The sequence below is a fragment of the Paraburkholderia fungorum genome, from assembly GCF_046026025.1.
Taxonomy (GTDB): domain Bacteria; phylum Pseudomonadota; class Gammaproteobacteria; order Burkholderiales; family Burkholderiaceae; genus Paraburkholderia; species Paraburkholderia fungorum_E.
In genome coordinates, this window is the sequence record NZ_JAQQFL010000026.1 from 1 (window position 1) to 57183 (window position 57183).

Annotated in this window: 51 protein-coding genes and 3 pseudogenes (1 of these 54 only partly in view); 24 read left to right on the forward strand and 30 right to left on the reverse strand. The window is 61.9% G+C overall.

The window, feature by feature from the left end; genetic code table 11:
* Nucleotides 1-109: 109 nt before the first annotated feature.
* Nucleotides 110-1033, reverse strand: a complete 924-nt coding sequence (locus PQR67_RS25185; protein WP_408465212.1) for a dihydrodipicolinate synthase family protein — start codon at nt 1031-1033, stop codon at nt 110-112.
* Between the two features lie 156 nt (nt 1034-1189).
* Here PQR67_RS25185 and PQR67_RS25190 point away from each other — a divergent pair, with 156 nt between their 5' ends.
* The 6 genes and pseudogenes from PQR67_RS25190 (at nt 1190) to PQR67_RS25215 (ending at nt 6353) form a co-directional block, all read left to right on the forward strand.
* On the forward strand, nt 1190-1513 hold the full coding sequence (locus PQR67_RS25190) for a hypothetical protein (RefSeq protein WP_408465214.1): 324 nt from the start codon (nt 1190-1192) through the stop codon (nt 1511-1513).
* Nucleotides 1488-2189: a formylglycine-generating enzyme family protein gene (locus PQR67_RS25195; RefSeq protein WP_408465216.1), complete on the forward strand. Its 702-nt coding sequence runs from the start codon at nt 1488-1490 to the stop codon at nt 2187-2189. Before PQR67_RS25190 ends, PQR67_RS25195 begins: the two co-directional genes overlap by 26 nt.
* A 575-nt stretch (nt 2190-2764) precedes the next feature.
* Nucleotides 2765-4492 carry a methyl-accepting chemotaxis protein gene (locus PQR67_RS25200; protein ID WP_408465218.1) on the forward strand — a complete coding sequence of 576 codons (1728 nt, stop codon included), beginning with the start codon at nt 2765-2767 and terminating at the stop codon, nt 4490-4492.
* A 76-nt stretch (nt 4493-4568) separates the two neighbouring features.
* A pseudogene (locus PQR67_RS25205) lies at nt 4569-4700 on the forward strand (DDE-type integrase/transposase/recombinase); the annotation flags it as partial.
* 232 nt (nt 4701-4932) lie between these two features.
* Nucleotides 4933-5235, forward strand: coding sequence for an ArsR/SmtB family transcription factor (locus tag PQR67_RS25210; RefSeq protein WP_120346698.1), 303 nt, complete (start codon nt 4933-4935; stop codon nt 5233-5235).
* Nucleotides 5236-5319: 84 nt separating this feature from the next.
* Nucleotides 5320-6353 (forward strand): annotated as a pseudogene (locus PQR67_RS25215) (alkene reductase).
* A gap of 217 nt (nt 6354-6570) precedes the next feature.
* Here PQR67_RS25215 and PQR67_RS25220 read toward each other — a convergent pair.
* The gene (locus tag PQR67_RS25220) at nt 6571-7098 is read right to left on the reverse strand and encodes a GNAT family N-acetyltransferase (RefSeq protein WP_408465221.1); all 528 of its coding nucleotides are present in this window, start codon (nt 7096-7098) and stop codon (nt 6571-6573) included.
* A 134-nt stretch (nt 7099-7232) separates the two neighbouring features.
* On the opposite strand from PQR67_RS25220, the gene PQR67_RS25225 reads away from it, so the two are divergent.
* Both PQR67_RS25225 and PQR67_RS25230 read left to right on the forward strand, forming a co-directional pair.
* Nucleotides 7233-7880: a VTT domain-containing protein gene (locus PQR67_RS25225; RefSeq protein ID WP_408465223.1), complete on the forward strand. Its 648-nt coding sequence runs from the start codon at nt 7233-7235 to the stop codon at nt 7878-7880.
* Between the two features lie 130 nt (nt 7881-8010).
* Nucleotides 8011-8622 (forward strand): LysE family translocator, encoded by a 612-nt coding sequence (locus tag PQR67_RS25230; RefSeq protein ID WP_408465225.1) that lies wholly within the window; start codon nt 8011-8013, stop codon nt 8620-8622.
* Between the two features lie 27 nt (nt 8623-8649).
* Here PQR67_RS25230 and PQR67_RS25235 read toward each other — a convergent pair whose 3' ends face one another.
* From PQR67_RS25235 to PQR67_RS25245, 3 genes are read right to left on the reverse strand one after another with little or no spacing between them, the layout of a single operon-like run.
* Nucleotides 8650-9156, reverse strand: a complete 507-nt coding sequence (locus PQR67_RS25235) for an SRPBCC domain-containing protein (protein WP_408465227.1) — start codon at nt 9154-9156, stop codon at nt 8650-8652.
* Nucleotides 9153-9491, reverse strand: a complete 339-nt coding sequence (locus PQR67_RS25240; protein ID WP_408465229.1) for an ArsR/SmtB family transcription factor — start codon at nt 9489-9491, stop codon at nt 9153-9155. Before PQR67_RS25240 ends, PQR67_RS25235 begins: the two co-directional genes overlap by 4 nt.
* 3 nt (nt 9492-9494) lie before the next feature.
* Entirely contained in the window at nt 9495-9956 is a 462-nt protein-coding gene (locus PQR67_RS25245) for a VOC family protein (protein ID WP_408465231.1), read from the reverse strand.
* Between the two features lie 254 nt (nt 9957-10210).
* Here PQR67_RS25245 and PQR67_RS25250 point away from each other — a divergent pair, with 254 nt between their 5' ends.
* Nucleotides 10211-10882 carry a pyridoxamine 5'-phosphate oxidase family protein gene (locus PQR67_RS25250; RefSeq protein WP_408465233.1) on the forward strand — a complete coding sequence of 224 codons (672 nt, stop codon included), beginning with the start codon at nt 10211-10213 and terminating at the stop codon, nt 10880-10882.
* Between the two features lie 129 nt (nt 10883-11011).
* The gene (locus PQR67_RS25255; protein ID WP_408465235.1) at nt 11012-11929 is read left to right on the forward strand and encodes an NAD(P)-dependent oxidoreductase; all 918 of its coding nucleotides are present in this window, start codon (nt 11012-11014) and stop codon (nt 11927-11929) included.
* 67 nt (nt 11930-11996) lie between these two features.
* Here the strand turns inward: PQR67_RS25255 and PQR67_RS25260 are convergent, their stop codons facing one another.
* The 3 genes from PQR67_RS25260 to sauS form a co-directional block, all read right to left on the reverse strand.
* Complete coding sequence (locus tag PQR67_RS25260; protein WP_408465237.1) at nt 11997-13379, reverse strand: MFS transporter; 1383 nt, start codon at nt 13377-13379, stop codon at nt 11997-11999.
* Between the two features lie 115 nt (nt 13380-13494).
* Complete coding sequence (locus PQR67_RS25265; RefSeq protein ID WP_408465239.1) at nt 13495-15162, reverse strand: AMP-binding protein; 1668 nt, start codon at nt 15160-15162, stop codon at nt 13495-13497.
* Nucleotides 15159-16604, reverse strand: a complete 1446-nt coding sequence (gene sauS, locus PQR67_RS25270) for an acylating sulfoacetaldehyde dehydrogenase (protein ID WP_408465242.1) — start codon at nt 16602-16604, stop codon at nt 15159-15161. Before sauS ends, PQR67_RS25265 begins: the two co-directional genes overlap by 4 nt.
* Before the next feature lie 201 nt (nt 16605-16805).
* Between sauS and PQR67_RS25275 the strand changes: the two genes are divergently transcribed.
* Both PQR67_RS25275 and PQR67_RS25280 read left to right on the forward strand, forming a co-directional pair.
* Nucleotides 16806-17570 carry an IclR family transcriptional regulator gene (locus PQR67_RS25275; RefSeq protein WP_408465244.1) on the forward strand — a complete coding sequence of 255 codons (765 nt, stop codon included), beginning with the start codon at nt 16806-16808 and terminating at the stop codon, nt 17568-17570.
* A gap of 132 nt (nt 17571-17702) precedes the next feature.
* On the forward strand, nt 17703-18455 hold the full coding sequence (locus tag PQR67_RS25280) for an IclR family transcriptional regulator (RefSeq protein WP_408465246.1): 753 nt from the start codon (nt 17703-17705) through the stop codon (nt 18453-18455).
* A gap of 63 nt (nt 18456-18518) precedes the next feature.
* Here the strand turns inward: PQR67_RS25280 and pdxR are convergent, their stop codons facing one another.
* Nucleotides 18519-20045: a MocR-like pyridoxine biosynthesis transcription factor PdxR gene (gene pdxR / locus PQR67_RS25285; RefSeq protein ID WP_408465248.1), complete on the reverse strand. Its 1527-nt coding sequence runs from the start codon at nt 20043-20045 to the stop codon at nt 18519-18521.
* 298 nt (nt 20046-20343) lie between these two features.
* Here pdxR and tauA point away from each other — a divergent pair, with 298 nt between their 5' ends.
* The 5 genes from tauA (at nt 20344) to pta (ending at nt 26310) form a co-directional block, all read left to right on the forward strand.
* Nucleotides 20344-21402, forward strand: a complete 1059-nt coding sequence (gene tauA / locus PQR67_RS25290) for a taurine ABC transporter substrate-binding protein (RefSeq protein WP_408465250.1) — start codon at nt 20344-20346, stop codon at nt 21400-21402.
* 32 nt (nt 21403-21434) lie between these two features.
* Nucleotides 21435-22250, forward strand: a complete 816-nt coding sequence (locus tag PQR67_RS25295; RefSeq protein ID WP_408465252.1) for a taurine ABC transporter ATP-binding protein — start codon at nt 21435-21437, stop codon at nt 22248-22250.
* A 55-nt stretch (nt 22251-22305) separates the two neighbouring features.
* On the forward strand, nt 22306-23163 hold the full coding sequence (locus tag PQR67_RS25300) for an ABC transporter permease subunit (protein WP_408465254.1): 858 nt from the start codon (nt 22306-22308) through the stop codon (nt 23161-23163).
* Nucleotides 23164-23349: 186 nt separating this feature from the next.
* Nucleotides 23350-25152, forward strand: a complete 1803-nt coding sequence (gene xsc, locus PQR67_RS25305) for a sulfoacetaldehyde acetyltransferase (RefSeq protein ID WP_408465256.1) — start codon at nt 23350-23352, stop codon at nt 25150-25152.
* 120 nt (nt 25153-25272) lie between these two features.
* Entirely contained in the window at nt 25273-26310 is a 1038-nt protein-coding gene (gene pta / locus PQR67_RS25310) for a phosphate acetyltransferase (RefSeq protein WP_408465258.1), read from the forward strand.
* Between the two features lie 31 nt (nt 26311-26341).
* Here pta and PQR67_RS25315 read toward each other — a convergent pair whose 3' ends face one another.
* The 4 genes from PQR67_RS25315 to PQR67_RS25330 form a co-directional block, all read right to left on the reverse strand.
* Nucleotides 26342-28153, reverse strand: coding sequence for a cobaltochelatase CobT-related protein (locus PQR67_RS25315; RefSeq protein WP_408465260.1), 1812 nt, complete (start codon nt 28151-28153; stop codon nt 26342-26344).
* Nucleotides 28150-29142: an AAA family ATPase gene (locus PQR67_RS25320; protein WP_408465262.1), complete on the reverse strand. Its 993-nt coding sequence runs from the start codon at nt 29140-29142 to the stop codon at nt 28150-28152. Before PQR67_RS25320 ends, PQR67_RS25315 begins: the two co-directional genes overlap by 4 nt.
* A gap of 144 nt (nt 29143-29286) precedes the next feature.
* Nucleotides 29287-30591, reverse strand: coding sequence for an MFS transporter (locus tag PQR67_RS25325; RefSeq protein ID WP_028200018.1), 1305 nt, complete (start codon nt 30589-30591; stop codon nt 29287-29289).
* Nucleotides 30592-30824: 233 nt separating this feature from the next.
* The gene (locus tag PQR67_RS25330; RefSeq protein WP_408465265.1) at nt 30825-32486 is read right to left on the reverse strand and encodes a GMC family oxidoreductase; all 1662 of its coding nucleotides are present in this window, start codon (nt 32484-32486) and stop codon (nt 30825-30827) included.
* A 222-nt stretch (nt 32487-32708) separates the two neighbouring features.
* Between PQR67_RS25330 and PQR67_RS25335 the strand changes: the two genes are divergently transcribed.
* Nucleotides 32709-33545, forward strand: a complete 837-nt coding sequence (locus PQR67_RS25335) for an IclR family transcriptional regulator (RefSeq protein WP_408465267.1) — start codon at nt 32709-32711, stop codon at nt 33543-33545.
* 111 nt (nt 33546-33656) lie between these two features.
* On the opposite strand, the gene PQR67_RS25340 is transcribed toward PQR67_RS25335, so the two are convergent.
* The 9 genes from PQR67_RS25340 to PQR67_RS25380 form a co-directional block, all read right to left on the reverse strand.
* Entirely contained in the window at nt 33657-35084 is a 1428-nt protein-coding gene (locus PQR67_RS25340; RefSeq protein ID WP_408465269.1) for an amino acid permease, read from the reverse strand.
* A gap of 268 nt (nt 35085-35352) precedes the next feature.
* Nucleotides 35353-36768, reverse strand: coding sequence for an NAD(P)/FAD-dependent oxidoreductase (locus PQR67_RS25345; protein WP_408465271.1), 1416 nt, complete (start codon nt 36766-36768; stop codon nt 35353-35355).
* A gap of 20 nt (nt 36769-36788) precedes the next feature.
* Nucleotides 36789-37193: a nuclear transport factor 2 family protein gene (locus PQR67_RS25350; RefSeq protein ID WP_408465273.1), complete on the reverse strand. Its 405-nt coding sequence runs from the start codon at nt 37191-37193 to the stop codon at nt 36789-36791.
* Between the two features lie 261 nt (nt 37194-37454).
* Entirely contained in the window at nt 37455-38450 is a 996-nt protein-coding gene (locus PQR67_RS25355; protein ID WP_408465275.1) for a CobW family GTP-binding protein, read from the reverse strand.
* The gene (locus tag PQR67_RS25360; RefSeq protein WP_408465277.1) at nt 38447-40102 is read right to left on the reverse strand and encodes an amidohydrolase; all 1656 of its coding nucleotides are present in this window, start codon (nt 40100-40102) and stop codon (nt 38447-38449) included. The genes PQR67_RS25355 and PQR67_RS25360 overlap by 4 nt, the downstream gene beginning before the upstream one ends.
* Before the next feature lie 38 nt (nt 40103-40140).
* On the reverse strand, nt 40141-41526 hold the full coding sequence (locus tag PQR67_RS25365) for a sodium:solute symporter family protein (protein WP_408465279.1): 1386 nt from the start codon (nt 41524-41526) through the stop codon (nt 40141-40143).
* Nucleotides 41527-41544: 18 nt separating this feature from the next.
* Nucleotides 41545-41754, reverse strand: a complete 210-nt coding sequence (locus PQR67_RS25370; RefSeq protein ID WP_172170407.1) for a DUF3311 domain-containing protein — start codon at nt 41752-41754, stop codon at nt 41545-41547.
* Nucleotides 41755-42055: 301 nt separating this feature from the next.
* Nucleotides 42056-42787, reverse strand: a complete 732-nt coding sequence (locus tag PQR67_RS25375; protein WP_408465281.1) for a sulfite exporter TauE/SafE family protein — start codon at nt 42785-42787, stop codon at nt 42056-42058.
* 223 nt (nt 42788-43010) lie between these two features.
* Nucleotides 43011-44390: an MFS transporter gene (locus PQR67_RS25380; protein ID WP_408465283.1), complete on the reverse strand. Its 1380-nt coding sequence runs from the start codon at nt 44388-44390 to the stop codon at nt 43011-43013.
* Nucleotides 44391-44590: 200 nt separating this feature from the next.
* On the opposite strand from PQR67_RS25380, the gene PQR67_RS25385 reads away from it, so the two are divergent.
* Nucleotides 44591-45295, forward strand: a complete 705-nt coding sequence (locus PQR67_RS25385; RefSeq protein WP_408465285.1) for an ArsR/SmtB family transcription factor — start codon at nt 44591-44593, stop codon at nt 45293-45295.
* A gap of 57 nt (nt 45296-45352) precedes the next feature.
* On the opposite strand, the gene PQR67_RS25390 is transcribed toward PQR67_RS25385, so the two are convergent.
* The 5 genes from PQR67_RS25390 to PQR67_RS25410 all read right to left on the reverse strand — a co-directional run bounded on the left by PQR67_RS25390 (nt 45353) and on the right by PQR67_RS25410 (nt 50569).
* Nucleotides 45353-46189: a quaternary amine ABC transporter ATP-binding protein gene (locus tag PQR67_RS25390; protein ID WP_408465287.1), complete on the reverse strand. Its 837-nt coding sequence runs from the start codon at nt 46187-46189 to the stop codon at nt 45353-45355.
* 12 nt (nt 46190-46201) lie between these two features.
* Nucleotides 46202-47170: an ABC transporter permease gene (locus tag PQR67_RS25395; protein ID WP_408465289.1), complete on the reverse strand. Its 969-nt coding sequence runs from the start codon at nt 47168-47170 to the stop codon at nt 46202-46204.
* Nucleotides 47171-47282: 112 nt separating this feature from the next.
* A complete protein-coding gene (locus tag PQR67_RS25400) occupies nt 47283-48320 on the reverse strand; it encodes an ABC transporter substrate-binding protein (protein ID WP_408465291.1) in 1038 nt (345 codons plus the stop codon).
* 95 nt (nt 48321-48415) lie between these two features.
* On the reverse strand, nt 48416-49642 hold the full coding sequence (locus tag PQR67_RS25405) for a M24 family metallopeptidase (protein ID WP_408465293.1): 1227 nt from the start codon (nt 49640-49642) through the stop codon (nt 48416-48418).
* 39 nt (nt 49643-49681) lie between these two features.
* Nucleotides 49682-50569 (reverse strand): HalD/BesD family halogenase, encoded by an 888-nt coding sequence (locus PQR67_RS25410; RefSeq protein WP_408465295.1) that lies wholly within the window; start codon nt 50567-50569, stop codon nt 49682-49684.
* A gap of 121 nt (nt 50570-50690) precedes the next feature.
* Here PQR67_RS25410 and PQR67_RS25415 point away from each other — a divergent pair, with 121 nt between their 5' ends.
* The 5 genes from PQR67_RS25415 to PQR67_RS25435 all read left to right on the forward strand — a co-directional run bounded on the left by PQR67_RS25415 (nt 50691) and on the right by PQR67_RS25435 (nt 55943).
* A complete protein-coding gene (locus PQR67_RS25415; RefSeq protein ID WP_408465297.1) occupies nt 50691-51605 on the forward strand; it encodes a LysR substrate-binding domain-containing protein in 915 nt (304 codons plus the stop codon).
* A gap of 600 nt (nt 51606-52205) precedes the next feature.
* Nucleotides 52206-53351 carry a porin gene (locus tag PQR67_RS25420; protein WP_408465299.1) on the forward strand — a complete coding sequence of 382 codons (1146 nt, stop codon included), beginning with the start codon at nt 52206-52208 and terminating at the stop codon, nt 53349-53351.
* A gap of 151 nt (nt 53352-53502) precedes the next feature.
* A complete protein-coding gene (locus tag PQR67_RS25425; protein ID WP_408465301.1) occupies nt 53503-53970 on the forward strand; it encodes a MarR family winged helix-turn-helix transcriptional regulator in 468 nt (155 codons plus the stop codon).
* Between the two features lie 16 nt (nt 53971-53986).
* Nucleotides 53987-54550 (forward strand): isochorismatase family protein, encoded by a 564-nt coding sequence (locus PQR67_RS25430; RefSeq protein WP_408465303.1) that lies wholly within the window; start codon nt 53987-53989, stop codon nt 54548-54550.
* Between the two features lie 52 nt (nt 54551-54602).
* Nucleotides 54603-55943, forward strand: a complete 1341-nt coding sequence (locus PQR67_RS25435; RefSeq protein ID WP_408465305.1) for an MFS transporter — start codon at nt 54603-54605, stop codon at nt 55941-55943.
* Between the two features lie 93 nt (nt 55944-56036).
* Here the strand turns inward: PQR67_RS25435 and PQR67_RS25440 are convergent.
* The 3 genes and pseudogenes from PQR67_RS25440 to PQR67_RS25450 all read right to left on the reverse strand — a co-directional run.
* Nucleotides 56037-56264, reverse strand: a pseudogene (locus PQR67_RS25440) (RHS repeat-associated core domain-containing protein); the annotation flags it as partial.
* Nucleotides 56265-56498: 234 nt separating this feature from the next.
* Complete coding sequence (locus PQR67_RS25445; protein ID WP_408465307.1) at nt 56499-56960, reverse strand: pentapeptide repeat-containing protein; 462 nt, start codon at nt 56958-56960, stop codon at nt 56499-56501.
* Nucleotides 56957-57183, reverse strand: partial view of an RHS repeat-associated core domain-containing protein gene (locus tag PQR67_RS25450; protein WP_408465421.1) — the end only. 427 nt of this gene lie beyond the right edge of the window; only the last 227 of its 654 coding nucleotides appear in the window; the start codon falls outside the window, past its right edge — the gene reads right to left on this strand; its stop codon occupies nt 56957-56959. The genes PQR67_RS25445 and PQR67_RS25450 overlap by 4 nt, the downstream gene beginning before the upstream one ends.

The window sequence follows — 57183 nt, forward strand, 5'->3', positions numbered from 1 at the left end:
TAAGGGCGGGGTGTTTGTTTGGGGCCGGGGGGGGGGGGGGGGGGCCCCCCCCCCCCCCCCCCCACTGCGAAATCACGTACTCTCGTACGTGTTGAGTCGGAATTGTCGGTTAGTCGACGAGACCGGCGAAGCGCAGTGCCTGCGAGATTTCGACGTCAGCACCTTCCGGCAGCGGCAGCAGCGGCGACCGAACCGTTGCATGCTCGAGGATGCCGCGAGCGACCAGACCATGCTTTAGCGCGACCGTACCTTCCATGTGCGAGCCGCGGTGATATACCGCGCGCGTGATGGGCAGCAGACGGTCGTGGATGGCGCGCGCCGCCCTGTAGTCCCTCGCCTTGCCTGCCTTGATGAGGTCGACGAGCGGCTCCGGTGCGAGGCTACCGTAACCGACCAACGCGCCGTCAACGTCAAACATCGTGTGCAGCAGATATTCATCGTGGCACGTCAGGATTTGCAGTTCCGGACGCTCGCGGCGGATAACGGGGATTTCCGTGTCCCAGCGGCGCATGTTCCGCACGCCATTCTTCATCGCGAACACGCCCGGCTGTGCTGCAATCTCAAGCTGTGTTTCGAGGTTGTACGTCGCCTTCGTTGCGTCGGGGTACTGGAACAGGATCAGCGGCAGGCCGCTTTCTTCGTGGATTGAACGATAACGGTCCTGCGGCGCGCCATTCTGGTATCCAAAGCGCAGCCAGCCGTGCGACGGATACACGAGGCCGGCCGACGCGCCGGCCTCGACTGCACGCTTCGCTTCGAGCGCTGCGACTTGCGTGCCCTCCAGCGTGACGCCGGCGATGACCGGAATCTTGTTGTCGACCGACTTGACGAAGCTTTCGATGACCTTCTGCTGTTCGTCCGGCGTCATGAACGTACCTTCGCCAGCGTGACCCAGAACGGTCAGGCCTTTGACGCCTTCGATGCTCCCGAGCCACGAACCCAGTCGCTGGATGGCTGCATGGTCCACGGCGCCGTCGCGGGTGAAGGGAGTAACGGGAGCGGGAACCAGGCCCTTGAGGTCGATGCTTTTCATGCTGTCTCCGAGGTGTACAAAAGTTACGTGTCAGGACGTATCCCTATTCGGGGCCCATGCCACTATCAACTCGCCACGGGGCTTGGCTGTCTTGCCTGCGCGTCACGCAGCGGGTATGGAAGCCAGTGTAGGCATCAGCGCAATATCGAGAAAGGCATGGAACTGCATTTCAGATATCTCTCATTTGGCATGGCCTCAACGGCTCTTTTCAAGGGCGCTCGCCCAGCCGTCTCGATCGGTAAAGGCTCGGCCAATTCGAACAAACACATCGCGTCACGACTACTGCTCGCGGACGTCAGCTTCGCCGGCTATCGCACACACGCGCTTTTGACCCAACGCTTCCTTCGTATTGGCGCGCCTCGCTACCCAGTCATGCTGTTTGCGTCAATGCGAGGCAAACGTCGTGAGACACTACAATTGGAGGCACTTGCCACTGTAAGCAGCTTTCATCGTCATGAAGAAAATGGAACTTCTGTCTGAAACACTCGATGTACAAACGGTACGCGTTCCCGCAGGAACCATTGCATTGAGGGACGATAGAATAGGCCGTACGTGGTCCGTCGAACTACCGCGCTTTGCGATCGGCCGCTATCCCGTCACTCAGGCGCAATATGCTGCGGTAACCGGGCAATCGCCATCTTCATATGTCGCCGCGCAATGTCCAGTAGTGAACGTATCCTGGATTGATGCCGCCCGGTTCTGCAACATGCTATCGAAGGTTGCCGGCCTTCTCGACTGTTATGAATTTCATGGCGATGAAACGGGAGCTTCTCTTGTTTCAGAGGGCAACGGCTATCGCCTCCCTACCGAAGCCGAATGGGAATACGCATGCCGCGCCGGAACACATGGTCCGAGATACGGTGAACTTGGCGATATAGCCTGGTATAGAGAAAACTCCGGTGGCCACACGCATGAGGTAGGTCAGAAGCAAGCAAATGACTGGGGGCTTTCCGATACGCTAGGCAACGTTTGGGAGTGGTGCGCCGATCAATACGACCCGGATGTCTATGGTTCGTATCGTGTGTTTCGTGGCGGTGGTTGGGCTGATGCTGAAAGAGGCTGCCTTGCTACGAATCGGCGTCGTAGCCATCCGACATTTGCAATCGATGATCTTGGCTTTCGGGTGGCCCGATCGCTTGACACCAGTTGCGGGTAATCGCGCGCGCATCTGGCTTTGTCGACCAGTCACGTCGGCCGAATCTCGCGCCTGCCCGACAGCGGGCTGTTGAAGCACATCGGATAGCGACGCGACCAGCGCTATCGTCGAGGGAACATCCGTTATCTGAGCGCGGCGGACATTTGAACCGCCCCGGGCATCGTGGAGGCTGGTTGGTTTAAGTCAATACAGGTTCAACGGCAGGTGATTGAAGTTGCCGGTAGTAGTTTGCCTCAGCTTCAGCGGGCTGGGATATATCGCACGGGCACAGCATGGCGCCGACGGCCAGACGGTACAGTTCAAATAGTGAGCAATGGCTGTCGCGCTCTATCAGTTGCAATTGTGGAAGCGCGTCTCGTACTATCGTCTGACCAAAGAATCAGTAAATCCCTACAAAACACGCTATTCAATACACCTCGGTTGTCGCCGTTAACTATCTTGTTAGTTCCTAAATTCGATACCGCCTGATCCGAGCAAGGTCAATAAACCATGTCTCACGCAGCCTTTACACGAGTGCCGCGATGTCATCTTCTCGAAGTAGGCAAGGTACCCCTCTTAAATTCGCGGATTGACTCATGACGATTTCAAAACGACTGCTGTCAACACTTTCCATAGCACTTCTGTCCATGATAGCAGTCGGAATATTTGGCCTTTGGCAAATCAACCAGGCTCAAAACCGATTCGAGTACTTCCAGGATAATGTCACTCAGGCAGTCAAAGATCTGACTGACAATGAAGCTCTGATTTCTCAAGGCCGGATTCTGAGCTATCGCTACGTCATCTTCACGGCCAGCGCAAGAAGTGAGGCACTTGAATCTGAAATTCGAAAAATAAACGCCGATATTGGGCAGATTTTGAATAAGTATGAAAAAGACGACATCACCAATGACGCCGACCGTAAATTGCTGGAGGCTGATCGAGCGAAATTGGCGGATTTCATATCGGCTCAGAGCAACTTCATAGCGCGGGTGAAAGCCAACGACACGCAAGGGGTGATCGAAGCGTTGGATGAAGGCGGGACACTGCGCGAAACAGGCAAAGCCCTGCAGAAAACGCTTGACGATCATGTCGCCTTCAACGTTCAGCTCGGCGTCGATTTGCGCAACGAGAATCTGGCGTCACACACCAGGACGGTGTGGATTCTGACGGCGATTATCTCCCTGGCAACGATTCTGGCCGGAGGCATGGCGATCCAGTTGCACCGGGCAATTCGCAGCAGCCTCACAGGCATACGAGACTCCCTGCAGCACGTCAAAACATCGCTCGATCTGACGCGGAGAGCGCCGGTGGAACGCATGGACGAAATCGGGCACACCGCCGCCGCATTCAATGAACTGTTGACGCGCGTGGCGGAGGTTATTGGGTCGGTTCGACTATCCTCCGAATCCGTCACGGTCGCGGCCAAAGAAATCGCTGCCGGCAACACGGACCTGTCGGCCCGCACCGAGGAACAGGCCGCCTCCCTTGAGGAAACCGCGGCCAGCATGACGCAACTGACCGAAACGGTAAAACAGAACGCCGACAACGCACGTCAGGCGAACGCGCTTGCCGCCCGTGCTACCGATATGGCGGACGCAGGTAACGAATCCGTTCTGGGTATGGTTGGAACGATTGAGGACATCAGCGGTAGTTCGAGCAAGATTTCCGAAATCACTGGGGTGATTGAAGGCATTGCATTCCAGACGAACATTCTGGCGCTCAACGCGGCCGTCGAGGCGGCACGCGCTGGTGAACAGGGACGCGGCTTTGCTGTCGTGGCGAGTGAGGTTCGCAGCCTGGCTCAGCGTTCCGCGACCGCAGCCAAGGAAATCAAGGAACTGATCACTGCGTCCGTATCCAGAATCCAGGACGGTTCAAAACAGGCGGCAGAAGTCAGCTCGACCATGGGGCAGGTCAAGCAGGCGATCAAACAGGTGTCCGATATCGTTGGAGAAATCGCGGCAGCTTCTGAAGAACAGAGCCGTGGTATTGAGCAGGTGAATCAGGCTGTTGGTCAGATGGACGAAGTAACCCAGCAGAACGCAGCACTGGTTGAGCAGGCAGCCGCCGCGGCGCAGTCACTTGAAGAGCAGGCCACGACCATGAAAGACGTGGTCTCGGTGTTCAAGGTCGCTGATACTGCACAACCTGCGTCACGGGCAATTGCTCCGCATAGCAAACCGCGCCCTTCTACTCCCAGGACTCCAGCCAACCGCACCACATCAGCCAAACCCCAAATAGCGCCTCAATCATCCAGTCCCACGATCGCCAACGACACGACAGTCTCGGCGGACGCGGGCAGTGCCGGCTGGGAAACGTTCTGAGGTGTCATGGCATTGAATAATACCGACGCCGGCACTGCCAGATTGTCGGGTCAGTCACGCAAGATGGCGTGATGACGAACTCGACATTCTGATGCGAAAGCGGCGCGACATGGCCGCCGCGAAACGCTTCTTCAAGCGTGTGCTGCGCTCGAACCCGGTGCCGCGCAAGATCGTCACCGATCGGTTGCGCAGCTACCCGGCGGCAAAACGCGTCGCGTGGGGAGAATTCGCCAAACTCGCCCAGGATCCGTCGACAGCTTTCTGATCGCCGACAACTATCGACCCCATAGCCAGTAGTGACTTCAAGCATATCGTCGAATTCCGATATATGATTCGTCTTGTAGCGATGCAGATGCGTGGCCGCTAACCGGCGCCAGGTCTGCCTGTTGTTGATAACCCGGGTTGATACCCCGCTGTTCGTACCCTGAAACTGCCCCGACATGACGCTCGATATCGACGCGATTCACAAAGCGCTTGCCAACCCTGTACGGCGGGAGATTCTCGGCTGGTTGCGCGAACCCTATGCGCATTTCACCGACCAGGATCTGCCGCTCGACTACGGCGTATGCGCCGGCAAGATCGACGCGCGCTGCGGCCTGTCGCAGTCCACCGTGTCGGCGCACCTCGCCGCCTTGCAGCGCGCGGGCCTCGTCACGTCGAAGCGGGTCGGTCAATGGGTGTTTTTCAAACGCAACGAGGCCGTCATCCAGGCGTTTCTCGAGTACATGAACACCGGGCTTTGAACGCGTCATCCGCATTGCCGCACTTCTTTCATCATGCAGTTTTTAAGGCTCGGGCCACGCGCCCGCCACCTAAGGTGAACTCCTATGCCGACTCTTTTTGACCCGCTCCAGATTGGCGACATCACGTTGTCGAACCGCATCATCATGGCGCCGCTGACGCGCCAACGCGCCGAAGAAATCCGCGTGCCGAACGCGCCACGGCAGGCCTGATCATCAGCGAAGCCACTTCCGTCACGCCGCAAGGTGTCGGTTACGCCGAAACCCCGGGCATCTGGTCGCAGGAACAGGTGGAAGGCTGGAAGATCGTCACGAAGGCCGTGCACGAAGCCGGCGGCAAGATCTTCCTGCAACTGTGGCACGTCGGCCGTATTTCCGACCCGCTGTTTCTCAACGGCGAACTGCCGGTGGCGCCGAGCGCGATCGCGGCACAAGGTCATGTGAGCCTGGTGCGTCCGGAGCGTCCGTACGTGACGCCGCGCGCGCTCGAACTCGACGAAATCGCCGGAGTGGTCGAAGCGTTCCGTAAGGGCGCCGAGAACGCGAAGGCAGCAGGCTTCGACGGCGTGGAAGTGCACGGCGCGAACGGCTATCTGCTCGACCAGTTTCTGCAGGACAGCACCAACCAACGTACCGACGCCTACGGCGGCCCGATCGAAAACCGCGCCCGCCTGCTGCTCGAAATCACCGACGCCTGTATCGGCGTCTGGGGCGCGAATCGCGTCGGCGTGCACCTCGCACCGCGTCGCGACGCGCACGCCATGGGCGATTCGGACCCGGCGGCCACCTTCGGTTACGTGGCGCGCGAACTCGGCCAGCGCAAGATCGCGTTCATCGCCGCCCGCGAAGCGCTCGGCGACGACCGCCTCGGCCCGCAACTAAAGAAGGCATTCGGCGGCCCGTACATCGCGAACGAAAAGTTCACCCAGGAAACGGCGCAGCAGGTGCTCGACGCGGGTGAAGCCGACGCTGTGGCGTGGGGCCAACTGTTCATCGCGAATCCGGATCTGGTGCGCCGGTTCGCAACCAATGCGCCGCTGAACAAGCCGAATCCGGCGACGTACTACGCTCGCGGCGAGACCGGCTACGTGGACTATCCGACGCTGGAAACCGTCGAATAAGCTTTCGAAGTCAGCGCAGGCCGACAGCAACATGAGCCGCTTCGTTAAAGCGGCTGGTGACTCGTAGCACGCTGCAACACCACGCGGTGGGTGTGACCAGAACAACGTCTGGTTACACCCACCGCGTTTTTCGTGCGTTGGCCGTTACGTACGGCGCGCATCGCCCGCAGGACCACTAGCAGTTAGTTCAGGCGCCCGCGCCCGCCGTCACGCAAGATCACGCAATATCACGCCGCATAAAGACCCGCTTCGACTCGTCGAGGCCGCGTGCGATATGCGCGTCGCGTCGCGCGATCAGCGCGGCATCGAGATCGGCCTCCTCGATATCGCGAAAGCCAAGCCGACGATAGTACGGTGCATTCCATGGCACCTCGCGATACGTCGACAGCGTGAGTTGCGTTATCTGTTGCGCGCGCGCGAGTTGCGCGACCTGCTCGATCAGCGCCGCGCCAATACGTTGCCCCGCATGCGAAGTCAACACGTCGAGCTCCTGAACGTAGAAACGCGCGGGCTGCGGCTCGAACATCACGAAACCCACGCAGGTTTCATCCGCAGCCACGGCAACGACGATCTGCCGGGCGTCGATCTTGCGGTTGACGACGTCCAGTTCCATCGGCGGTGCATCGGCGATACCGGCCATGCCGACGCCGGCAAAGCGCTGGCCGGCCTCGAATTCGATCGAGCGGATAGCCTGCGCATCGTGCGGCGCGGCAAGGCGGAATGTGAGATTGAGAGCATGTTGCATGGGCGTTTCGTCGGTTTTTTTAGGGGCGTTTCCGAAAGACAACCCCGATATTGACACCACCGCTTCGAAATAAACAGGTACCCGCGCCGTCACGAGGCTAAACTTCGGAACACCCCACTCCCTTTCGAACCAAGATGGATTTCATGCATGTGCTGCAGGTTGCCCTGCACTTCGACCAGCACCTGAGCGGTTTGATCCTGCAATACGGCACCGCCGTCTATGCCATGCTATTTCTCGTGGTATTCGTCGAGATCGGCTTCCTTCCATTATTCTTTTTACCCGGCGATCCGCTGATTTTCATCTGCGGCGGTCTCGCCGCCACCGGCGCGCTGAACATCTGGCTTGTGATCCCCGTGCTGTTCGCCGCCACCGTGGCCGGCAGCATCGTCTGCTATGCGATCGGCCGCGCGATCGGCGAGAAAGTCTATACCTCGGACTATCGCTGGCTCGACAAGAATGCGCTGCGTAAAGCGCACGCGTTTTACGAAGCGCGTGGCGGCCTCACTTTTCTGCTGTCACCGTTCATTGCCGTCGTGCGCACATTCGCGCCGTTCGTCGCCGGCGTTTCGCGCATGACGTTCGCACGTTTCGTGTCGTTCGTCACGGCGGGCGCGGCGCTGTGGATCGTTTCGCTGGTGACGGCCGGCTATCTGTTCGGCAACGTGCCGCTGGTGCGCGATCATATGAGTTCGATCGTGCTGCTCGGCGTCTCACTCGGTGTAGGATCGCTGCTGGTGAGCGCCGTGTGGCGCTTCGTCAACCGAAGGTTGCGTGCCCACTAAACCGCAGGTTGCGTGCTCATTGAACCAAAGCTTGGGTGCCCACTGAATCGAAGCTTGCGTGCTCATTAAACCAGTGGTGCGCACTCATTGAACCAGCGATTGCACGCGCAGAATGTTGCGGAGGAACCTTATGTCGCTGTCTGCTTTGCTCGTCTTCGCACTGGCGCTGATCATCGCCGCCGGCACGCCTGGTCCCAGCGTCGCTGCGCTGGTCGCACGCGTGCTGACCAATGGCTTTCGCGACGTATTGCCGTTTCTCGCCGCGATGTGGCTCGGCGAGGCGTTGTGGCTCACCTGCGCGGTGGCCGGCCTCGCGGTGATCGCGCGCAGCTTCGGCATGGTATTCATCGCGCTGAAATTTGTCGGCGTCGCCTATCTGCTGTTTCTCGCATGGAAAATGTGGCGCGCACCGGCCGACGTGGAGGGCAGCGACTTGCCGCGCGGCCAGTCGCCGTGGCGCATGTTTGTGGCCGGCATGCTGGTCACGCTCGGCAATCCGAAGATCATGATGTTCTACCTCGCGTTGCTGCCGACCATTATCGATCTGTCGCGCATCGGCACCGTCGCGTGGTTCGAACTGACGCTCACCATGCTGATCGTACTGATGGCCGTCGACTTCGGCTGGGCCCTGCTCGCCACTCGCGCGCGCAAGCTGCTGACCACCCGCCGCGCAGTCAGGATCACCAACCGCGCCAGCGCCACCCTCATGGCCGGTGTCGCCGCCGCCATCGCCACACGCTGACACGACGCTGAACGACCCGCCACGCTCTCAACCAGGTGGCGCGCCGGCTTGCACCTCAGCCCGTAGCGATGCCAGCAAAACCTGCCACCATTCGCCGTGCCGCAATAGAAACACGCCCTCGGGAAAATGATGGCGCGCCACATGCGCCTGCGGCACCGTATCCCAGCCGCGATGCTCGACCGTTACACGCGTTTCATCGCCCACCGCTTCGAAACGCACCTCCACATGCGTGTGCTGCGCCTCGGTGAAACTGGCCTGACGCCAGCCGAATGCCAGACGCGCCCCCGGCTCCCAGGCCGTGACTTGGCCAATCTCGAACACACGGCCATCCGGCTGCGTTTCGATCAGGCGGCCGTATTCCCCGGACGTGTGAGGCGCTGCGGCCTGCTCGAATGACAGCACACCCGTGCCTTGCGGCGTGAATTGAAACAGGCCGTTGGGCCGCCACCATCTGCCGATCTCACGCGTGAACACATCGAATGCGCGCAGCGGCGTGGCCGCGACGCGAAGCGACACCTGCACACGCGAACTCATTGCTGCCGCTCCAGGTGCGCCTTGAACGACAGCAGTTGCCCCGCCCATAAGGCTTCGGTCTGTTCGAGCCATGCCTTCAGTTCGCTCATCGGCGCCGAGCGCAGCACGTAGAGACGCACGCGCGCGTCGATGCCGTCGTGCGATTCTTCAATCAGTTCACTCGAACGCAGCACCCGCAAATGCCGGCTCATCGCCTGTGGCGAAAGGCCGGTGGCTTGCGCGAGTTCGCCGGCACGCATCGGCTGCTGGCTGAGCAGATCGACCACCTGACGCCGGTTGGGATCGGCCAGCGCCGCCAGTGTGCGGTCAAGCGAGACGCTGGCTGGCAGTCCCATCGGTTAAACCCATCCTTCGATTTTCAGGCCGCTCACGCGTTCGGCTTCTTCGCGCGACACCTCGCGAACCGTTTGTCCGAAGCTCCAGATGTGCCCTTCCGGATCGCGCGCCGCGTAGACGCGGTCGCCATAGAACTGATCCGCCAGTTCACGCGTAATCACGGCGCCCGCAGCGCGCGCCCGGGCGCAATGTTCGTCGATCCCTTCGCGCAGTTGCACGTGCACCGACTGCGTATTCTTGCCACCAACCGAAACCGGGCTCGCCATGTCTTCCGACCATTCGCGGCAGATCATCAGGTAGCTGTCGCCGAAACGCATTTCCGAGTGACCCAACTGGCCGTCGCTCTCCGTGACCACCATCTGGCGCTCGAAACCGAACGCTTTTTCGAGCCAGTCGAGCGCGGCAAACGGGTCCTTATAGAACACCGCCGCACCCAGCGAAGGACGATGATACGGTTCGTTCATGATTGCCTCCTTTTGTAAACGTTACGGTTGATATTTAACATCATAGTTAAACAAATCGAAAAGGCAAGGACGGTGTGTTCGTATCGTGTTGCTTCATCATCAGGCGCGAAATTCGCCTACCGGTTTTGAACCTCCCGAGCAGCACACCGCAGGACCATCCCCCGTGGCCCCAAAACCGGAACCTCCCCTGGGTCTACAGACGTCCGCGAGATTTCCTTACGATGGAATCTGTTCTCACTCTTGCCGGACTCTGTATGAACCCACTCGATAAAGAGCGCGCGCCCTCTGCTCGCACTCAGGTCCGCCGGGTAGCCCAACGCGGGCAGTATGATCAGGCCACACTTTACGCCATCCTGGATGAGGCATACGTCTGTCATATCGCGTTCACCGGCGATGACGGCGTGCATTGCCTCCCGACCGCCTGCTGGCGGGAAGGCGATCATCTCTACATTCACGGGTCGAACGGCAGTCGCATGCTTAAGCTGGCGGCTACTGGCGCACAGGTTTGCGTGGCGATCACGCACCTCGACGGACTGGTGCTGGCCCGCTCGGCATTCAATCATTCGATGAACTATCGTTCTGCCGTGATATATGGCGCCTTCGAGTTAGTGTCCGGTGAAGCCAAGGCGGCAACCCTGGACACCTTCCTTGAAAGCTTCGCGCCCGGCCGTTCCGGCGAAGCGCGTGCGGGAAACGCGAAAGAGCTTGCGGCCACCACGGTACTGCGCATCTCCCTGACGGAAGCCGCCGCCAAGATCCGCACAGGCGGCCCGAAAGACGACGAAGAAGATCTCGGCCTACCTGTTTGGGCAGGCGTGTTACCCATGAAATTGGCGCCACTCGCGCCGCTCGCGGAAGCTGGAACAACCGCGATGCCTGAGTACGTTCGCAACTGGCATCCCGCCACTCCGAATTCAACGGAGTAGCTGAGCAGAAGGACGTGATGACGCGCGCCGCAATCGGCGCGCAAGGACATGGGAGCACCGCTCGCGCCCCGGAGATATCGCTGACATAATTGATTTCCCCGATATCCCCTCAGCCCAGAGGTCTCCCCAATGAACCACCCAGCAGTCCCCTCTTCAAGCGGTGCCGTGCGCCGTCTCGCCTTTCTCGGCCTCGGCGTCATGGGTTATCCCATGGCCGGACATCTGGCGAAAGCCGGCCTCGACGTGACGGTGTACAACCGCACCGCGCAGAAAGCAGAACAATGGGTCGCCGAATATGGCGGACGCGCCGCAAGCACGCCGCGCCACGCCGCGGACGGCGCCGAACTGGTGCTGGCGTGCGTGGGCAACGACGACGACCTGCGCAGCATTACCCTCGGCGAGCACGGCGCGTTTGCGGGCATGGTGCGTGGTACGCCCTTCGTCGATCACACCACCACGTCGGCCAACGTCGCTCGTGAACTCGCGGACATTGCGAGCACGCAGGATTTGCACTTCATCGACGCACCGGTCTCCGGCGGCCAGGCAGGGGCGCAGAACGGCAAGCTGACAATCATGTGCGGCGGCGAGGCAGCGGCGTTCGAGCGTTGCAGGGCGACGCTGCATCATTACGCGGGCGCCGTCACGCTGATTGGCTCGACCGGCGCCGGCCAGTTGGCCAAAATGGTCAATCAGATCTGCATCGCCGGCATGGTGCAGGGCCTGTCCGAAGCCATCCATTTCGGCCAGAACGCAGGCCTCGACATGACCCGCGTTCTGGAGGTGATCGGCAAGGGTGCGGCGGCGAGCTGGCAAATGGACAACCGCGGTAAGACAATGATCGAAGGCAGGTTCGATTACGGCTTCGCTGTCGACTGGATGCGCAAGGACCTCGGCTTCTGTCTCGACGAAGCCAAGCGCGTTGGCGTGTCGCTGCCGGTCACCGCGCTTGTCGATCAGTTCTATGGCGACGTTCAGGCACTGGGCGGCAGCCGCTACGACACCTCGAGTCTCATCTGGCGCATGCGCAAGCTCACGCGCGCCGGCTAACCCGCATCGCTTGCGAACGGGCGGGCGGCTCACGACATGGCAGCCCATCCGCTCGCCTGAGCATGCGTTATCTACGCCAGCGCAGCGGACGGCGCAGATGGTGCCGCTCGAGCCGCACCGCGGCGCCCGCCTGAAGAAACGCGGGCATACCTTCGAGTTGTGCGCCTTCGCGCCGCTCGCGCTCCTCGTCGGCCTCGACTGTCCTCGCCGGATCGATGAAAAGCGCGGCCACAATCCCCACCCCAAGCAAACAGGCGGAAATCGTGAACGGCACGTTATAACTGCCGGTGGTCTCGATCAGATAGCCGAACACCACGGGCGAGATCATGCCGGCAACGCCGAAACCCGTGTTCATCATGCCGCCCGCCGTGCCCGCGTAGCGCCCGCCGATGTCGAGCGGCAAGGTCCACAACACGGGGTTCGTGATCTCGAGAAAGAAGAACGACGCCGACAGGAATAGCACCGCCATGAGCGGATTGGTCGAAGATACCATCGGCAGCAGGAAGGCGAGCGAACCGCCCATGCCTGTCACGAGTACCGCGCAGCGCGCAAAGCGCAGCCGGCCGGTCCGCTTGTAGAGCCGGTCCGAAACAACCCCGCCCAGGGTGTCGCCAATCACGCCCGCGAGCAACGGCAGCGCCGTGAACAACGCCAGTTGTTTGAGATCGAAGCCGCGCGCCTCCTTCAGGTAAGACGGCAGCCAGGTCAGATAAACCCACAGCAGCCAGCCGTAACAGAAGTCGACGAATGTGACGAGCCACATGCGGCGGATCAGTTTGCGCCATGGCGTAGCCGCACGCTTGGCGCGCTCGCAATCTCCGGCGCGATAGCCGATCTCCGCGGTTTCTTCGGGCGTCACGCGCCGGTTCTGCTCCGGCGAATTCGTAAAGACGCACAGATACAGCACCGTCCACGCGAGACTGGCAACGCCGAGCAGGATGAATGCGTCACGCCAGCCGCCCGCCACCACGACCGCGAGCACAAGCGGCGGTGTAACCGCGCCGCCGAGGCGAGCGAAGCTATGCGTGACGCCCTGAGCGAAACCACGCTCCGCCACTGGCATCCAGTACGTAAAGGCACGCGTCGCGGTCGGAAACGCGCCGCCCTCGCCGATGCCCAGCGCGAAGCGCAGCGCGACGAGCATCGCCACGCTGCCGGCGAATCCGGTGGCGAGCGTCGCCACGCCCCAGATCAGCGATAACACCGTCAGCACCAGCTTGGGCCCGTACTTGTCCGACAGCCAGCCGCCGATCACCTGCATGAACGCATATGGATAGGCGAAAGCGGAAAACACGAGGCCGAGCTGAACCGTCGTCAGCCCCATTTCGTGCCGGATGATAGGACCGGCGACGGCAATATTCACGCGGTCGATGTACGAGATGAAATACATCAGGCACATGACCGCCAGGATGATGTGACGCGTCTTCACACGCCGCTTGTGCGTTTGCATGCTGTCTCCTGTGTCTCTTATGTATCGCTTCGGTGTCTCTTATGCGACGCCGGTGGCGTCTGGGGTCATTCGATCCGTACGTCGTACCGCTCGGCACGTTTTGAAGCGCGCGCCGTCAGGTGGGCACGAGTTTCAGGCGCTGCACCTTGCCCGAGGGCCCACGGGGCAGTTCCGCGACGAAGCGAAACTCCTTCGGTGTCTTGTAGCGGCCCAGTTCGCGCAAACAGTGCTCACGCAGATCGGCAACGTCGAGCGCGCCCGGCCCCTGCCCCGCCTCCACGCGAGGCACGATGAACGCAACGATCTCCTGCCCGTAAGCGCTATCCGGCACGCCTACCACGGCCGCATCCAGTACGCCGGGGTGTTTGAGCAACGCTTCGTCGATCTCGCGCGGAGCGATGTTTTCGCCGCCCTTGATGATCAATTCCTTCGCGCGGCCGTTGATGTAAAAGTAACCGTCGCTGTCGCGATAGCCGAGATCGCCGGTGCGCAGCCAGCCGTCCGCAGTGAAGGCCGCACGTGTTTCCCCCGGGCGCTTGTAATAGCCGCGCATGACCTGTTCGCCACGCAACACCAGTTCGCCGCACTCGTTGGGCGCGCAGTCTCGCCCGTCACGATCGATCACCTTCGCTTCACCGCCCGAAGGCAGCCCGATGCTGCCGATTTTTCTTCTCGCGGGATCGCATGGATTACTGAACACCGGTGCGGCGGTTTCGGTCATACCCATCGTTTCGATGATGCCGATACCGAAGCGCGCCTCGAACGCGCGGTGATGATCGGCGGGAAGTGCCGCCGACGCACTGCGGCAAAATCTCAGCGCGGACAGATCGAAGGTGCTCGGTTCGTCGCTGTTGAGCAGATAGGCCACGATCGTCGGCACCACGTTGATCCAGGTGCAACCGTGGCGCGCGACATCGCGCCAGTAAGTGCGCGCGGAAAAGCGTGGCGCCATGACCACCGAGCCGCCATGAAAAAGCGGCGCAAGCAGCGTCACGACGAGACCATTGATGTGATAAAGCGGCAAGGCGGCGAAGACCCGGTCGCCGGTGCCGAGCCGGTGTTCGTGCGAGATGTTGCGCGCATTGGCCAGCAGGTTTCGATGATCCAGCAGGACGCCCTTTGGTGCGCCCGTGGTGCCGGACGTGTACATCAGCAACGCCACATCGCTCGCGCCGGGCTCGTCGGTCAATGCAGATGCTTTGGAATCCCAGGCGGTTGCGGATGATGCACAGATCGAACTCTGCGTCACTCCCCTCTGCACGGAAGTCGCACCTGCTCTTTCCACCAGCGCCGCTTCGACGCAAACCGGCACGGGCGCCACACCGCCATCGGGCTCCGTGCGAATCAGCGCAACGGGGCGAGTGATACCCTGCTCGCGCAACCCGGCTAGCGCATTCGACATCGCCTCGTGCGTATCGCCGGAAACAAAGACCATGCGCGTGTCCGAGTGCTCCACGATGTAGCGCAACTGCGACGGCTGGCACAGCAGATTGAGCGGATTGGCGACCAGCCCGTTGTACATCGCCGCGAGCAACAGCCTCGCCGTATGGATGCCGTTGCCCATGAAGACCGAAACCACGTCGCCGGCCTGCAAGCCTGCGTCGTGAAAGACCGTCTCAAGCGCGCGGCAATCGTCGCGCAGTTCGGCGAAGGTCAACACGTCGGCCCGTGCGGCAGCGTCGCCGTCCTCGGCGCATTCGGGGGCCGCCAGCAGGAACGGCTTGTCGGGATACTGCGCAGCGCGTGCGTCGATCAGCGCGCGGAGGGTGCGAGGGGTCGTCATTTGCCATACCTCGCGAAGAAATCCCCGAGTACGTCGTTCAGTTCTGGGACGCGCTCCTCGATGGGGTAAGCCACGCGTGTGATGTTCAGGTAGTGATGAAAGTTGAGATTGCTCGAGAAATTGTTGCGGCCCCACGTGCCGCATCCCATCGACAGCGAAAACGGCAAGCCGTTATCGAAGTTGCCGCCGGTCGCGAGGCAATGCGCCTGATTCACGATCACGCGCGCCACCGGCAGCGTCTTGGCGAGTTGCACGGCTTGCTCGGGATCGGCGGAATGCAGGCCGACCGAATGCCCCGCGCCCATGTACGCGTAAATGCCGCGCACGATATCGGCAGCGGCGTCGAAGGTCTGCGCGCGATAAACGGTCAGCACAGGAGCAAGCTTCTCGCCCGAGAAGGGGTAGTCGGCGCCGAAGCCGGTTTCCTCCACCATCAGGAAAGCGGGCTCACGCGCGGCGATCTCATCGAGGCCCGCCGCCCGCGCGATCTCCGTGGCCGAACGCGCGGTGCAGTGTGCCGACAGCTTGCCGTCCGACCATAGGGCGGCCTGTAGCCGCGCCTTCTGCGCGGCGTCGAGCAGCACACCGCCGCAGGCGGCCAGTTCCGCCAGCAGGGTTGCGTACACCGCGGCTTCAATGACAACGCTGTTCTCGGACGAACAGCTCGTGGCGTTGTCGAAGGTTTTCGAGCGCGCAATCTTGTGCGCTGCATCGTGCAAATCGGCGGACGCGGTAACGATCGAAGCAACGTTGCCCGCGCCCACGCCGAACGCGGGCGTCCCGCTTGCGTAGGCCATTCGCACATTCGCCTGCGATCCGGTCGCCACGACCAGATCGCACTGCCGCATCAGTTCAGCGGTGGCCGCCTTGCTGATCGGCGCGGGCAGCATCTGGACGAGGTCCGCCGCGAGGCCGACTTTGGCGAATTGCGCGTGAATGAAATCGATCAGCAGTGCGCACGACGAATACCCCTTCGGCGAAGGCGCCACGATAACGGCATTGCCGCATTTGAGGGCGTTGACGATCTTGTTGACCGGTGTGGCCGCCGGATTGGTGGACGGCGTGATCGCCGCCACCACGCCGACCGCCCGCGCGATCTCGACGATTCCCGTGGCGTCATCGCGCGCAATCACTCCAGTGGTCTTCTGACCGCGCAGATCGCGCAACAGCCCAAGCGTCTTGCGATAGTTCTTGCGGAACTTGTCGTCCGCGTTGCCCAGACCGGTGTCGCGCACCGCCAGCCCGGCAAGCTGCCGGTTGCGCCCGGGCTCCATGATCGCCCACGCGGCGGCGTCCGCGGCGGCATCGAGCACGTCCTGTCCCGCGACCTCGAATACGCGCTGTGCGGCGCGCGCTCGCGCTACCAATGAAGCAACGACGCGTTCGACTTCGCCACGCGCGCTCGCATGCGCAGCTTCGGCTTCTGTGGCCCTGACATTCATACGGTTCACTCCGGACGGAAAAGATGGGTATGGCTACCAATCTAGTGAGCCGTAGCTGCTTCGGAGTCCCGTTTTTTGAACTATCGCTCGCGCCGGACCAGCAAGAATCGAAAAGTGCAAATTTCGGGACTTTCCACAGTCCCGAAAACTAAACAGACCGATGCACAATCGAACGTATAACCCAGTCGTTGAGGAGACAGCGTGTCGACTTCGAATCAATCGAATGCAGCGGCCGTGCGTGCGTTTCGCGTACTCGAAACCCTGGCTGAGGCAAGCGGCCCGCTTTCCATGACGGATCTGGTCCACGCCCTCGAATTACCCAAACAGACCGTGCACCGCATCCTGGTGCAGTTGATGGATGCGTGGCTGGTCACGCGCAGCGCCAGCGACCGGTTGTATGAGTGTTCGCCGCGCGTGCGGATGCTGGCGGTCAACGTGCTGATGCATGCGGGTCCGGCCGCGGCCCGTCATGTGCTGCTGGAGCAACTGGTGGCCAAAATCGGCGAAACCTGCAATCTGACGATGCTGGCCGGCAACGACGTGGTCTATGTGGACCGGGTGGAAACGGAATGGCCGCTACGCATGCATCTTCAACCGGGCTCGCATGTGCCGCTGCACTGTTCGGCAAGCGGCAAGCTGTTGCTCAGCTTTCTTCCCAAGGACCGGCGCGAGCGGGTCATCGAAACCTTGCCGCTGCGCGCCTATTCCGAGCGGACCATTACGGATCGCGCCGAATTGCGCCGCGAACTGACCATCACGCGGCGGCGCCAGCTTGCGATCAACAATCAGGAGCACCTGCAAGGGCTGATCGCGATCGCGGTGCCGGTCATGCTGAATCGCAATCGCGCTTGCGCGGCGATTGCCGTGCAGGCGCCGGTCGGGCGGGTCGTACTCGACGATCTGCTGGCCTTTCTGCCCGATCTGCGGCTCGCGGCAGAGGAAACCGCCAAGACGTTCCGGCAGTAGCCGCAGGCATTCCGGAAAACGGAATATTGCTCACCAACATAGGGCTGCGAGATCGCCCTATCTTCCGCAAAAACCATGGCCGGCAAGGCCACGCGGTACAATAACGCCGATCCATTTTCCGGAACGGCAGACATGACCAAAGCGGATACCCCCACCCTGCGCGCGTTCGCGCTGCTCGAGCATCTCGTTCGCGCCGAAGGTCCGGTGTCGCTTGCCGACATCGCCCAGGACGTCGACCTGCCGAAGGCTTCGCTGCATCGCATGCTGGCTTCGCTGGAGGCCGGCGGTCTCGTGATCCGCGAGCCCGGCCAGAAGAATGCCTACGTGATCGGGCCGCGTCTCGCGCAACTCGGGCTCGGTGTCATGATGCACTCGGGCGCCCGCCGGTTACGGCATGCCATTCTGTCGAACCTGGTTGCCGATCTCGGCGAGACCTGCAACCTCACGATGCTGCACGAAACAGAAGTGCTCTATCTCGACAGGCTCGAGGCACCCTGGCCGTTGCGACTCGATCTCAAGCCAGGCTCGCACGTGCCCGCGCATTGCAGCGCGAGCGGCAAGCTGCTGCTGGCCATGCTGCCGCGCGAACAGCGCAGCGCCCTCGTGCGCACACTGAAACTCGAGCGCTTCACGCCGAATACGATCACCGATCCCGAACTGCTCGAAGCGGAACTTGACCGCACCGCGCACAAGCGCATCGCCATCGACAACGAAGAATTCGTCGCCGGTATCGCCTGCGTGGCCGCGCCGGTGATGGACGAGAACAATACCTGTATCGCGGCAATCGCCGTTCATGCGCCGGTCTCGCGCGCGCCACTGTCGCGCGCGCTCGAGTTCGTGCCGCGTTTGCAGGAAGCCGCCCAGCAGCTCGCCAGGACTTTCTAGCCCGCTGATTGCGCGGCGAATCGCCAACAACACCGTGGGTTACGGCATCGCCTGACCCGCCGCCTACTCCTCGGGCTGCTGCGCGCGCACCAGCTCCGCAAGCAGGCGCACGCCCTCATCGATCTTTTCGAGCTTGATGGCCGAAAAACCCATCCTGAAGCAGTGGTTCTGCTCCAGTCCGGTCATGAAAAAGACCCGCCCCAGTTCGATCAGAATGCCGTGTGCCTGCGCATCCGCGGCAAGGCGGGTCGCATCGAGCCATGGCGGCCCCTCGACCCAGCACGACGCACCACCCGACATCGGCAGATAGCGCGCTTCAGGAAGATGCGTGTCGAGCGCCGTCATCAATGCCTGGGCGCGCTCCCGATAGGCGTGGGCGAGCCGCCGCAGCAACGCATCGTGGTGCCCAAGCGCCAGAAACGTAGCGAACGCACGCTGAATATAGGCTGCCGGATGCCGCACCATCAGGCGCCGCAGCGCACGCAGTTCGCGCACCAGCTCACGCGGCCCGACGATATAACCCAGCCGCAGCCCCGGCGCGAACGTCTTCGACAGGCTGCCGATATAGATCACCCGGTCTGCTGTATCCAGGCTCTTCAGCGCCGGATGCGGCGCGCCTGAGAAGTTGTTTTCGCTTTCGTAGTCGTCTTCGATCAACACGAAATCATGGGCCTGCGCCTGTTCCAGCAGCGCATGGCGCCGCTCGATGGGCATCGTGGCCGTCGTCGGGCACTGGTGGCTTGGCGTCACGTAGACGTAGTCGCATTGCGCGAGCAGATCGGCGTCCTCGAGCGGGCGCACGCCGCCGCTATCGACCGGCAGCGGCTGAAGCCGCGCATGGCGGTTCTCGAAGATATTGCGGGCATCCGGATAGCCGGGGTTTTCAAAGCCGATCGTGGTCCGCTCGCTCGCCAGCAGATCCGCGATCAGATAGAGCGCCTGCTGGCAGCCGATCGTCACGACGATTTCGTCCGGCATCGCAAACACGCCGCGCCGCGGCAACACGCGCGTGCGGATCTGCTGGATCAGCGTATCGTCATCGCGCTCGATCAGGTCCGGCGCCCAGTTGCGGATCTCCATGACCGACAGCGCCTTCATGCAGCATTCGCGCCAGTCGTTGGTCGGAAACAGCGACTGGTCGAATTGTCCGTAGATAAAGGGATATTCGTAACTCAGCCAGTTGCCCGGCTTGACGATGTTGCGCTGCGAGGACGGCCGTCTTCTCAGACGCTGATCCCAATCCGGCCTGGCAAGCGCCTCATTCGCCGCCTGCGCGGGAACCGTCTGCAGGGGCGCAAATTCGTGCCGTCCTTCGAGAATGGCCGGATTGACGAAATGCCCGCTGCGTTCACGCGAAATCAGATAGCCCTCCTCAACCAGTTGCTGGTACGCGAGCACGACCGTATTGCGGGCAACACTCAACTGGTCGGCCAGTTCGCGGCTGGACGGCAGCGCGTGATCCGGCAGCAACTGGCCGTCCAGAATCGCGGCCACCAGCATCTGACGAATCTGGCCCTGGAGGCTCATGTTCGACTCGGATGAGCGCTGGAACCGCTGGCTCCATAGGGCCACCGAGGTGCGACTTGCCATGCTATCTCCTGTTTTTTGTGGGCGGGGGCCCGTCCGCGCGAAGGCGGACACCGGCATTGTGGACGCGCCAAAAAGCGCCTGCCGGCCGCTTTGGGCGGCTACGGGCAGGACCGGCGCCACGGCCCATTCTGGTGCGGCGGTTGGACTCAACGATCGGCCACGTCTGGCCCTAACCCGCAACATTTTTTACTGACGATACTCGCATCAACCCAATCTCGGCGATTGGGACAAGCCCCCGTCGGCGGGCGTTGGATTCACGTGTATTCGCGTACCTGCACGGCCATTCTGGAGACCTACGATGAAAAGCGACACACAACCGAAGTTGTCCCGCTGGTTCGGCGATCTGACGCGCCGTGTGACTGTGGCGGCAATCGCCGCGCTCGCCTGTGTGGTGGCGCCAGCCAGTCACGCGCAGGACAAGGAAGTCACGATAGCCTATCAGCAGATCGTCGACCCTTGGGTCGTCGCGATCGCGAGCGGCTCCATCGAGAAAGAGACCGGCTACAAGATCAACTGGCGGCAGTTCGAATCCGGTGCGAAGGTCGCGACCGCCATGGCCTCGGGTGACGTGAAGGTCGGCGTGATCGGCTCGAGCCCACTGGCCGCGGCGGTCAGCCAGGGGCTCGACCTGCAGCTCTTCTGGATTCTGGACAACATCAACCAGGCCGAAGCGATGGTGGTGCGCAACGGCTCCGGCATCAACAAACCGTCTGACCTGAAGGGCAAAACAATCGGCGTGCCGTTCGTCTCGACCACGCACTACCACACCATGTTTGCGCTGCAGCACTGGGGCATCAATCCGTCCGAGGTGAAGATCCTCAACATGCAGCCGAACCAGTTGGTCGCGGCCTGGGAGCGCGGCGATATCGACGCCGCCTACGTATGGGATCCGGCGCTCGCCCAATTGAAGAAAAGCGGCAAGGTGCTGATTACCTCCGGCGATCTGTCGAAGCTCGGCAAACCGACCTTCGATGGGATTGCCGTCGACCGCCAATGGGGCGAAGCGCATAAGGACTTCATGGCCAGACTCGTGAAAGCCATCGCCGATGCGGACGATCAGTACCGCAAAAATACGGCGCAATGGAATGCCACCTCGCCGCAAGCGGCCGCCATCGCGAAGATGATCGGCGGCTCGCCGGCCGACGTGCCGGAATCGCTCTCGCTCTATGCCTTCCCGACGCTCCAGGAACAGGCCTCTTCGCAGTGGCTCGGTGGCGGCAGTGCCGGACGCGCGACCTTCGCGCTCAAGGATACGGCCAACTTCCTGAAGGATCAGAAACAGATCAGCGCGGTGTTGCCCGATTACTCGAAGTTCGTGACGCCGGCTTATGCCGAAGCGGCAATGAAACTCAAATGACGTAAGCCGGTTCCGTCGAATCAGGAGGCAACATGGAAAGCATGAGAGTCAAGAATGTGAGCGTGGTCTTTCCGGGCCGCAAATCCGGCCAGACGGTGCACGCGCTCGACAACATCAATCTGACGATCAACTCGGGCGACTTTGTCGTGGCGCTCGGTGCATCGGGTTGCGGCAAGACCACCTTGCTCTCGCTCATGGCGGGCTTCATCGCGCCGACCAGCGGCGAGTTGCTGCTCGGCGGCTCGCCGATCGCGGGACCAGGCGCCGATCGTGGCGTGGTGTTCCAGAAACACGCCCTGTTGCCCTGGCTCAACGTGATCGACAACGCGGAGTTCGGCCTGAAGCTGCAGGGCGTGCCCAAAGCGCAGCGGCGCGAAATCGCCGCGCGCAATCTGGCGCTGGTCGGCTTGCAGGACTTTCACAAGCACATGATCTATCAGCTCTCCGGCGGGATGCAGCAGCGTGTGGGCATTGCCCGTGCGCTGACCTGCGACCCCGCCATGCTGCTGATGGACGAGCCGATGGCCGCGCTCGATGCGCTGACCCGCGAGACCATTCAGGAGTTGTTGCTCGACGTCTGGACGAAGACCAGCAAGATGTTCTTCTTCATCACGCACAGCGTCGAGGAGGCGCTTTTTCTGGCGAGCCACCTGATTGTGATGTCGCCTCGTCCCGGGCGCATCACGCACACCTATGAGCTCGATTTCAACCGGCGCTTTCTCGAAACACGCGACGCCCGCGCCATCAAGTCGAGCCCCGATTTCATCGAAATGCGCGAACGCGTGCTCAGCATCATTTACGGCGACGAGAAAATGCACAGCGCCGAAGCCGAGGTGACACATGTTTAGCTCAAAACGGGCCCCGGCATTTGCACGCGGCCACGACGTCCCATTGGGAACCGGCATGCCTGTCCAACCACCCCGCACCCCAGGCCAACGTCCCCGGCTTCTCGCCAAGAAGCCGGCGCGTCCAGGCGACACCTTCGGCGTACCCGGCCACGGCAGCAGCATCGTAACGAGCCTCGCGACGGTCGCGGTATTCGTCGGACTATGGTTTGCCGCGACGAACCTGCACTGGATCAAGCCGCTTTTTCTGCCGTCGCCGCAAGCGGTGTATGCCAAATTCGTGTTCGTGGCCACGGAGGGTTTCGCCAACTCCACGCTCGCGCAACATACCGGCATCAGCTTGCTGCGCGTGTTTGGCGCTTTCGCACTCGCCTGCATCACCGCGATTCCCATCGGCGTGATGATGGGCGTCTCGCGCTTTGCGCGCGGTATTTTCGATCCGCCCATCGAGTTCTACCGGCCGCTGCCGCCGCTCGCCTATTTGCCGCTCATCATCATCTGGTTCGGCATTGGTGAATTCTCCAAAGTCTTTCTCATCTACCTGGCCATCTTCGCGCCACTCGCCATTGCCGCGCGCTCCGGCGTGCGTTCCGTGTCGATCGAGCAGATTCACGCGGCTTATTCGATGGGCGCCTCGCGCACGCAAGTGGTGTTGTACGTGATTCTGAAATCCGCGCTGCCGGAAATTTTCACGGGTATGCGAATCGGCATCGGGGTCGGCTGGACGACGCTGGTTGCCGCGGAAATGGTGGCGTCGACCAGCGGCCTCGGCTTCATGGTGCTCAACGCCGCGGAGTTTCTCGCGAGCGACGTGGTGATCATGGGAATTATCGTGATTGGCTTCTTTGCCTTGTGCTTCGACCTGTTGATGCGCCACCTCGAGCGCGTGCTGGTGCCGTGGAAAGGCAGGGTGTGATTGTCAGCGCGACCGCTATTGGGCGGCGCGCCTCTCGCACATCTCACCCAGACACTATTTTTTTGATACAAAACGTACCGTTTATTTTTCATGAGCTATTGACCATCGCCGGTGCATGCTCTACATTTTAGATAACTACTTTTCGGAACAAATTGTTCCGGTTTCACTAAACATCGGAGACAGCCCATGAGCGATCACACCCCCATCAGCGGCCCGCAGGCCATGACCCCGTCGGAAGCTTTCGTCGAAACCCTGGCCGCGAATGGCGTGACCGACATGTTCGGCATCATGGGTTCGGCCTTCATGGACGCCATGGACATCTTCGCGCCCGCCGGCATCCGCCTCATCCCCGTGGTGCACGAACAGGGCGCCGGCCACATGGCCGACGGCTATGCCCGCGTGTCGGGCCGCCATGGCGTGGTGATCGGCCAGAACGGCCCGGGCATCAGCAATTGCGTGACGGCCATCGCCGCGGCCTATTGGGCGCACAGCCCCGTGGTCATGATCACGCCCGAGGCGGGCACCATGGGCATTGGTCTCGGCGGCTTCCAGGAAGCGAAGCAACTCCCCATGTTCCAGGAGTTCACCAAGTATCAGGGCCATGTCACCCATCCCGCGCGCATGGCCGAGTTCACTGGCCGCTGCTTCGACCGCGCGCTGGCCGAGATGGGCCCGACCCAGCTCAACATTCCACGCGACTACTTCTACGGCCAGATCAAGGCGGAGATTCCGCAACCGCAACGCCTCGACCGCGGCCCCGGCGGCGATCAACGCCTGGACGAAGCGGCCGAACTGCTCGCCCAGGCCAGGTTCCCGGTCATCATCTCCGGGGGCGGCGTGGTCATGGGCGACGCGATCGAAGAGTGCAAGGCGCTGGCCGAGCGCCTGGGCGCACCGGTCGTCAACAGCTACCTGCACAACGACTCGTTCCCCGCCAGCCATCCGTTGTGGTGCGGCCCGCTCGGCTATCAGGGCTCCAAGGCGGCCATGAAGCTGATCCAGCGCGCCGACGTGGTGATCGCGCTGGGTTCGCGCCTCGGACCGTTCGGCATGCTGCCCCAGCACGGCATGGACTACTGGCCGCAGAACGCCAGGATCATCCAGATCGATGCCGACCACAAAATGCTTGGCCTCGTGAAGAAGATTTCTGTGGGCATCTGCGGCGACGCCAAGGCCGCTGCGGTGGCACTCACGCAGCGCCTTGCAGGCCGCACGCTCGCCTGTGACGCCTCGCGAGAAGAACGCGCCGGTGAAATCGCCGCCGAGAAGGCCGCATGGGAGAAGGAGCTGGACGGCTGGACGCATGAACGCGACCCCTACAGCCTCGACATGATCGAGGAGCAAAAAGGCGAGCGCACACCAGGCGGCGGCAACTATCTGCACCCGCGCCAGGTGCTGCGCGAGCTCGAAAAAGCCATGCCGGAAGACGTGATGGTCTCCACCGACATCGGCAACATCAACTCGGTGGCCAACAGCTACCTGCGTTTCAACAAGCCGCGCAGCTTCTTCGCCGCCATGAGCTGGGGCAATTGCGGCTACGCGTTCCCCACCATCATCGGCGCCAAGGTCGCGGCGCCTCATCGCCCGGCCGTCTCCTATGCCGGCGACGGCGCGTGGGGCATGAGTCTGATGGAAACCATGACCTGCGTGCGTCACAACATTCCGGTTACCGCCGTGGTCTTCCACAACCGGCAATGGGGCGCCGAGAAGAAAAACCAGGTCGACTTCTACAACCGCCGTTTCGTGGCCGGTGAACTCGACAACCAGAGCTTCGCGGCCATCGCGCGCGCGATGGGCGCCGAGGGTGTCACGGTGGACCGGCTCGAGGACGTCGGCCCGGCACTCAAGCGTGCAATCGATGCGCAGATGAACCACGGCAAGACCACCATCATCGAGATCATGTGCACCCGCGAGCTCGGCGATCCGTTCCGCCGCGATGCGCTGGCCAAGCCGGTGCGTCTGCTCGACAAGTACAAGGACTATGTCTGATCCCTCCGTTGTCTGAAGGTCCGGTTGCGAGGCGCACTTTGCCTCTCGACCGGCAGGCCGGAAACGGGTTTTCCCCTGCCGTTTCCGGTCTTTTTTCAACCTTGAGCGCCGCCCTGTGCCATGAAAGCCATCAATCGCATCATCGAACGCGCCCGCACTTCGCGAAGACGCATCGTGCTCTGCGAGGCGGAAGATCCTCGCATGCTGGAAGCCGCGCAACGCGCGACGCGTGAGGGCATCGCGCACATCGTGCTGGTCGGCCCGAGCGAGCGCATCCGCGCGGCGGCTGCCGAGCACAACATCGAATTGAGCGGCATGGAGTGGGTGGATCCGGCGACCTCGCCGCTCGCGCCCTCGTTTGCCGACGCACTCTTCGCACTACGCAGCAAAAAAGGCATGACGCTGGACGAAGCGAAACAGGAAATCCTCAAACCCCTCTGTTTCGCCAACCTGATGGTGCGGCTCGGTCATGCCGACGGTTCGGTGGCCGGCGCCGTCCACACGACCGCCGACGTGGTCCGCACCGCGATCCAGATCATCGGCATTCATCCTTCGTTCAAGCTGGTGTCGAGCTTCTTTCTGATGATGCTGTGCGAGCCCTTCCACACGCTCAAAGGCGGGCTGATCTTCTCAGACTGCGGGCTGGTGGTGGACCCGGACGCCGGCGAACTGGCGCAGATTGCGATGGCCGCGGCCGACAGCGCGCAAAGCTTGCTGATGGAGGAACCGCGCGTGGCCATGCTGTCCTTCTCGACCAGCGGCAGCGCCCGGCACGCGGCAGTCGACAAGGTCGTGGAAGCGACGCGTCAGGTGAGAGCCGCGCGCCCGCATCTGGCGATCGACGGCGACGTGCAACTGGATGCAGCGCTCGTCTCCGAGATCGCCATGCGCAAGATCGAGCACTCGCAGGTGCAAGGCCACGCCAACGTGCTGATTTTCCCTAGCCTCGAAGCCGGCAATATCGGCTACAAGCTGGCCGAGCGGATTGGCGATGCGAAAGCCATTGGGCCGTTGTTGCAAGGGTTGAAAAAGCCTGCCAACGATCTTTCGCGTGGGTGCAGCGCGGACGATATCTACTTTGTGATCGCGGTGACCGCCGTGCAGGCGCAAAGCGCGGCAATGCCGCTAGATACGCACTCCACACCGCTCGCGTCATGACCCATTCGCGCTCAGCGGGCCGCGAGAGCGGCTAGCGCCGGCCGGCCTGCCCCCGCGCACTCATCCACCCCACAATCTGCGCAAACAGCTTCATATCGGGTGGCACGGAGAGATCCACCGCCAGACAACGGCGGTAGTACGGGCTGAGATCGAGCCCGACGCCCAGACCCAGCACCTCCACGTCGTTCAGCGCTTCATGGCGCGCCACGACGGCCTTGAGATGATTGTCGAGATAGAACGCGTCGTTGGCCTGGCCCGTCGCGCTGTCCATCGGACTGCCATCCGAAATCACGATCAGAATCCGCCGCGCCTCAGGACGGGCGAGAAGACGCGCGCAGGCCCAGTCGACCGCTTCGCCATCCACGCCCTCGCGAAACAGCTCCGCCCTGAAAAGCGCGGCAATATCGGCGCGGGCGCGTCGCCAGTTCCGGGCGGCGTCCTTGAACACCAGATGAGACAGTTCGTTGAGCCGGCCCGGATGATGCGCTCGCCCCTGCGCCAGCCAATCGAGCCGGGCCCGGCCGCCGTTCCAGGCGCCGGTGGTGAAACCCAGCACCTCGGTGGTCACGCCCGCCTGGTCGAGCGCGCGCGTGAGGATATCCACCATGGTCGCCACCGGCTCGATATGCGCTTTCATCGAACCCGAGCAGTCGATCAGAAAGCCGACCACGCAGTCGGCCAGGAGCGTATTCCGCTCCAGCCGGAACAGGCGCCGTTCAGCGGGAGAACTCACCAGTTGTGCGAGACGCCGCCCGTCGATACGGCCATGCTCTTCGCCGAACGACCATCCATCGCGTTGCGGTATCGCCAGCGCCACCTTCAGCGCGTGGGCAAGCCGCGCCACGTTGATGCCCTGGGCAGCGACGCGTTCGTCGAGCCGCTCGCGAAACTCGCTGAGCAAGGCCTTGCGTACCAGCGTCCCCGCGAACAGCTCACGGTCGTAGCGCGTCGTATAGGCGCGATAGCCCTGCTCCGACGCCTCCAGCACGCGGCTTTGGCCGGTCAGCGCAACAGCCATGTCCCTGTACTCGTCGTCCTCGACGTCGAACCAGAGCGAGAACGCCGTGCGCGGCGTTTTGCCGTCGCTCTCCTGCGGAACATCCTGTGCATCGTCCAGCGCGTCGGCACGGGCCGCGCGGATCATGTCGGCCACCAGCCTCGCCAGTTCAAGCGCATGGACAGCGAACGCTTCCTGTTCGGCCCGATGCCGGCGCAAGCCCGCCAGCGACACGCCCAGCACCGGCACGATCGCCGCGCGCGTGGCTTCGATCAGGCCCTCGGTCTGTTCGAGCACAGGCCAGCCCGTCAGGCGCGACCACGCAATCTGCGCGACTGTGTACAGCAGAATGCCGAGATGGTCCTCGGCGAGCCCGGAGCGATAGAAAGCCTTCGACCAGGCCTCGAAACGATCGCGCAGGTTCTGCACGAGGCCCGGCATGCCGGGCGGCGTCCGGGTTTCGCAGCGTAACTGCTCGAGCAGTTCGAATACCAGCCGCTCGACGGGATCAGTCGGGCAAAGCCTGCCGTGCAGCGCCGCGTCGGAATGCATGAGCCGCAGAGCCGCGCCATCGGCGGCGCCGCGCAAGGACGCGAAATCGTCCTCCTGCGGGTCGGTGCGCAGATGCGGCGCGTGCAGAGGTAACGGCCGCAGATCGCGGCACAACCGGCCTTCGCGATAGTGCAACGCGGCGTCTCCGGTGAGGGCGCGCACGGCCGCCGCGCAGAGCGCCTCGCGCTGTTCCGCGCGGAGGGTCGCTTGCCGCTGGGTCTGCTGCGGGGTCTCCTGCGAGGTCTCCTGCTGGCTCTGCTGCTGACCTTGGCCCGCCTGCCTGCCCGGCGTCATCGGCGGCTACCCGCTGCGGGTTCTGCAAGGTTGGCGTCGGCCTCGAGTTCAGTGCCAAAGCAGCGCTGGAAATACTCGGCCACGATCGAACGCTCGGCTTCGTCGCACTTGTTCAGGAAGGTCAGGCGAAACGCCATCGCGGGGTCGCGGAAAATCTGGCAGTTCTCCGCCCAGTTGATTACCGTGCGCGGCGACATCAGCGTCGACAGGTCGCCGCTCGCGAAACCTTTGCGGGTGAGTTCAGCTACGCTCACCATCGATTCGATCAGTGCGCGCCCCGCAGCGTCGGCGAGTTCCGGGACGCGCGCGAGCACGATGCCCGCCTCTTCGGCGCGCGGCAGATAGTTGAGCGTGGCCACCACGTTCCAGCGGTCCATCTGCGCATGATTGAGCACCTGCGTGCCGTGATACAGGCCGTTCAGGTTGCCCAGCCCCACCGTGTTGGTCGTGGCGAACATGCGGAAATACGGATGCGGATGAATCACGCGATTCTGGTCGAGCAGCGTGAACTTGCCGTCGCGCTCGAGAATGCGCTGAATCACGAACATCACATCCGGACGCCCCGCGTCGTATTCGTCGAAGATCAGCGCGACCGGGCGCTGCAACGCCCATGGCACGATCCCCTCCTGAAACTCGGTGACCTGCAGATCGTCACGTACCACGATCGCATCTTTGCCGACCAGATCGAGACGGCTGATATGGCCGTCGAGATTGACGCGCACGCATGGCCAGTTGAGGCGGGCCGCAACCTGTTCGATGTGGGTCGACTTCCCCGTGCCGTGCAAACCCTGCACCATCACCCGGCGATCGCGGCTGAAGCCGGCCAGAATCGCCAGCGTCACTTCCGGATTGAAGCGGTAGACCTCGTCGATCTCCGGCACGTGGTCGTCGCGCTCGCTGAAGGCGGGCACCATCAGGCTGGAATCGATGCCGAAAACGGTTCTTACCGCGACCATTCTGTCGGGTTTGCCAGTCACGATATCAGTCACTTCATGCTCCTCCCGACTACGGGATGTTGGTTCGGCGTGGCCGGGCTTGTTTATTTTTCGGCACGTTTTGTTCCGTTTTATTATAAACAGAATGCCGTGCCTCAGGTGGCGCTTGCGTCCACATTCACCCGGCCGGCCTCGCCGTTAACGCACGGTTGCCATTTCATCAAAGGGTTTCGCGCGCCGCTCCATCGCTCGCGCCGCCCACGCCGAGAGCAGTGCCGAGAGAATCACATAGCCGCACACATACCAGGGCTTGCCGCCATCGAGACGCAGCAGCGCCGTCGCAATGATCGGCGTGAGTCCGCTCGCGAAGATGCCCGAGAACTGGTACACGAACGAGATGCCGGTATAACGCACCTCCGGATCGAACAGCTCGGCAAAGAGCGCGGCTTCCGGACCGTAGACCATCGCGTAGAAAATGCCGAACGGAATTACTACGCCAAGCCAGACGGCCAGCGTATTGCCGGCCTGCGTCTCCATCAGCCAGAACGCCGGCAGCACCGAGACGCCGCAAATCAGCGAACCCCAGCGATACACGCGCGCGCGTCCCATCAGGTCCGACATCCTGCCGAAGAAGGGAATGAAGAAGCACATCACCATCGCCGCGATCATGACGCCGGTGAGCGCTTCCGTGCGGCTCATCGAAAGACGTTGCGTGAGGTAGCCGATCATGAACACCGCAAAGATGTTGAAGAACACCCCGTCGATCCAGCGCGCGCCCATGCCGAGCAACACCGAACTGCGATAGCGCGTGAGCATGTCGACAAATGGGATTTTCACATCGCGGCGATTGCGCTTGAGCGCGAGAAACTCGGGCGTCTCCATTACCTTCAGGCGGATGTAGAGACCGAGCACCACGAGCAGCAGCGAAGCCCCGAACGCAACCCGCCAGCCCCATGCAAGGAACGCCGCTTCCGGCAGCAGCCGGGAAATACCCGCGACGATGCCCGACGCGAGGCACAAGCCAATCGACAAGCCGATCTGCGGCAGGCTTGCGTACAGACCGCGCCGGTTCGGCGGCGCATATTCATAGGCCATCAGCACCGCGCCGCCCCATTCCCCGCCGAGCCCGATGCCCTGCAACACGCGCAACGCGAGCAGCAGAATGGGCGCCCAGATGCCGATCTGAGCGAAGGTCGGCACGAAGGCGACGCCCGCCGTCGAAATCCCCATGATGATGAGCGTGCAGATCAATGCGGACTTGCGCCCGACCTTGTCGCCGAAGTGACCGAAGATCACGCCACCGAGCGGCCGCGTGACGAAGCCGACGGCGAACGTGGCGTAGGCCAGCATCGTGGAGACGAGCGGATCGTGAGCGGGAAAGTAAAGCTTGTTGAACACGATGCCCGCCACGACGCCGTACAGAAAAAAGTCATACCATTCGACCGTCGCTCCAATCACGCTCGCGAATGCAACGCGGCGGATAACCCGCTTATCGATTGCCATAGCGTCTCCTCCAATGAACGGCCGCGCGCCGTCCCGGCAACGCAGCACTTTTGAGCCCCGGTCTGTCTCCTCCTCGGGGCACGAATTTCGCCGCCTGCACGCTGCTGTTATCGGCTTCGGATGCAGCGAGTCAGGTCGCGATCGTTTTACTTCCTGCAGCTACTTCGGTTCGGTGCTTTTGGGTCTGCTTTTGGGTCTGCTTTGTCGTCTGCCCTTGCGTCCGCTTTTTTGCGTCAATACTGCGCTTCCATACTCGGCGACTGCACTTGCGCCGCAGGCAGGTCACCCGCGCGCGCATCCTCGAGGATCATGCTGGACGCCTTTTCGGCAACCATCACGATCGGCACGTTGGTATTGCCCGAAACCAGCGTCGGCATGATCGAACAGTCGACCACCCGCAATCCCTGTGTCCCGTACACACGCAATCGTTCGTCGACCACCGCGCCCGGATCGCTCGCGATACCCATCTTCGCGGTGCCCGATGGATGAAAAATCGTCTGGCCATATTCGCGGCAAAATTGCAGCAATTCATCGTCGCTTTGCGCTTCGCGGCCAGGCCGTACTTCGCGCTTCATCAGCGATGCCATCGGTTCCGTGGCGGCGACGCGGCGTGCAAAACGCACGCCCGCGACCGTGGTGCGGCGATCGAGATCGGTCGCCAGATAATTGGGCTGGATCGACGGCGCGTCGCGCATGTCGTTCGTGCGGATTCGCACGTTTCCGCGCGACTCCGGCCGCAACTGGCAAATCGAATAGGTGCAGCCAGGAAACGCGTGGACATCGCCACCGGCGGTGTCGGCCGAGAGCGTGGAGAAGTGGAACTGAATGTCCGGCGTTTTCGCCTCATCCGGCAATGCGCGGCAAAACATGCCGCCCTGATTGATGCCGACGGACAGCGGCCCTTCGCGAAACAACGCCCATTGCAGCCCCATCTTCGCGCGGCCCGTCCAGGAGTGCAGTAAGTCGTTCGTCGTGATCGGCCGCGTGACTTCATAGGTCAGACGTATTTGCAGATGATCCTGCAGATTCTCGCCAACGCCGGCCCGATTGGCGATCACCGGAATACCCAGCTCATTGAGCAATTTCGCCGGTCCAACGCCCGACACCTGCAGCAATTGCGGCGACTGCAATGCGCCTGCTGTCAGCACCACCTCGCGGCGCGCGCGCACTTCGTGAACCGTGCCGTGCTGCACATACCGGATACCCGTCGCACGCGTACCGTCGAAGAGAATCTTCGAGGCCAGCGCGTCGGTCTCGATCTGCAGATTCGGACGCTTGCGGGCGGGCTTCAGGTAGGCGACGGCGGTCGAACACCGCCAGCCACGCCGCGTGGTCAACTGGTAGTAACCGACCCCTTCCTGATCGCCCTGATTGAAATCGTCGACGGTTGGGACACCCAGGCGATTCGACGCGGCGATGAACGCATCCACGAGTTCATGGCGCTGCTTGATCGTGGAAGCCCACAGCGGACCGTCCACGCCACGTGTCGGCGATTCGCCGAGCTCGTTGTGTTCGAGCCGCCGGAAGTAAGGCAGGCACTCCTGCCAGCTCCAGCCACGATTACCGAGCGCGGCCCACTGGTCGTAGTCCTCTTTCTGGCCACGAATGTAGATCAGCCCATTGATGGAGCTGCAGCCGCCCAACGTGCGTCCGCGCGGCCAGTAGAGCTTGCGGTCGTTCATGTTCGGATCCGGGTCGGTGTAAAAGCCCCAGTTGTAGACCGGATGAAACATGGTTTTGCCATAACCGATCGGGATATGGATCCACAAAAAGCGGTCGGGCGGACCGGCCTCGAGCAGGCATACCGAGTAGCGGCCATTCTCGGAAAGACGGTTGGCCAGTACACAGCCCGCCGATCCCGCGCCGACCACCACGTAGTCGAAACTCCGTACCATTGATGACGTCTCCGTGCCAATCTCTTTACTTTTAAAAACGGATCATTTCGTCCCAATTTATTGGATGGGAGTTTCGACTTCAAGAAAATCCGGTTAGGATTGGTTAATCCGGTACGAAAACCAACTTTTTCGTTTCACTATTCAAACTGTCCGCACGCGTTCATCCGGGTTGTCACTGATCCGTTCGGACTGCATTCACCTTCATCCGCCCCGGGAAGGACAATGAGAGACACCCCGCATCTCCCCTCACCCGCTCAAGAGCCCGCCGACGACACCCGCGTGCTGCGCGCGCTCAGCGTGCTGGAACAACTTGCGTCGGCCGGACAACCGTCGTCACTCTCCCAGTTGTCCTCACGTCTGCAGATTCCGAAGGCGACCTTGATGCGTCTGATCGAGTCGCTCGAAGCACGCGGTTACGTCACGCACATGCCGGATTCGCGTGGGGCCGATCGCGCCATTGCGCTCGGGCCGCGCGCCGCCCAGCTCGCCCTGACCACACTCGCGAACAGTACGTTCACCCGGGCGTGCCGTTCGTTGCTGCGCACCCTCGTGGAGTCGCTCGGCGAGACCTGCAATCTCACCGTGCTCGACGGCGATACCGTGCTGTACGTCGAGCGCGTGGAGACCAGCGAACCCTTGCGTCTGCATCTGCAACCGGGCACGCGCGTCCCGCTGCATTGCACCGCCAGCGGCAAGCTGTTTCTTTCGCAGATGGCGCCCGCCGAGCGCGCGCTCGTGATCCGGCGGCTGCCGCTCAAATCGATGACGTACCGCACGCTGACCGATATCGATCTGCTGGAAGCCGAGCTTGACCGCCTCGCCATGCGCGGCATCGGGGTCGACAACGAGGAGTTCGTGCGCGGCATGGTGGCGGTCGCGGTGCCGGTGCGCCACGCCGAGGACGGCCATGTGCTCGCGGCGTTGGCCGTCCATGCCCCCACGGCGCGTGCCAGTCTGGAGGACCTGTTGAAAGCGGTGCCGAAGCTCAAGGAGATCGCGCTGCGCATCGGACCGCTGCTTCAACCGGCCACAGCGGCGGCCGTGGCGGTGTCGAAATAGCGAGGCTGCGCCGCTGACCAAGCCGACCTGCGCCCTGGCAGGTTGCAGCGGCGATCTCGAACGGGTCGCCGCCCCATCGCACATCATCAAACAACGCGCGTCAGACAGGCCTCAATGAGTACGGGGCCGATACTCCACGAATTCCGGTTCGGTCGACACGGCGCCCCTTTTCCGGGCCCGCCATACATACGCCACGAGCAGCACGCCGAGACTCACCACACCGAGCCACAACGGCGTGCGCTGGTCCGGTATGAACGCCATGGCCACCAGAATGCCGATCATGCCGACGATCGCGAAACAGGTCAGATACGGATAGCACCACATCCGCACGCGCAGCATCTCCGGCGCCTCGCGCTCGAGTCGCGCACGCAGCTTCAGTTGCGAAACGGCGATCAGCACGTAGACGAAGATGGCCACCGTGCCGTATGAATTGACAAGAAATGCGAACACCGTGTCCGGCGATACGTAAGACATGACGACCGACACATAGCCGAACAACGTGCCGACCAGGATCGCGCGAACCGGAACGCCGCGGCGATTGACTTTGGCGAGCGCAGCCGGCGCGTCGCCGTGGCGGGTCAGCGCAAACATCATCCGCGACGCCGCGTACAGACCGGAATTGAGCGCGGACAATACCGCCGTCAGCACGATCGCATTCATGACGTTAGCGGCGGCCGGGATGCCCATCGCGTCGAGCGCGCTCACATACGGCGTGGCCATGCCCGGCGAATTCCAGGGCACCAGCGCCACCACGAGCATGATCGAACCGACATAGAAAATCAGCACACGCGTAATCACCGAATTGGTCGCTTTGGCGACCGCCTTGACCGGCTCATGCGCTTCGGCGGCGGCGATCGTGACGATCTCCGCACCGAAGTAAAAACCCGTCGCCGCAACGGCGCCGCTCAACACCGGCCCGATACCCTTCGGCATCAGGCCGCCGTGCGAAAGCAGTGTCGGCATCACCGCCGTGGTGTGCATCGACGCGGGCCACAGACCCAGCACATAGAGCGCGCCGAGGAACAGAAATACGACGATCGCCGCCACCTTGATGGAGGCGAACCAGAACTCGAATTCCCCGTAGCTGCCCACCGAAATCAGATTGGTCGCCGTCAACACGACCAGCAACACCAGACTGATCGCCCACGCCGGCATATCGGGCAGCCAGAACTGCACCAGTTTCGCGCCGGCCACCGCTTCGACGGCCACGACGATGACCCAGAAGTACCAGTACATCCAGCCGGTCAGAAAGCCGGCCAGTTTGCCCGGCCCGCGCTTGCCGGCGAAGGCGAGGCGCGCATATTCGTAGAACGAGCCCACCGCCGGCATGGCACAGGCCATTTCTCCGAGCATGCGCATGACGAGCACGATCAGTCCGCCGGTAATCAGAAACGACAGCACCGCTGCGGGGCCTGCCTGCTGGACCACGACGCCGCTGCCGACAAACAGGCCCGCACCGATCACGCCGCCTAGCGCGATCATGGTCATATGGCGCTCTTTGAGGCCGGTCTTCAGTTCACTTCGATTCGATATTTGCATGTCACCTCCACATCCTGTTGATGCCGGCGCTAGTTGTGCGGGACTGCCTGCGCGCCGATATGCGTATAGGTGCGCGCTTGCGTGCATTCCCGGAACCTGAGCGCCGTCAATTCGGATCGCGCGAGGGCGCGTGGGCGCCTCGCTGCATCGTGTTTATTGTTCTGACTTAACGCACGGACCAGCCTGGCTGCGCAGCCCCGCGCCGCGCACGTATGGCGCGGCGACGGGCGAATGACGTGCCGCGGATCGCGCGGCACGCAGAGCGCGTTCAAGGTTTCTCGTCGCGCCGGAAGTACAACTGATAGAGCATCCGTTGGCCGATGCGACGGAACGGCGCGAACGGATGGCCGGGCAATGGCGAAGTGAAGATCGGCAGCGTCTGCTTCGCCCCTTTACCCGCGATCCGTTCGGCGAGGCGACGCCCCGCCTGCTGCGAATATGACACACCGTTGCCGCCGTAGCCTAGTGCGTAAAACACCGACTGCCTCGGGTCGGGCTGACACACGCGCGGCATCATGTCGTGGCTCACATCCACCCAGCCCCACCATGAATAGTCGATCTGGATACCACGCAACGCCGGAAACTTGCGACCCATTCCTTCAATGAGCAACTCGTAGTGACGCACATTCGGTGCATCCGCGCCGGTGATCGCGCTGCGGCTGCCGATCTGCAGCCGGTTGTCCGGCAGGAAGCGATAGTAGAACCGCAAGGTGCGTGTATCGGTAAGCACCTGCGTCGTTCGAAAATTGCAGGCGGCGATTTCCTGCTGCGTGAGCGGACGCGTCACCATCGAATTCGACAGGATCGGCATGACGCGGCTCGTCAGCGAAGGATGCAGATTCGGCGCCGTGTACGCGCCGGTCGCGATACCCACGGAGCGGGCCCGCACGATGCCGCCCGGCGTGCGCAGATGATGAATGCCGTTCACGGTTTCCCAGCCGGTCACCGGGCTCGACGGATGAACCCGTGCGCCCGCTTCGCGCGCCAGCCTCTGATAGCCGTACGCGAGCTTCAGCGCGTGGATGCCGATGCCTTCGGGTTCGTGCAGCGCGCCGGCCGCCTCGGAATCGTTGACATATTCGCGGCGGAACGTGGCCTGGTCGATCAGTTCGGACGGGTAGCCAAACACGTCTTTCCAGACTTTGGCTTCGGCGGCGAGTTTGGCCATCATGCGCGGCCGGTGCGCAATCAGAAAGTGCCCGCCTGGTTGCGGATCGCAATCGATTTCCGCCACCAGCGACTTGAAGTTGTCGAAGCCTTCCTGGATCTCGTCGTGCATTTTCAGCGCGACGTCTTTACCCCAACGCTCGATCCATTGCGAACGCGACAGACGCCCTGACGCATTCTGCCCTTGGCCACCGTTGCGGCTGCTGCAACCCCAACTGGTTTTGTTGGCCTCGAGCACCACCGCCTTGATGCCATGCTCACGCGCGAGACAGAGTGCCGTCGCGAGCCCCGTATACCCTGCGCCGATGATCGCCACGTCCACGTCGATATCTTTCGTGATCGGACCATCGTCGGGCGGCGGCGTGCCGGCGGTCGCGGCCCAGTACGTGGGGGCGTATTGCTTGCCGTGCCCCGGCCCCGGCGAGACCAGCGGGTCGTAGCGCGGGTCATACTGTGCCGCACCGTCCCGCCCTGCGGACAGACCTTCGCCGACTCGTGTGATGACACTTTGCTCCATGATGAAGCTCCTCGTCGGCGTCAAACGTTCTGCTTCGGACGTTCCTTGCGGAACGCGCGCTTGACCGCAATCAGGCCATCGCGGAACTCGAACAGATCGCAGCCTTCCGCTTCGATGCGCCAGCCTTCCGCGTGCGTGCCCGTGAACAGCCACTCGGACACGCCACGCTCGCCGATAACGTAATGACGTCCGTCGCCCCAATGCGCATCCGGGAAAGTCTTGAAGACCGTTTCGAACGCCGCGCGCACGGCGTCGCGGCCGACGAAACGCGCACCATACACTTCGCTTCCGCCGGCGGCGTCGAACACGCAGTCTTCGGTCATGAAATCCATCAGCGCGTTCGCATCGTGACGATTGAACGCAGCGGAAAATGCGGCGAGTGTGTCCGCGCTGACCTTCGCCGCGGACGTTTCTGTTGTGGCCATTCATGTCTCCTGCTTGGTGAATTAGGTGAAGCACGTGAGGTCGCCTGAGCGGCGATCTGTTAAGGAAAAGTGTAAGTTTGGTGTCGGCGCGACGGTAGGGCCAGTGCGCTGGTTTCGCCTGGTGCAGTGCGTGGTGGGGAAGACGCGGGTTGACTGGCCGCGAACCGCGTTGTCGGATTCAGGCCGTTGGTGTGTTTGGTGTATGGGCTACGGTTCGCGCGATGAGTGCGATGCGCGCGGCACGCTGACGAGAACTGGACGCTAGTTCAGCGCACGCGTGCTTTCGAGGCAACGCTTGATCGCGCGCTCGTCTTCGTCGGTGAAGCGGCCAATCAGAACGAGCGTCGATTCGGCCGCTGCATGACCCGCAAATGGCGTGATGAGAATGCGGCCGCCTGCCACATGAAGTTCTTGCGCCGAGGTCTCCTGATCCAGCCAGACAATACCCTTCGCTCGCAGCAGCGTTGAGGACAGGCTGCGAAGCGCAGCCCTGAGTTTCTTGCTGTCCAGCGCAAAGTCCGACCTGAAGGAAAAACTGCAGATATCCGGATGCAGATTCGAAGCGCCCGCCTTCGTCACACCGATCTCACCCGCGCGACGGCGAGGCGCCACACTCGCGTCGAAGATCAACGCCGGCGGGATCTGTCCATTGACCGACTCGAGCAGGATGGACGTGGTTGCGAGCGCCAACATCGCTTCCGTTACCGTGGTCTTCTCCTGCTCCGTCACGAGGTCGGTCTTGGTGAGCACGAGGGCCGTTGCGCCCGCGATCTGCCGGCGCACAATGTCGCCGACGTACGGGTCGAGCAAGGTTGCGCCGATGCGCTCGGCATCCACCGCAACGATGATCCCAACCAGCCTGAATGCCCGGTCGAGCAGGCCGATCTGCGCGATCTTCACGGGATCGGAAACGCCGCTGGCTTCGATGATCAACAGCTCGGGACGTTCGGGCCGCGCGCCGATTTTCACGAGCGCATCGACGAGACGGCCGCCAATAGAGCAGCAGATGCAGCCGTTCTCCAGATTGATGACATCGTCCGTGCGCTCGCGGATCAGCGCAGCATCGATATTGATATCGCCGAAATCGTTGACCAGCACGGCCACCTTGCGCTGCCCCGCCATCGACAGCACATGGTTGAGCAAGGTGGTTTTTCCCGCTCCCAGATAACCGCCGAGCACCACCAGCGCAATCGGCGCAATTGGCGCAATTAGCGGCCGGACGCTCGACGCGGCGGTGTCCTTCGCAGTGCCGTTCATTTTTCCGGCGACTGGAACACACGGCCGCCCAGCACCGTGCCCCACACTTCGACATCTTTCAGCCGCTCGGCGGCGACCTCGCCCGGGTCCTCCGCCAGCACGGCGAAGTCCGCGAATTTGCCAACCTCGATGCTGCCGATCAGATGGTCCATCTTGAGCGTATAGGCCGCACCCAGCGTGATCGCGCGCAAGGCGTCCGCCACGGGAATGCGCTCGCTCTCGCCGAGCACACGGCCGCTGGCAGTCTTGCGCTGCACCGCGCACCATGCGGTGAACAGCGGGCTCAACTGGGTGATCGGCGCATCCGAATGAAAAGCAAACGGAATGCCCAGACGCCGGGCCGACCCCGCCGCATTCATGCGGTTCGCCCGGTCGGGGCCCATGGTTTGCGCGTAGTGGGCGTCGCCCCAGTAGTAGATGTGGTTGGAGAAAAAGTTGATGCACATGCCGAGTTTCGCCGCACGCGCCAACTGGCTCGCGTCGGCCATCTGACAGTGCTGCAACGTGTGGCGGTGATCGCTGCGCGGACAGGCGTCGAGCATCTTCTCGACGGCGTTCAATACGACCTCGGTGGCCTCGTCGCCGTTGGTGTGAATATGGAGTTGCAGCCCAGCGCGGTGAAACGGCGTGAACACCGCCTCCAACTGGCTGGGCGGAATCAGCCACAATCCGTTCGGCTGGCCGCCGACATAACCCGGCCACTTCAGCCGCGCGGTGAAGCCCTGAATCGATCCATCGACGATGAACTTGACCGGGCCGAACGTCAATTTTTCCGTGCTGTCCCGGATCGCCGACAGCACTTTCTCGACGCCGCCATCGGGGCTTCGCTGTGGCGCAAACGCGGGCACGATCCGGACCGGATACTGCGGATCGGCCGTGACTTCGCGCAGGTTGCGATTGCCCAGCGCCGACAGATCGTTGACCAGGTCCGTCGCCGTGGTCACGCCGGCGAGTTGCGCGACCTTGCCGAAATTCCAGATGGCCGCTGTCTTCTCGCTCGCCGCGATGGAAAGCTGGCTGCCGATCACCTCGTACACGGGGAACATGGCGGCGAATTCCTGCAGTTCGCCGCTCGGCTGGCCGTCTTCACCCTTGTCGATGCCGTCGATGTCGGTGTTCTCATCGATACCGGCAAGCGCCAGCATGGCGGAATTGACGTTCATCAGGTGCACACTCGCGTGCAGCACGACGATGGGCCGGCTGAGCGAAACGGTATCGAGTTCCTTGACCGACAGGCGGCTCGCGCCGAAGAAAATCGGATCGAAGCCCCACGCGAGCAATGGCGCCGCCGCGTCCGTCATCGTGCGTTGCGCATCCGCGAGCCGCGCGATCACCTCGTCCAGCGTTCTGAGCCCTCGCCACAATGTGCCGTCGGGACCGCGCCGGTCGTAGTAGCCGAGATATACGGCGTCCCACATGGCGCCTTCCATCAGATGACAATGCCCTTCGACAAGACCCGGCATCAGCACCTTGTCCTGGAACGTGTCGACGATCTCGACCTCGCCCCAGCGGCTGACTTCCTCCAGATTGCCGACGGAAAGAATTCTGCCGTCGCGCACGGCAACATGCGTGGCATGCGGCTGGGCCGGATTCATCGTCAGAATCTTTCTGGCGACGAAAACAGTGATGGGACCTCGTTCACTCGAATTCATAAATAGATTTTCTCTGATTCAGGATGCAAACCGAACGATCAGGACAGCGCATGAACCGGTTTGCGCTTCCAGCCATGGTTCAATACGGCGGTCACCGCGATATTGATCACGAGACACAGCAGGCCCAGGTTGAATCCACCGAGATCGGCATGAAGCATGTACAGGATGATCGCGAGTATCTGGCCAGTCAGAATACCGGTTGCAATGGCCGCCGGTTTGACGCGCAGCGAAAACAGAATCACCATCACGCCCGGGAAAAACTGGGTCACGCCGTAGTACGCGGTATTGATCAGCGTGAGCATCAGATTCGGCGTCATCAGCGTCATCACGATCGAGACCAGCAGGTAGATCACGATCACTGTTTTCGCGGTGGCTTTCTGCTTGTTCTCGGGCATCTTCGGCAACAGATTGCGCGTCACGATCGGGCCGATGGCAAGACAGATCCCTGTCAGCACTAGCAGACCGGATAGCGAGGCACCCGCTGCAACCAGACCCAACAGCCAGCCCGGCAGCAACCGGATCGCCGCCGCAAAGAATGCCTCATTCGGCGAGCCGAGGTGCAGGTTCTGACTGATCGCATAGTACGAAGCAATCACCAGAAACGGATACATCAGCATGTACAACGGCATCGCCACCTGCGTGCGCCGGATCGTGTTCGGGCTGGTGGCCGTGAAGAAAACCTGCACGGCGAACGGCATCACGTAGAACCCTAACGACTGGAACAGCATGGTGCTCATCGAAAACGTCAGCTGGCTGGCGTTCATACTGTTGCTGACGTGCAAGCTCGCGGTGTGAAAGACTTCCGTGACGCCGGATTGCCACGCGACCGCAATCCCGGTTATCACAATCGCCACGACCATCAGCACGTCTTTCAGAATCGCGATGTACGCCGAGGCCCGCACGCCGGAAATGGCGATGTAGGTAAAGGCCAGTGCCGCGGAGATCAGAATCAGATAGAACGGCTGGAAGTTCCATCCAAGCCCCTTGAACGCAGCAACGAGCCCGGTGAATTGCAATTCCCCCCACGGCAACAGGAACAGAATCGCCGATCCGGCGACGATCAGCTCCAGCGCGCGGCTGCCGAAATGGCCTTTGAACAGGTCGGGCAGCGTAATGGCGTTATAGCGTTTGCCGGCCTCCCAGATCTTCGGTCCGATGAAATAGCCGACGGGATAGGCCAGCAGGATGTAGCCCAGAAACCAGACCCCATACGTGGGCCCTTTGGCGTAGATGCCGCCGGGAAAGCCGACCATCGTGCCAATGCTGTAGATTTCGCCCGCGGCGAGGAAAAAGACCAGATACGCGCCAAACTGACGGGACGCGACAAAGAAGTCATGAACGCTTTGCGCGCCATGCCCTTTTTTGGACCGTATCGCCAGATACAGCGAGAAGAGGATCAAACCGAGAAAGACAACGGTGGACATCCGGGCTCTCCTGCTGCTTCAGTGAGTTTGCGGATCTGCATCGTCCGCGCGACGATCGAACAGCCGCCAGCAAACCTGCAGGCAGAGCGACGTCAGGACGAACCACGCGAAGATCCACGCATAAATGAACGGTACGCCCAGCACGAATCGATCGACTGACGCGACCCAGGGCAGCAGGCCGATCACGCCGATATAGGGGATGCCGATCCCAATCAAGAACTTGAGCATGAAGTCTCCGTCTGCTTTTTTGTAATCCATGAAATCACCTCTGCCGAATCCCCCGGTCATTGGCGGGGCGGACCGGGTGGCGCGGGTCTGCGGCGAGCGGATGCGGCACGACGGTCCTGGCAGACGATTACAATGATTTCAGTATCGGTGGCCGAAAATGCAACTGGCTAGTACCAGCGGCAATAAATCGCCTGGTCCACACGAAAGCGGACCGTGAGCGGACATTGCACCCGCTCATACCCCTGTGGCAAGGTCGTTTTCAGGGGTTTTTTTACGCGCCGTTACATGCCATTGCATGCCGTTAAGTGACCAGGGCGACCAGTCCGGAACACAGCAGCAAAGCGCTCACGAGATGCTCGACCCGGCGCACCGGCACGCGCCGGCCCAGACGCTCCCCTGCGCAGACCCCGAGCACGAACACCGGCACGAGCAGCAGCAGCGAACCGAGCTGAGGCGTGTGAACCTGATGCTCGGCCACAAAAAGGGCCACCACACCCACATAGAGCACCGCGAAATAAGCGAGAAGATTGGCGCGCAGCCCGGCACCGTGGCCGATGCCGTTGAGATAGTAGACGGCCGGCGGACCGCCAATGCCGCCCAGCGCGGTCAGCGCGCCGCTCATTGCGCCCGCTGTGAAGGTCGGCCGCCAGCCGCTATCGTGAAGCCAGCGCCAGCCCCTCATGTGCATCACGGTGGAGGCCAGAACGGCAAGGGCGACGAGCCGGCGCAGCGCCACCGCGTTCTCGCTCGCCATCCACAGGGTCGTGACTGCCGTGCAAGCCATGGCGACCAGCGCGAGGGGGATCACCGTGCGCCAGCGCACCGCGCTGGCCCAACTGCGCACGCCTTGCAGCGAGGTCGCGAAATGGATCAGGACGATCAGCACACCGGCTTCGGGCGCGGGAATCAGTAACCCGAACAACGGCGCCATGACAAGCGCGCCGCCGAACCCGGTCAGACCTTTTGCCATGCCCGCCACCAGGGTCACCAGCGCGAGACATCCCAGTATGGAGGGGGTATCGGCAACATTCATGAGTCGTTCGTTCGCAATAGACGGAGAATCGAAGGTCAAATCGATTGCTACGTTTCGCGCACGACGACAGCTTCAGGAAAGGGCCAGCATGGTCGCAGTATTCCGAACGCCCGCGTAGTGCCAGCGGCGTCCTTTCGATGGTGCCAGCCGTGACTGGCGCACCAGACTCCCCATTCATGAAGCGTGGAGTTCGTTGATGGCCGCGCCTGTTGGTCAGGCCGGCTCAGCAGGCATCGCTACCCGCATAACGCGTCGCCACGGCCAATGCGACACCCCAGACCAGCGCGGCCAGCAGCGACAAGCCGATCGCCAGATAGACGGCCACGCGAATCCCGGTGTCGAGCGGCTGGATCGCGCTCATCAGCGCGCCAAAGATCGCGACGCCAAATGCGGAACCCGTCTGCCGGCTCGCGTTGAGCACACCCGCCGCGACACCGGCACGCGCCTTGTCCACCGCCGCCATCAAGGCAGCGGTCGCTGCCGGTGTAATCACCCCGGCCCCGAAACCGACAGCCGGAAAGCAGAGCGCGATACGCCAATACGGCGCGTTGTCCGCGGGCGCGACGAGTCCGGCGAATCCTAGTGCATACAGCAGGAAGCCGCCGCAAACGAGCCGTTGCGCGCCATACGCCCGGTTTAATGTGCCGGAGGCGAAGCTGCCGATCGTCACCATGACGGTTAACGGCAAAAATGCCAGACCCGTCTGCAACGGCGACCATCCACGAGCGGACTGGAAATACAGACTCAGCAGGAAAAACAAGCCGTAGAACACCAGACCCGAAATCGACGAAGCAAACGCCGAGGCAGAAAACACCGGACTGCGAAAGAAGTGTAAAGGCAGCATCGGCTGTTTGCGTCGGGTCTCGACCAGCACGAACCCAATCCACGCGACGTGTGCAACCACGGGGCCCGCACGTATTGCGCCCGCGTGCCAGCCGAGCTTCGCGCCTTCGATCAACACGGCGACCGACGCGCCGAGCGCCACGATAGCGAGCATCTGACCGGCGATATCCATCGACCTGGGCGCAGCGTCCGGACGGACTGAGTCGACGCGCGTGGTCAGCCACGCGCCGAGCAGTGCGATCGGCACATTCACCAGAAAAATGCTTCGCCAGCCGAACAGATGAATCAGCAGACCACCGGCGAGCGGTCCGGCCGCCATCGCGATGCCGCCGCATCCGGCCCATACGCCGATCGCGCTGGCGCGCTGCCGCGCGACCGGAAAAGCCCGATTGATCAACGTCAGGGAACACGGGACCAGCAAGGCCGCGCCGACGCCCTGCGCGATCCGGGCGGCCACCAGAACCTGCAGATCCGGCGCCAATCCGCATAACGCCGACGCGCAGGCGAATATCAGCAATCCGGCGAGATAGACGGTCTTGGCTCCCACCCGGTCACCCAGTGCGCCACCGCTCAGCAGCAAACCGGCAAAGGTCAGCGTATAGGCGTTGACCACCCATTGCAGGCCGCTGATATCCGAGCGCAAACTGGCGGCAATCGGCTCCAGCGCGACGTTGACGATCGATGTATCGAGTATGACGATGACGTAGCTAAGGCTCGTCGCGATCAATACCCGTTTCTGATATTCACGTTCATTGTTCAAAAGTTCCCGCCCCTGGTGATCGGTTCGCCGTTGACTATAGGGCGCCTCGCACAGAGAATGCTTCGGGCTGTGTCGAAGTATTGGACCGGACAGCCGACCAATCGGGCAACGAGCCAACGCTGGACAAACGAACGGTGTTTCATCCGCCGACAGACATCAGGCATCAAACGCCGCGCATTCATGAAGGACGCTGCAAATCAATGGGCCAGCACAATATTTCGAGCGTTGCGCATCTGATCGCCGAGCCGGTTCGCTCGGTGATGCTGATCACACTGGCCGACGGCAGCGCCATGTCGGCCGGCGCGCTTGCGCGAGCGGCCGGCGTCACCGCACAAACCGCCAGTTCGCACCTCGCCAAGCTCCTCGACGGCGGCTTGCTGAGCGTGGAAAGCAAGGGCCGGCATCGCTATTACCGGCTCGCCGGCGCACACGTTTCGCACATACTTGAAAGCCTCGCGTCGGTCGGGCCGGTCACCCCGGCCTGGCGCAACACGCCGAATCGACCTGCGCAGGCGCTGCGTTTCGCGCGCTGCTGTTACGACCACCTCGCGGGCCAGGTCAGCATCGCGGTGACGCAAAGCATGCTCACGCGGGATTTCATCGTCGAGGCGGGCGAACGCCAATACGCACTCACCGCGTCCGGTTGCGTGTGGCTGCAGCAACTCGGCGTCGATACGAGCGGTCCGGCATTCGACCAGGCCGACCAGGCGCGCCAATGCCTTGACTGGACCGAGCGGCAGTATCACGTCGCGGGACCGTTGGGCGCCCGGTTGATGGACGCCTTCCTTGCGTGGGGCTGGCTGCGCAAGTCGCCCACTGCCCGGTCAGTGACGGTCACAGCGCTCGGCTGGGAAGGACTCAAGCAGCATTTCGACATTACGCGCGAGACGTGCGAGCCTGGCTGATGGCGCTAAATAAGAACGCCAAATAAGCGCACCAGACAAGCACGCTGGACAAGCGCCCTAGGCCGCCTCCGCCGTGCCGCGATCCGAGCGGCGCTCAACAAAACGCCTCACATAATCGTCCGCGGGGCGCGTCAAAATCTCATTCGGCGTTCCCTCCTGCACGAGCTTGCCGTCACGCAAGATCGCAATGCGGTTGCCGATCCGCAGTGCTTCGTCGAGATCGTGCGTGATGAACACGATGGTCTTCTTCAGCGTAGCCTGCAGTTGCAGCAACTGGTCCTGCATTTCCGTGCGAATCAGCGGATCGAGTGCGGAGAACGCTTCGTCCATCAGCAGCACGTCCGTATCCGCGGCTAGCGCGCGGGCGAGCCCAACCCGCTGGCGCATACCGCCGGATAACTCGTCCGGATAGTGTTCGTCGTAGCCGTTCAGGCCCACCTTGCCCAGCCAGACACGGGCTTTCTCATAGGCTTCCGGGCGGCTTTCGCCGCGCACTCGCAGCGCATACGCCGTATTGTCGAGCACGGTCTGATGCGGCAACAGTCCAAAATTCTGGAACACCATGCTGACCTTGTAGCGGCGCAGATTACGCAAACCTTGCGCACCGAGCTTGATGACGTCCGAACCGTCGATCACGATCTCGCCCGAGGTCGGCTCGATCAGCCGGTTGAAATGCCGTACCAGGGTCGACTTTCCCGAACCGGACAGTCCCATGATCACGAAGATCTCGCCCGCGCCGATACTCAGGCTGACGTCGTTCAGACCGACATTGCAACCGGTCTGGGTCAGTACGTCGGCTTTGCCTCTGCCGCTTCGCAACAGGTCGAGCACGCGCGCATGACTTGCCGGCGGCCCGAAGAGCTTGTACACGTGGTTGACTTCAATCGCTGCCATACCGCTCTCCTGTCACTTGGCCGCGCGGGTTTCGAGCCCGCCGCCGGCCGCCGAAGTTTCATCCGTACTCGTGCTGCTCGCACGGTAGGGAATGCGTGAAGCCGCTCTCGCCTTTCTACGCTGCGCGAACAGACGTCGCGCGCGGCGGTCCTGGCCATAGCCCTGGCTGATGCGGTCGATCACGATCGCGAGAATCACGATGGCAATACCGGCCTGCGTTCCCTTGCCCACATCGAGCGTCTGAATGCCGGCCAGCACGTCTTCGCCCAGCCCGCGTGAACCGATCATCGAGGCGATCACGACCATCGAGAGCGCCATCATCGTCGTCTGGTTGATGCCCGCCATGATGCTGGGCCGCGCCAGCGGCATCTGCACGTTCACCAGCAACTGCCAGCGCGTCGTGCCGAAGGCGCGCGCCGCCTCGACCACCTCGCTATCCACATGACGGATGCCGAGATCGGTCAGCCGGATCAGCGGCGGCAGCGCATAGATAATCGTGGCGAGGATCGCCGGCACCTTGCCGAGACCGAACAGCATCAACACCGGAATCAGATAGACGAAGCTGGGCAGCGTTTGCATGACGTCGAGCGTCGGCAACAGCAGGCGCCGAAGCCATGCGCTACGCGAAGTCAGAATACCGAGCGGCACGCCGAGCGTAACCGACAGCACCGTTGCCACGAGCATCAACGCGAGGGTCTGCATCAGCTTTTCCCACAGGCCGAAGCAACCGATCGCATAGAGCAGCAGCATGAAGAAACCGGCAATGCTCAGGCGCCGGGTCGCATTCCAGGTCACCGCGCCGACCGCCAGCAGAATCAGCCACGGCGGCAACGCGCGCAGTGCGCCCTCGAGGGGCACGAGCAGGTAGCGCAGGAGCGCGATGCTGAACTGGTGGAAGCTGTCGCCGTAGCGGGTAACGAACGACTGCACGGCGTCGTTCACCCAATCGGCGATCGAAAGATGCAGAAAAAACGAATTCATGAGTTCTCCTCCACTGCAAGTGGACAGCAGGCTGCACGACACCTGCCGTCCGGCACGAACCCGCTACACCTCAAACCTCGTGCCGTCGAAATCTGCCTGACGTTACCGCCTGTCAGGCGCCAGCAAGTCCAGCCTGCACTTTCGCTGCGACGTCGGCAGGCACCCATTGCTTCCACATCTCCGGATGCTCGCGCAGGAATTGCGTGGCCATGGCTGAGCCGTCGAGTTTCTTCGCGCTCATTTCGAGGATCGTGCTGTTCAGGAAGTCCATCGGAAACCTGACCTTGCCGAGCATCGACATGAGTTGCGGATCGGCGTCGTAGAACGGCGCGGATACGCCCACGGTGACATGCGAGACCATGTACGAAGAGGCGCATTGCGAGGTGCTGCTTTCGTCACGCAAGGTCTTCCAGCACGCGTCGTTATAGGCCGGCATTTTCAGTTCGACGAACCGGTACTTCGCCATCAGCGCGGCCGGTCCCCAGTAATAGAACACGATCGGCGCGCCACGCTGGTACGCGGACGCAATCGCGGCGTCGAGCGCGGCGCCCGTGCCCGGATGAAAATTGGTGTAGCTCGCATCGAGTTTCAGCACCTTCAGCAAGCGCGTGTTGACCCGTTCGCAGTCCCAACCCGTCGGACAATTGAGAAAACGGCCCTTGTCCGGTTCCTCGTCGTCCGCGAATACGCTCTTGTACCTGGGCAGATCGGTCACCGAAACAAGGCCCGCGGCGACCGGCTTGATCCCGCGCGCGGGATCGCCTTTCACCACGTATTCCGGCACGAACCAGCCTTCCTTCGTGCCGCCCGGCAGGGTGTCGCCGACCAGCTTGACGCTGCCCGAGGCCACGGCCTTGGCGGTGATCTCGCTGCGCCCAGTCCATTGTTCGGCCCACACCTGCACGTCGTTGTGCGCGAGCGCGGTTTCGGTGGCGGCCGTGCTGCCGGGCACGACATCCGTCTTGCAGCCGTAGCCCTTCTCCAGAATCTGCCGCAGCACTTCGGTTGCGAAGGAACCGCTTTCCCACGTAATGCCCGCGAAATGCACCGTCTTGCCCTGCGCGCACCAGCTATCGGCAGCATGCGCGCTAACGCCGGTCAAAGCCATGGCGGCGGCGCACAGCACCGCCCGAAGTTGTCTGAATCGCATTGTCGATCACCCTTGTGAGCGTTGAACTGCATTGAGTCGGCATGCGCGGGAAGTTGAACCTCCGCCTCACATGCCGGCGAGCACGCGCCATGCACTCAGCCGAGCAGGCGCTTCTCGAACGGATAGTCGGACAGCAGTTCCACGCGGCCGTCATCGCGCACGTACACCTGTTCCTCCAGCTTGACGCCTTCACCGCCTTCCTCATGGCCGATGTAGCTTTCAATGCACAGCGTCATGCCAGGCTCGATCACGCCGTCATAGCCCTTGGCCTCGTTGTCCTCGCGATGGACGATGTACGGATACTCGCCGGTCATGCCGACGCCATGCGCGAGCGCGAAATAACGGCGCGCCTGGTAGGGACCGGGAATCTTCCAGGCCTTCGCGATGAACTCCTGGAAGGTCGTACCGGCACGCACGTTCTCCATATTCGAATGCACCTGTTCATAGGCGAGCTTGTAGAGGTTCTTCTGTGCCGCCGTGGCCGGACCATCGCCGCACAGGAAGGTGCGCGAGAAGTCGGCGTAATAGCCGAAGCGCCCCACTACGTCGGTATCGAGGCCAACGAGCTCGCCTGCCTGGATCTGGCGCGGGCTGCTCTCCTGGAACCACGGATTGGTGCGCGGCCCTGAACTGATCAGACGGGTTTCCACGTAATCACCGTCCGTTTCGATGATGTGCTTGTGCAGATGCGACCAGAGTTCGTTTTCGCTGATGCCGGGCACGAGCGCCGCTTCCAGCTTGCGCACCCCTTCTTCCGCAGCACGCAGCGATGAGCGGATCATCTTGATCTCGTTGGGCACCTTGATCGAGCGTGCGCGTTCAAGCGGTTCCTGCGCATCGCTGATCTGATAGCCGCGCGCCTGCAATGCAAAGGCGGCCGCCGACGTCGCGCTCTCGATCGCAATGCGTTTGCCGCCGCCGCTTTGTCTGACCAATTCGTCGATTTCATCGGCCCAGCGTTCGGTGACGCGGCCCAGCATGTCGTCGCAAAAGTAGTAGGAAATCGCGGTGGCGGGCCGTACTTCATCGACCGTATCGAGTCCGTCGGCGAGAAAATCGCAACCGGCATATTCGAATAGTACGACTTTGCCTTCAGCGGGCACGAATAGATAGCGCGCCGGGTTGCGCATCGAATACACCTGCATGTTGCGCGAGCCGGTCGCATAGCGCATATGCGTGGGATCGAACAGAATCGCGGCGCTCAGATCGCGCTTTTTCAGTTCGCGGCGCACGGCGGCAAGACGGTCGCGCTGGATCTGCGCGATTTCTTCAGCGGTCGGCTCACAATCTTCCGGGCGGTGGGTCGGGCGAATAATCGTCATGTTTTGAAAGGGACGTGGGAGTGTTTTAAAAGGACGGCTTCAATCAACGAGGTTGTCGGCACGCACGAGCCGCTGCTCGGCTTCCAGATGCATTTCGGAGACGCGCCCATACAGTTGGCGCGTGCGTTCGAGCCGGCCGATCACACCGGGCTTCTGCGAGTAGGCGAAGATCGCCGTATGCCGCTCGATTGCGCCTTGCACCCGCGTGACGCGGTGCAGCGAAAAGCGCCCTTTGAACAGTTGCAAATCGCCGGGTTGCAACGTGATCACGTTGATCGGCGCGCGTGTCTCGCCGCGCACTACGCGGCCCACGTCGCCATAATTTTCGCCCTGGGGCGAGCGGATATTCGGGCAATACTCGAAATCGCCGCCCGCCTCCGGCTGTTGCGTCATCATCGAGACGATGAATTCGTTCGTGTCATAGTGCCAGGGCTGTTCAGTGCCGGGCGGCATGACGTTCTGAACCAGTCCGGCGTAGGGGTCCGCATACTCCCAAACGCGCGCTTCACCGAGGCAGGCGGCAACGAAGCGCTTCATCGCCTGGGCCACATAGATGCGGTGCACGATCGCGTCGGCGGGGATCACGTCGCGGGTCACGAAGCCGCTGGTGCGGTCCATGAAGACGCGGCGCGGATCGTCGGCCGGCAGCGACGGATCGTCCGCTGTGAAGTAAGCATTGACCTTACGGGTTGAAAAGTAAGTTTTGGCCGCCAGCGCGACGCCCTCGGCCCGCGCCTGGGCGAGCGCTTCGGGCCGCAGGAAGCCGTGCAGCACGGCGCTGCCGTTGCCCGCCAGGTGGGCGCGGCAGCTCGCGATCAGTTCGCGCATGCGGGGATGGTCCGGATCGTGCAACGGGTACTGTCCGGTATCGACGATGTCGCTCAAATCGTTGCATTCGGCATCGGCAAGAGGAAGACTGACTGACACGGAGAGACTCCAGATTAGGGGTTCGGACTGATTTGTGACGCGAATTGTTTTCGACAACAATCACCTCACTGACGCCCCCATGTTTTGATCGCCAAATTTCTTTGGAAAGCGAGTAATTCCGATGGCTTCCATCAGCGGACCCGATTGGTCAAAACTGAGTTCTCTGGATCCCGAACTGGTGCGGGCATTCGTCGCCGTGGTGGATAGCGGCGGATTTACCGCGGCCGCCAAACTGCTGCATCGCACACAATCGACCATCAGTCTGAGGATTCGCACGCTGGAAGACCGGCTGGAAACGCATATGTTTTTGCGTAACAGCCGGCGGCTGGCCTTGTCGCGAGATGGCGAGAATTTTTTGATTCACGCGCGGCGCATTATTCAGGTGCAGAACGAGGCGATCGCCGCTCTGAACCGGTGTAGTAGCGATGGGGTGATCCGGTTTGGCTTGCCCGAGGACTATGCGGAGCTATGGCTGCCTGAATTGCTCAAGAAGTTTTATGCGCTGAGGCCTGGCGCCCGGCCGCATATTCATTGCCGGATGTCGTTGGAGTTGCTGGAGCGGTTGCAAGCCGGGGAATTGGATCTGGCTTTGGTGGTGCGGCATGGGTCGCAGACCAGTGGGCGGCATCTCGGGCGTGAGGAAGTGGTATGGGCCGCGCACCGGGATTTTGTGCTTGAGGCTGGGGCGCCGGTGCCGCTTGCTTTGTTTCCTGAGACTTGCTGCTATCGGCAACGCGGGCTTGAAGCGCTTGCCGCGCTCGAACGGCCGTATCAGGTGGTTTATACCAGCCAAAGTCCTACCGGGATCAAGGTTGCTGTTAATCACGGCGCTGCCGTTACCATTATCGATCGGTGTACTCTGCCCGATAACTGGCGGGTCCTTGGCGTTCAGGATGGGTTGCCTGTCTTGCCGGCTGCCGATCTTGAGTTGCATCGGGCTTCTGTTAATCGGGATCCTGCTGTGGATGTGTTGGCTTTGCTGATTGAGGAGATGGTCGAAGAGAGGCGCAATGTTGCGGTTGCTGCGGCTGCTTAGGGTTGCTGTTTGCCATTTGCCATTTGCCATTTGCCGTTTGCCGCGCAGCGGCCGCTCTTGCTGTCTGATCGCCTCGCTCTCGGTGTTGGCCTTTCCTTGGTTTGTTAGTGGTCTATTAGCGTTCCCCCTGTGCGGGGGGCACCTACTTTTCTTTGCCTGCCGCAAAGAAAAGTAGGCAAAAGAAAGCGGCTCAAACCGCTAACTCTTAAGCGGGTCCCCCGCGCAGTCACGGTAGTGGTCCATCTGGAATCTGTGTTCTCGCACATTCAGCCCTGGTGACAAGGCAGTCATTCTTCCGGCGGCGCTGCGCGCGCCGACGTGTGTTTTCTGGAGCCATCTGTTTTTTTCTTCTCCTGTCTCGTTTCACTGCTCTCCACTTCACTTCACTTCGCCTCGCTCGTTGCGTCTCGCTTTCTCGTACTTTCTCTCTCCATCCCGTTGAATCATTCGGATAGCAAACGTTTTGCGATTCCGGTTTCTCCTCTCCTGTGTTTGCTCCATCGGCGTTTCCGATTGATGCCATCAGAATTCCTCGCTTTGCAAAAAGTATTGGCCGGAAAATCATGCGTCGGCCACCTGCCAATACATTCTGGAGATCTTATGAAAAAGAAAGTCCTCGCTATCGCCCTGGCCAGCGCCGCCTCCTCCGCGGCATTCGCTCAAAGCAGCGTCACGCTCTACGGCGTCATCGATGAAGGTATCGACTACACCAACAACGTCGGGCACGGCAGCGTCGTGGAACTCGCCAGCGGCTATGCACAAGGCAGCCGCTGGGGTATGAAAGGCTCGGAAGATCTGGGCGGAGGCCTCAAAGCGATCTTTCAACTCGAAAACGGCTTCGATCTGAATTCCGGACGGCTCAATCAGGGCGGGCGCATGTTCGGCAGGCAAGCCTATGTGGGCCTGAGCAGCGATCGCTTCGGCTCTGTCACCCTCGGCCGTCAATACGACTCAGTGGTCGACTACCTCGCGCAAACCACCGCCAATGGCAATTGGGCAGGCTACCTGTTCGCCCACCCCTACGATAACGACAACACCGATAACTCGTTTCGCGTCGATAACACCATCAAGTACGCCAGCCCGGATATCTCAGGGTTCCAGTTCGGCGGCACGTATAGCTTCAGTAACGATACGAATTTCGCCAACAACCGTCAGTACAGCTTCGGCGGTCAATATGCGAACGGCGGCCTGCTGATCGCGGCGGCCTATCTGCAAGCGAATAATCCCGGCGCCGGCTCGAATGGCGCCATCACCGCGAACGACGCAAGCTTCATCGCCGCACGCATGCGAGTGTTCGGCGGCGGTATCAACTACACGTTCGGCCCCGCTACCGTCGGCTTCGCGTACACCAACTCGAACTACAAAGACCCCACCGGCAACGGCTATATCGGCATCCCGCTCGCCGCAAACGGCGTCCAGCTGAATACCCTGAAATACCAGAACTTCGAAGTGAACGGCAAATACCAGATCACCCCCGCACTCTTTGTCGGCGCTCAATATGTCTACACCATGGAGACGTACGACGCGTCGACCGGCAGCGTGAAGCCCAAGATCCACTCAGTCGGCCTGATGGCGGATTACAACCTCTCCAAACGCACGGACGTCTATGTTCAGGGCGAGTACCAGAAGGTCGCCGGCAGTTCGACCAACTCGATTCTCGACGACGCATTCATCCCCGGCGTGCAAACACCCTCGTCGACGCAGAATCAGGTCGTGGCGCGCGTGGCGCTTCGCCATAAGTTCTAGACGGCGCGCCGCCACGCCTCACGCACCAACCCGGTCACTCAGACCAGACACGGAATGCAGGGCGCGTCCCGCATTCCGCCCCCCATTCCGTCAACTTGACTCCCGGCAGATACAAAGGTAACCTACGAAGGTAACCTTCACATCTGCCGGTATGTCCAGCAACGACACTCAGCCCACCCGCTCCCCCTCCGATCCGGACGATTTGCACGCCACGGCGGAAAGTTTGCGCGTACTCATCGGCAAATTGCGACGCCGGTTGCGCGAAGAAGCGCATGTGGGCGATTTCACGCCGTCACAGGTGCAGGTTCTCCTCCTGCTGGAACGCGAAGGTCCCGCAACCGTCACCACGCTCGCGCGCATCCAGGGGATGCGTCCGCAATCCATGGGCGAGACGCTTTCAGTTCTGAAAGCCGCCGGGCTCGTGAGCGGCGCACCCGACCCGAACGACGGGCGGCAAACCGTTCTCTCCCTCACACCGGCCTTCCGCAAGAAGATCAAGGCAAGTCGCGCGGCACGCGAAGACTGGCTTTTCCGTACGATGCAGACCCGCTTCTCCGCCGCCGAACAGAAACAACTCGCGATTGGCGTCGGCTTGCTCAAACGCCTCATCGACTCGTAACGCACAGGAAAACATCATGGCTCTCACTACGCTCGACACCAAGACCGCACTGGTCGTCATCGATTTGCAGCAAGGCATCGTCGCGCTGCCCACCGCCCACCCCACCGGCGAGATCGTCGAACGCTCCGCCAGCTTGATCGACGCATTTCGCCGTCACGGTCTGCCCGTGGTGCTCGTCAACGTGGCGGGCGGCGCACCGGGTCGCGCGGACCAGTCACGCCCCACGGGCGATTTTCCCGCCGGCTTCGCGGATCTCGTTGCCGATCTGAAGCAGCAGCCTTCGGATCATCTGGTGACCAAGCGCACCTGGGGCGCGTTCACGAACACGGACCTCGAAGCGTATCTGCGCCAGCAAGGCGTCACGCAAGTGGTGCTGGTCGGCGTCGCCACCAGTATCGGCGTCGAGTCCACCGCGCGTTTCGCACACGAACTCGGCTTCAACGTGACGTTCGCGGTCGATGCAATGACGGACATGAACCTCGACGCGCATACCAACAGCATCACGCGAATCTTCCCGCGCCTCGGCGAAACCGGCACGACGCAAGACGTCCTCGACCTCCTCGACAAGTCGCGCGCATGACCACTTGTTTGAACCGCTGCGCCGTGCGGATCGTCCACCTGGGAATAGCCCCATGAGCGGGACATTCCGTTCGCTGCGCACGTTCAACTACCGGATCTGGGCCAGCGGTGCGATCGTGTCCAACATCGGGACATGGATGCAGCGCACGGCGCAGGACTGGCTCGTGCTCACCGAGCTCACGCATCACAATGCAACTTCCGTGGGCATTGTGATGTCGCTGCAGTTCGGCCCGCAAATGCTCCTGCTGCCCCTGACCGGCTATGCGGCCGATCATTTCGACCGCCGCAAACTGCTGTTCTTCACTCAGGCAGCGATGGGCACCCTGGCGTTAGGCCTCGGGATTCTCACTGTGACCGGCCTCGTGCAGCTATGGCAGGTCTATGTGTTCGCCGGGTTGCTCGGCTGCGTCACCGCATTCGATTCACCGGCGCGTCAGACCTTCGTCTCCGATCTGGTGGGAGAAGCCGATCTGTCGAACGCGGTCGCGCTGAACTCCACCTCGTTCAACGCGGCACGCATGATCGGGCCCGCCGTCGCGGGGCTGTTGATCGCTTCGGTGGGCACCGGCTGGGTGTTTCTGATCAATGCCCTCTCGTTCGTCGCCGTGCTCGGCTCACTGCGTTCGTTGCGCCTTAATGAACTGAAGCTGAAGCCTCGCGCAACACGCACGCCCGGCAGTTTCGTGGAAGGCTTCAAGTATGTGTGGACGCGTCCCGATCTGAAGGCTGCGCTGCTGATGCTGTTTCTGATCGGCACCTTCGGGCTGAACTTCCCGATCTTCATCTCGACCATGTCGGTCACGGCGTTTCATGCGGGCGCGAGTCAATACGGCGTGTTGAGCTCGACCATGGCGATTGGCTCGGTGACCGGCGCGCTGCTCGCCGCACGCCGGGCAAAACCTCGCATGGCCATCCTTCTCGGCGCAGCGGCGATTTTCGGCGTGAGCTGCACGGTGGCCGCGCTGATGCCGAACTATGTCCTGTTCGGCCTCGCGCTCGTCGTGGTCGGCGCGGCAACGCAGACGTTCAACACCTCGACGAACAGCCTCGTGCAAATCTCCACCGAGCCGGCCATGCGCGGCCGGGTGATCGCGATCCTGCTGGCCATCTCGCTAGGCTGCACGCCGCTCGGTGCGCCGGTGGTGGGTTGGGTGGCGGATCGCTTCGGTCCGCGTTGGGCGCTCGGCGTAGGCGCGGCATCGGGCTTTGCGGCGGCAGTGGTCGGCTTGATGTATCTGGTGAAGTATCGCGAATTGCGCGTGTATGTCGAGAAGGGGCGCCTGCGCTACAGCATCGACGATCCACGCCAGGCGCCTGCGTATGTCAGTCCCATCGCGGCCGTGCAGCAGGCGGTGCTGAGTGAAGCGGAAGAGGATTCGTCGGCTGGGGTTTAGGGGGTGGTGAGCGAAGCGCGGCAGACGGCATATGGGGCGGTTTGCTATCCTCGCCTGGGCGAACTGGGACACAAAGCACGTCAATCCCGTCGGATCCGTAAAGTTGGTCGGATTGTTGCCGACATACGCGTACAGCTTCAGATCGTCAGCGGTTCCCACCTGATCCGTCTGCAGAAACCGCCCCAGATGCGGCGCGTAAAACCGCGCCTTGTAATAATACAGCTGCAGATGTACTACAAATTCAGTGCTGCGCAGACAACATTTCGTAGCCAATCGTAGGTGTAATCCGGAAGCCAGCGAGTGCGCATCACCGTCGGACACAAGCTCATCATCGCAGCTTGAAGGACGAAGAGCCGCGCGCGCCCTTCTTTATGCAGCAAGATTCCAGCACTTGGTCAGGTTTTGTCCAGACAGTACGCGCCAGCTGGTCGTGATCGTAAAAAAGCCGGTGCAAACTGCTCGGCACCGGCGTTGCCCGCTATCACGTCATATCAGATCTATTTACTTAATGATGGGACACCTCCGCTCGCAACATCCTCTTGAAGAAGGATTGCATCATTTCGGTGGAGCAAACCCATCGGGAAAGATCGTTTGACCGTCAACAAGTGCACCTTCAAAATCCGCATCTGCGAGTCGCGAACAGGTCATGTTGGCACCTCTAAGATCCGCTCCTTTAAAGTTGGCAAACCCCACGTCAGCACCACAGAGATCTGCACCGCGCAAATTGGCTCCAGAAAGATCTGCCGCAATCAGCTTTGCGTCAACCAAAACAGCTTCCTCTAGATTCGCCATGGTCAGTGCGGCATTCATCAAGCTTGCACGCTCGAACTTGCTTTGCTTCAGGGTTGAACCCGTGAGAAGGGCTCCGCGAAGATCTGCATCCGTAAAGACTGCACCAGAAAGATCCATGCCCTCCAAGATCGCTCGGTGAAGATTCATACCATTGAGCTTCGCACCGCGAAGCGTCGGCACATCAACTTCCACATCGAAACCGGTCTGACACACAATGGATATCATCTATTTCCCCAGTCACTAGGATCAATTTTCAGATTCTGCACCGGTTGAGTTTTTGCTGCCTGACTCGGCGACAGAGCTCCAGGGATTTGTGCAGGCTCTGTACCTACAAGTCTTCCCGCAACATATCGATGATTGCCATCAACAATCACCTTCCCGTCAACCCTAATTGCAGGAGCGATTTCACCAGCCTCGAGGCGGCGAACGTAGCTTTCAACCGCTGGCC

What these genes read in the sequence shown, in the direction of transcription:
- PQR67_RS25245 (WP_408465231.1), bottom strand. Translation starts at nt 9,956, where the DNA reads ATGAACGAACCGTATCATCGTCCTTCGCTGGGTGCGGCGGTGTTCTAT.
- PQR67_RS25390 (WP_408465287.1), bottom strand. Translation starts at nt 46,189, where the DNA reads ATGGCAGCGATTGAAGTCAACCACGTGTACAAGCTCTTCGGGCCGCCG.
- PQR67_RS25375 (WP_408465281.1), bottom strand. Translation starts at nt 42,787, where the DNA reads ATGAATGTTGCCGATACCCCCTCCATACTGGGATGTCTCGCGCTGGTG.
- PQR67_RS25225 (WP_408465223.1), top strand. Translation starts at nt 7,233, where the DNA reads ATGGATTTCATGCATGTGCTGCAGGTTGCCCTGCACTTCGACCAGCAC.
- PQR67_RS25335 (WP_408465267.1), top strand. Translation starts at nt 32,709, where the DNA reads ATGAGAGACACCCCGCATCTCCCCTCACCCGCTCAAGAGCCCGCCGAC.
- PQR67_RS25400 (WP_408465291.1), bottom strand. Translation starts at nt 48,320, where the DNA reads ATGCGATTCAGACAACTTCGGGCGGTGCTGTGCGCCGCCGCCATGGCT.
- PQR67_RS25395 (WP_408465289.1), bottom strand. Translation starts at nt 47,170, where the DNA reads ATGAATTCGTTTTTTCTGCATCTTTCGATCGCCGATTGGGTGAACGAC.
- PQR67_RS25195 (WP_408465216.1), top strand. Translation starts at nt 1,488, where the DNA reads ATGAAGAAAATGGAACTTCTGTCTGAAACACTCGATGTACAAACGGTA.
- PQR67_RS25360 (WP_408465277.1), bottom strand. Translation starts at nt 40,102, where the DNA reads ATGAATTCGAGTGAACGAGGTCCCATCACTGTTTTCGTCGCCAGAAAG.
- PQR67_RS25210 (WP_120346698.1), top strand. Translation starts at nt 4,933, where the DNA reads ATGACGCTCGATATCGACGCGATTCACAAAGCGCTTGCCAACCCTGTA.
- PQR67_RS25345 (WP_408465271.1), bottom strand. Translation starts at nt 36,768, where the DNA reads ATGGAGCAAAGTGTCATCACACGAGTCGGCGAAGGTCTGTCCGCAGGG.
- PQR67_RS25430 (WP_408465303.1), top strand. Translation starts at nt 53,987, where the DNA reads ATGGCTCTCACTACGCTCGACACCAAGACCGCACTGGTCGTCATCGAT.
- PQR67_RS25315 (WP_408465260.1), bottom strand. Translation starts at nt 28,153, where the DNA reads ATGACGCCGGGCAGGCAGGCGGGCCAAGGTCAGCAGCAGAGCCAGCAG.
- PQR67_RS25405 (WP_408465293.1), bottom strand. Translation starts at nt 49,642, where the DNA reads ATGACGATTATTCGCCCGACCCACCGCCCGGAAGATTGTGAGCCGACC.
- PQR67_RS25280 (WP_408465246.1), top strand. Translation starts at nt 17,703, where the DNA reads ATGACCAAAGCGGATACCCCCACCCTGCGCGCGTTCGCGCTGCTCGAG.
- PQR67_RS25230 (WP_408465225.1), top strand. Translation starts at nt 8,011, where the DNA reads ATGTCGCTGTCTGCTTTGCTCGTCTTCGCACTGGCGCTGATCATCGCC.
- PQR67_RS25300 (WP_408465254.1), top strand. Translation starts at nt 22,306, where the DNA reads ATGCCTGTCCAACCACCCCGCACCCCAGGCCAACGTCCCCGGCTTCTC.
- PQR67_RS25350 (WP_408465273.1), bottom strand. Translation starts at nt 37,193, where the DNA reads ATGGCCACAACAGAAACGTCCGCGGCGAAGGTCAGCGCGGACACACTC.
- xsc (WP_408465256.1), top strand. Translation starts at nt 23,350, where the DNA reads ATGAGCGATCACACCCCCATCAGCGGCCCGCAGGCCATGACCCCGTCG.
- PQR67_RS25260 (WP_408465237.1), bottom strand. Translation starts at nt 13,379, where the DNA reads ATGCAAACGCACAAGCGGCGTGTGAAGACGCGTCACATCATCCTGGCG.
- pdxR (WP_408465248.1), bottom strand. Translation starts at nt 20,045, where the DNA reads ATGGCAAGTCGCACCTCGGTGGCCCTATGGAGCCAGCGGTTCCAGCGC.
- pta (WP_408465258.1), top strand. Translation starts at nt 25,273, where the DNA reads ATGAAAGCCATCAATCGCATCATCGAACGCGCCCGCACTTCGCGAAGA.
- PQR67_RS25265 (WP_408465239.1), bottom strand. Translation starts at nt 15,162, where the DNA reads ATGACGACCCCTCGCACCCTCCGCGCGCTGATCGACGCACGCGCTGCG.
- PQR67_RS25185 (WP_408465212.1), bottom strand. Translation starts at nt 1,033, where the DNA reads ATGAAAAGCATCGACCTCAAGGGCCTGGTTCCCGCTCCCGTTACTCCC.
- PQR67_RS25235 (WP_408465227.1), bottom strand. Translation starts at nt 9,156, where the DNA reads ATGAGTTCGCGTGTGCAGGTGTCGCTTCGCGTCGCGGCCACGCCGCTG.
- sauS (WP_408465242.1), bottom strand. Translation starts at nt 16,604, where the DNA reads ATGAATGTCAGGGCCACAGAAGCCGAAGCTGCGCATGCGAGCGCGCGT.
- PQR67_RS25295 (WP_408465252.1), top strand. Translation starts at nt 21,435, where the DNA reads ATGGAAAGCATGAGAGTCAAGAATGTGAGCGTGGTCTTTCCGGGCCGC.
- PQR67_RS25435 (WP_408465305.1), top strand. Translation starts at nt 54,603, where the DNA reads ATGAGCGGGACATTCCGTTCGCTGCGCACGTTCAACTACCGGATCTGG.
- PQR67_RS25385 (WP_408465285.1), top strand. Translation starts at nt 44,591, where the DNA reads ATGGGCCAGCACAATATTTCGAGCGTTGCGCATCTGATCGCCGAGCCG.
- tauA (WP_408465250.1), top strand. Translation starts at nt 20,344, where the DNA reads ATGAAAAGCGACACACAACCGAAGTTGTCCCGCTGGTTCGGCGATCTG.
- PQR67_RS25445 (WP_408465307.1), bottom strand. Translation starts at nt 56,960, where the DNA reads ATGATATCCATTGTGTGTCAGACCGGTTTCGATGTGGAAGTTGATGTG.
- PQR67_RS25250 (WP_408465233.1), top strand. Translation starts at nt 10,211, where the DNA reads ATGAACCCACTCGATAAAGAGCGCGCGCCCTCTGCTCGCACTCAGGTC.
- PQR67_RS25200 (WP_408465218.1), top strand. Translation starts at nt 2,765, where the DNA reads ATGACGATTTCAAAACGACTGCTGTCAACACTTTCCATAGCACTTCTG.
- PQR67_RS25370 (WP_172170407.1), bottom strand. Translation starts at nt 41,754, where the DNA reads ATGCTCAAGTTCTTGATTGGGATCGGCATCCCCTATATCGGCGTGATC.
- PQR67_RS25220 (WP_408465221.1), bottom strand. Translation starts at nt 7,098, where the DNA reads ATGCAACATGCTCTCAATCTCACATTCCGCCTTGCCGCGCCGCACGAT.
- PQR67_RS25240 (WP_408465229.1), bottom strand. Translation starts at nt 9,491, where the DNA reads ATGGGACTGCCAGCCAGCGTCTCGCTTGACCGCACACTGGCGGCGCTG.
- PQR67_RS25340 (WP_408465269.1), bottom strand. Translation starts at nt 35,084, where the DNA reads ATGCAAATATCGAATCGAAGTGAACTGAAGACCGGCCTCAAAGAGCGC.
- PQR67_RS25425 (WP_408465301.1), top strand. Translation starts at nt 53,503, where the DNA reads ATGTCCAGCAACGACACTCAGCCCACCCGCTCCCCCTCCGATCCGGAC.
- PQR67_RS25420 (WP_408465299.1), top strand. Translation starts at nt 52,206, where the DNA reads ATGAAAAAGAAAGTCCTCGCTATCGCCCTGGCCAGCGCCGCCTCCTCC.
- PQR67_RS25330 (WP_408465265.1), bottom strand. Translation starts at nt 32,486, where the DNA reads ATGGTACGGAGTTTCGACTACGTGGTGGTCGGCGCGGGATCGGCGGGC.
- PQR67_RS25365 (WP_408465279.1), bottom strand. Translation starts at nt 41,526, where the DNA reads ATGTCCACCGTTGTCTTTCTCGGTTTGATCCTCTTCTCGCTGTATCTG.
- PQR67_RS25325 (WP_028200018.1), bottom strand. Translation starts at nt 30,591, where the DNA reads ATGGCAATCGATAAGCGGGTTATCCGCCGCGTTGCATTCGCGAGCGTG.
- PQR67_RS25255 (WP_408465235.1), top strand. Translation starts at nt 11,012, where the DNA reads ATGAACCACCCAGCAGTCCCCTCTTCAAGCGGTGCCGTGCGCCGTCTC.
- PQR67_RS25355 (WP_408465275.1), bottom strand. Translation starts at nt 38,450, where the DNA reads ATGAACGGCACTGCGAAGGACACCGCCGCGTCGAGCGTCCGGCCGCTA.
- PQR67_RS25415 (WP_408465297.1), top strand. Translation starts at nt 50,691, where the DNA reads ATGGCTTCCATCAGCGGACCCGATTGGTCAAAACTGAGTTCTCTGGAT.
- PQR67_RS25190 (WP_408465214.1), top strand. Translation starts at nt 1,190, where the DNA reads ATGGAACTGCATTTCAGATATCTCTCATTTGGCATGGCCTCAACGGCT.